This is a genomic window from Rhizobium sp. AP16, from assembly GCF_000281735.1.
In the GTDB taxonomy this organism is placed as follows: Bacteria; Pseudomonadota; Alphaproteobacteria; order Rhizobiales; family Rhizobiaceae; genus Rhizobium; species Rhizobium rhizogenes.
Map to the genome: position 1 here is coordinate 1 of NZ_AJVM01000027.1, position 55606 is coordinate 55606.

Consider the following 55606-nt stretch of genomic DNA (forward strand, 5'->3'; position numbering starts at 1 on the left):
CACCCCTCTCTCGGGAAGGACACTTTGTCCATTCCCGACGCATAGGTGACACGCGTCAGCGTGTCGCCGCGAGCCAGCCGCCGCTATCCGCTGGCCTGGTCGCATTGACAGCCATCTCGATCAGATCGTATCCGGACATCGCCCCGATCATTTTTATGACGATGATCGCTGCGCCCAGAAGCGCAAGTGTCATGACTATCCTGTCGCTCTTCTTCACGCCCCGTTCCCCAACGCCTCGTGAAAACTGCGTCCTGCGCAGCCGTCGACAGTATATCGCGTTCGTGGCGGTGCGCTATATGCCTTTTCAGGCGGCCAGCCTGCCGGCTGCGACAAGTAAAAGACCGCCAGCTATTCCATCGATCCATCGCCGGCGGCGATCATTGAAGCGTGCGCGTGCGCCGACTGTGGCGATCGTAAAACTGAGGATCGTGTAGACGGCGGCGCATAGTCCGATGAAGATGGCTGAAAGGATGGATGCCTGCAGCGCGATGTTGCCCTGGTGCTGCATGAATTGCGGCAGGATGGCGAAGTAGATCATCATGCCTTTGGGGTTGAGGACGGCCGTCAGGAAACCTCGCTGAAGCTGGTTTGTGCTGGCCGCTGCCGATAGCGTGATTTTGCCGGATGTCATCGATGAGCCGATCAGCCGGGCTGCAAGATAAACCAAATAGATGATGCCCATCCAGCGAAGAGCTGTAAAGAGCGCCGGCGAGGCGGCGATGATGGCGGCCACGCCGAGTGCCACGAGAGCGGAGTGCACCACATAGCCGATGCAGACGCCGGCCGTTGCCCGCAACCCGGCCACGGCACCGCCCGACAGGGTTTGCGATGCCACGAACAGCATATCCGGCCCGGGAGTGCAGATGAGCGGCAGCACGGTGGCCGCGAAGAAAAGCAGATTTGTGTTCTCCATGATTGGCATCGTAGGAGTAAAGGCGCGCAACCGGGTTGCGAAGACGCCAATTTTTGCTGATTAATTGGCATCAGAATTCCGATTGGTCAGATTATTGGTAGGGAATGCCAATGCGGTTGGATGATATCGACAAGCGTATCTTGCGTGCCCTGCAGCGCGATGGGCGTCTCCAGAATATCGAACTGGCAAAGGAAGTGGGCCTGTCACCTTCACCCTGTCTGCGACGGGTCAAGCTGCTTGAGGAGGCCGGCATCATCGACCGCTACGTGGCGGTGGTCGATCCAGTCAAGGCGGGCCTGCCCCTCTCGATGTTTACCCGCGTCTGGCTCACAGCCCAGGATGCTGAGACCATCGATCACTTCATGGCAGCGATGAAGAGGCTGCCGCAGGTGATGGAGTGCTACATCATGCTGGGCGAAAGCGATGCGCTGCTGCGCGTCGTCGTCTCCGACCTCGATGACTATCGGCAATTCCAGTCAACCCACCTGACGAGGATCAACGGCATCCAGAACGTCAAGACCGATGTGCCGAGCCAGATCGTCAAGCAGACCTATGCATTGCCTTTGCGCTAGAGGCCATATCCGCCTCGGCTGGTGAACAATATCAGGCAGCATTCAGATCCGCGATCTCGCCGTGCCGGGCCAGCAGGCGAGGGGCGGTCATGTCGCCGGTCTCTTCGTCGACCATGACGGAATAGGCGGCGACGCCGATGAAGCGGGCGGACATGGAGGAGGCGATCTTCTCGGCGCCGGCGGCGCTCGAAGCCTGTCGCATTTCGCCTGGAACCAGGTTTCCCCGGTTCTTCTTGTAGGGAAGGATGATGAATTTTTCGCCGGATGCCATTGTGTTTGTCCTTGTTTGTTCGCACAATGTTCTCGTTTGTTCCGGGTGTCAAGATGGTTAATGGCGACGATGGCCGGATAAGCCGCATCAAATAGAAAACCCGCCGGCGGGGTTACAGCCGGCGGGTTCTGATTGTTCAGTAATTTCCGGATCAGTGCAGGATCTGGCTGAGGAACAGCTTGGTGCGCTCGTGCTGCGGATTATCAAAGAACTCCTTCGGGGAGTTCTGTTCGACGATCTGGCCCTGGTCCATGAAGATCACGCGGTTGGCGACCTGGCGCGCGAAGCCCATTTCGTGGGTGACGCAGAGCATGGTCATGCCTTCTTCGGCGAGACCCACCATGGTGTCGAGCACTTCCTTGATCATTTCCGGGTCGAGCGCCGAGGTCGGCTCATCGAACAGCATGATCTTCGGGTTCATGCACAGCGAGCGGGCGATCGCCACGCGCTGCTGCTGACCGCCGGAAAGCTGGCCCGGATATTTCTTCGCCTGTTCCGGGATCTTGACGCGGGTGAGGAAGTGCATGGCGATTTCTTCCGCCTGCTTCTTCGGCATCTTGCGCACCCAGATCGGTGCCAGCGTGCAATTTTCCAGGATCGTCAGATGCGGGAAGAGGTTGAAGTGCTGGAACACCATGCCGACTTCGCGGCGCACTTCGTCGATCTTCTTCAGATCGTTGGTGAGCTCGGTGCCGTCGACGAAGATGTTGCCCTTCTGGTGCTCTTCCAGCCGGTTGATGCAGCGGATCATCGTCGATTTGCCCGAGCCCGACGGGCCGGCTATGACGATGCGTTCGCCGCGCATGACCTTGAGGTTGATGTCGCGCAGTACGTGAAAATCGCCGTACCACTTGTTCATGTTGATCATTTCAACCGCGACTTCCGTATCGGAAATGGTCAGTTTTTTCGGTTGGGCATCAGCCATATTATTTTCCCTCAGTTTTTATCGTTTGTGGCCAGTGTCGAGATGGCGTTCCATGAAACCTGAATAACGCGACATGGCGAAGCAGAAAAGCCAGAATACGAAGCCGGCAAAAATGAGACCGGTGACCGGTGTCACCGGACTTGCCCAATTCGGATCGGAGAAATTCTGGCGGACGATGCCGAGCAGATCGAACATGTTGATGATCGAGATCAGCGACGTGTCCTTGAACATGCCTATGAAGGTGTTGACGATGCCGGGGATGACCAGCTTGATCGCCTGCGGCAGAACGATCAGCCGCATCTTCTGCCAATAGCCGAGGCCGAGCGAATCGGCACCCTCGAATTGGCCCTTCGGAACTGCCTGCAGGCCGCCTCGGATGACTTCGGCCATGTAAGCCGAGGTGAAGATCGAGACGCCGATCACGGCGCGCAGCAGCTTGTCGATCGTCCAGCCCTGCGGCAGGAAGAGCGGCAGCATGACGCTGGCCATGAACAACACCGTGATCAGCGGAATGCCACGAATAACCTCGATGAAGAGGACGCACAGCATGCGGATGACCGGCATTTGCGAGCGGCGTCCGAGCGCGAGTACGATGCCGAACGGAACTGATACTGCGATCGCGACGAAGGAGACTATCAGCGTCACCATCAGGCCACCCCATCTCTGGGTTTCCACGACATCGAGGCCGAACCCGCCGTAAAGCAGGAAGAACGACATGATCGGGAGCACGATGAACGCCAAGACGACATTCAGCCCTTTTCTCGGAACCGACGGTATCAGCAGTGGCGCGATAGTAAGAACAGCAAGAATGATAACGAGTATTGGCCGCCAGCGTTCCTCGGGCGGATAAAGACCGAACAGGAAGACGTTGATTTTCGCACCAACGAAAGCCCAGCATGCGCCGCTCCAGCCGTCTGGCTGGGTGCCGCCCTGTATCGTCGTTGCGCAGAAAGTGCGATCGGCGCCGGTCCAGGCCGCCTGGATGAACAGCCAGTTGACGATATGCGGAATGGCCCATGCGAGGAAGGCGATGGCGAGGACGGTCAACACCATGTCCTTCGGCGTCGCCAGCAGGTTCTTTTTGATCCAGTGCCCAACACCCTTCTCGTTGGCCGGAGCCTGCTGCGGCGGAAGAAGGGTTTTGCTCACAAAACTATGGTTCGTATTGGACATATTATCTCTCCACCAGAGCCATCTTGGCGTTGAACCAGTTCATGAACAGCGAGGTGACGATGCTCAATGTGAGGTAGACGATCATCCAGATGATGACGACCTCGATGGCGCGGCCGGACTGATTGAGAATGACGCCGCCGACGGCAACGAGATCAGCATAGCCGATGGCGATCGCGAGCGACGAGTTCTTCGTCAGGTTTAGATATTGGCTGGTCAACGGCGGAATGATGATGCGCAGCGCCTGCGGAATGACGATAAGCCGGGTGATGGCAGAAGAACGCAAACCGAGTGCGCTGGCTGCTTCCGATTGTCCCTTTGCTACGCCGCGAATGCCGCCGCGCACGATTTCGGCGATGAAGGAGGCGGTATAGAAGGAAAGCGCAAGGAACAGGGAAATGAATTCCGGCCCGACGACGAAGCCGCCCGTCAGATTGAATTTTCCGGCAACGGGGTAGTCGAAGGAGAGCGGTCTGCCGGAGACGAGGAAGGTCAGAAGTGGCAAGCCGACGATGAGGGCGATCGACACCCAGATGGTGTGGAACTGCTGGCCGGTGGCTGCCTGGCGTCTGTGTGCCCAGCGTGCCAGGAAGAAGACGGCGACGATGGCGATGACGATGGCCGCGCCGACAGCCCACATCCCAGCGCCGAAGATCGGGCTCGGAAAGGCGAGGCCGCGATTGCTGAGGTAGCTGGAAAACGGCAGGTGCAGGGCGTCGCGTGCCTGAGGCAACAATACCAGAACGCCACTGTACCAGAAGAAGATGACCAGCAGCGGTGGGATGTTGCGGAAAAGCTCGACATAGGCCTGGCAAAGCTTGGCAATCAACCAGTTCTTCGAAAGCCGCCCGATGCCGATGAGGAAACCGATGATCGTCGCGGCGATGATGCCGCATATCGAAATGACGATCGTATTGAGCAGGCCGACAATCAGCGCTTGGGTATTGGTGGAATCGCTCGAAAAGGGAAGCAGCGCTTGCCCGAGATTGAAGCCGGCGCGCCCCGTGAGGAAGCTGAAGCCGAAAGACTGGTTCGATGCACGCAGATTGTCGATGATGTTTTGGACGATGAACCAGGCCGCCGCCACCAGAATGATAACAGTAAGGACCTGATAGAACAGGCCGCGGACTTTGGGATTATATATCGCCGATGCGAAAGAGCGTTCGCCCTCGGGCGAATTCGTGGTTATTGCCATGCAGAGCTTTTCCCCGGTGTGCCCGTTCGGGCTTGTTATATTAGATGAGGAAGGCGGTTCCCGCCTTCCTCGAATAATCAGGTCGCTGGCTTAGCGGACCGGCGGTGCGTACTGGATGCCGCCCTTGTTCCAGAGCGCGTTCAGGCCGCGAGCGATCTTCAGTGGGCTGCCTGCGCCGATGTTGCGGTCGAAGACTTCACCGTAGTTGCCGACGCCCTTGATGACGTTGTAGGCCCAGTCGTTGGTCAGGCCCATATCCGTGCCGAGGGTCGAGCCCTGTTCTGCACCGAGGAAGCGCTTGATGTCCGGGTTCGCCGAGCTCTTCATCTCATCGACGTTCTTCTGCGTGATGCCGAATTCTTCGGCGTTGATCAGAGCATAGGCGGTCCAGGTGACGATATCGAACCACTGGTCGTCACCTTGGCGTACGGCCGGGCCGAGCGGCTCCTTGGAGATGATCTCCGGCAGAACGACGTTGTCGTCGGGGTTCTTCAACGTCAGGCGCAACGAATAGAGGCCGGACTGGTCGGTGGTGTAGACGTCGCAACGACCGGAGTCGTAGGCCGCATTGACTTCTTCAAGCTTGTCGAAGACCACCGGATTGTACTGAAGGTTATTGGACTTGAAGTAGTCGGCGAGGTTGAGTTCCGTCGTGGTTCCCGACTGCACGCAGACGGCGGCACCGGAGAGTTCCAGAGCCGACTTCACGTTCAGTTCCTTGCGGACCATGAAGCCCTGACCGTCATAATAGGTGACCGGGCGGAAGTTGAGACCGAGCGCCGTATCGCGGTTGAGGGTCCAGGTCGTGTTACGCGACAAGAGGTCGATTTCGCCGGACTGCAAGGCGGTGAAGCGATCCTTTGAGCTGAGGGCAGTGTACTTGACCTTGGTCACGTCTCCGAAGACAGCCGCAGCGACAGCCTTGCACATGTCGACGTCAAAACCGGAATAGTTGCCAGAGGCGTCGGGCTGTGAGAACCCAAGAAGGGCGGTATTCACGCCGCATTGGACGAAGCCCTTGGCCTTCACATCGCTCAGCGTCGATGCAGACGCGCCAGAAACGCTGTATGCCAATGCTGCCGCTCCGAGGAATGCGGACAGAGCAATCTTTTTCATCTTTCCCAACCTTTGTCTCTTGTTTTATAGTTAAAATGTATCGCTCCCGAAGCAGGTTCTCGGAGAACCGTGTTCCTCACCCTCCCGGTGCGAGTGGTCCTATCTCATTCGTAAATGCATTTCGGGTCAAGACATTGCCCGAATTATTGAGGAATATTCCGGCATTTTTGCTCGGTACGGCTTTAAAATGGGCAATTGGCTTCAGTTTAGGCAGCGTTTTGTCAAAAAATGCGCGAAAACGGCGTAAAATTCTGTCGTTTTGGTATTTCTGCAGGTGGTAATAGTAGGGACTGCTGAACCATTCGGGGTTGACCCCGCCAGACTTGGCCGCCACAAATCGAAATCCCACAGCGCCAAAGGCATATCCAAGCATGAAAGACAAAGACACACCGCTGCAAAACGCCGGCATCAATACCCGTTTGGCCCACATCGGTTATTCGCCCTCCGACTATCACGGCTTCGTCAATCCACCGGTCGTTCATGCGTCCACGGTGCTCTTCCGCGATGCGCGGACGATGGAGGCGCACGACCAGAAATATACCTACGGCACGCGCGGCACGCCGACGACGGATGCGCTTTGCGAAGCGATCGATGCGCTGGAGGGATCGGCAGGCACGGTCCTCGTGCCGTCGGGGCTTGCGGCGGTCACCGTGCCGTTCCTGGCCTTTTTGTCCGCCGGCGATCATGCATTGGTCGTTGATTCGGTCTACGGGCCGACGCGCTTTTTCTGCGACACCATGCTGAAGCGTCTCGGCGTCGAGGTCGAGTATTATGATCCGCAGATCGGCGCCGGCATCGAGCAGATGATCAGGCCGAATACCAAATTGGTGCATACTGAAGCGCCGGGCTCCAACACCTTTGAAATGCAGGATATTTCCGCGATTTCGACTGCCGCTCACAGGCACGGCTGCGTTGTCACCATGGACAATACCTGGGCGACGCCACTCTATTTCAAGCCGCTCGATCATGGCGTCGACATCTCGATCCACGCCGCAACGAAATATCCGGCCGGCCACTCCGATATTCTGATGGGAACAGTCTCCGCCAACGCCACACATTGGAAGCAACTGCTGGACGCTCACGGTCAGCTCGGCATCTGCGGCGCGCCGGATGATGCCTATCAGGTGCTGCGCGGTTTGCGCACCATGGGTGTGCGGCTGGAGCGGCATCAGGAAAGTGCGCTTGCGATCGCGCAATGGCTCGAGGGCCGGGAGGAGGTTGCGCGCGTCCTGCATCCGGCCCTGCCGAGCTTCCCCAGCCACGCGCTTTGGAAACGGGATTTCAAGGGGTCGAGCGGCATCTTCTCCTTTGTGCTGGCGGTCGACAGTCCGGAGAAATTCAAGGCCAAGGCGCATGCCTTCCTCGATGCGCTCAGGATTTTCGGTCTCGGCTATTCCTGGGGCGGCTTCGAAAGCCTCGCATTGCACGTCAAGCTCAATGACCGGCGCGTCACCAAGGCGCCGACGGAGGGCCCGGTATTGCGCCTGCAGATTGGGCTCGAAGACGTCGCCGATATCAAGGCCGATATTGAAAAGGGCTTTGCTGCCGCGAAAGAGGTCTGACTAGCCGATGGCGCGATAGCCATAGATCCAGTCCATGTCCGCCGCGAGGCTTTGCGGCGGACGCATGGATAGAACCAGATCGCGCGCCAGCCGCACAGGGCCGCGGGCGTGATAGGCAAATTGATTGAAGGCGGCGCGCTGGCGCAGGCGTGCGATTCGTGGTGCGCGGTGCCTTTCAAGAAGATCGAGCGCTTCGCCAAGCGGACGTGAAGCCACCATGCCGGCAAGCTCGAAGGCATCCTCGATCGCCATCGCAGCACCCTGGGCCGCAAACGGCATCATCGCATGCGCGGCATCGCCGATCAGGACGACATCCTTGCCATTGTGCCAGCGCCCGACGCTTGCTTCGTAGAGCGGCCAGAAGCTCATCTGCTCCTGCTGTTCCAACATCCTTGTGATCGCGCCGTTCCAGCCAGAGAAGCGCTGCAGTAAATGGTCGCGCTGCGCTTTGGTGCCGGTGGCATCCCAGCCGTGGCTGGCGCTGCTTCCGGGTGCATTGGCGACGATATTGAAGGCGGATTTTTCACGGATCGGATAGCAGACCAGATGCGCCGAAGCGCCTAGAAATGCGGTAACGCTTGCTCTGTCGAGGATGGACGGAGCCAGGGCCTCGGGGATGGTGAAGCGCCAGGCGATGTTGCCGGAGAAAAGCGACGAGGGGCCGCCGGGCACCAGCGCCCGCACCTTCGACCAGACGCCATCGGCGCCGATGATCAGATCCACCTTATCGCCGATGGCCGCATCAAGCGCCTGCCGGTTCGTTGCGTCGACTTGCCGACCGAGATGCAGCGCGCAGAGCGGATTGGCGGTCACGGCATCGAGCAGCGCCTTTTGCAATGTGGCGCGATGCACCGCGCCATAGGGCGAGCCCCAACGTTCCCTGGCAAAGTTGCCGCAGGGAACGGATGCTATCAGTCGGAGAGACGAGCCGGAGACCAGCCGCACTTCCTTCGGCTCCAGCCAGACAGGCAGAAGCGCATCGAGCACGCCAAGTGTGTCGAGAATGCGGGAGGCATTGGGAGAGATCTGCAGGCCGGCGCCGACCTCGGTCAGCGCTTCGGCCTGTTCGAAAATCTCAGAGCGAATGCCGTGCCTTGCCAGCGCCAGCGCCGCCGTGAGGCCGGCTATCCCGGCACCGATGATCGCGGCGCTCTTGATCGGCATTCAGCTATGTCCGATCCGGTCTCGTAGAATCAGGCGGCCTTGAACTGGAAAACGCAGCCGGCCGGATTGGTCTGATCCGCCTTCAGCGACGGATTGTAGCGATAGAGTGTCGAGCAATAGGAACAGACCTTCTCGCTCTCGTCACCCAGATCGATGAAGATATGCGGATGGTCGTAGGGGACCGAGGCGCCGGTGCACATGAATTCCTTCACGCCGATCTCGATAACGCGGTGACCGCCGTCGTTCTGGAAATGGGGAATATTGTGGCCGGCCATGATGATCTCCGAATACGTCTTGCCCTGGATGGCATGAATGTTGCGCCAGACTTGGTAGCCCTTCTTTATAATCCTTCTTGGCGATTGTGTAGTGCGAAAGTCCGGCTCGGCGCACAGATTTTCGTGGGGCCGGGGTTCACCTGATATCGCCGATAAAATAAGGTCTGGCGCCAAAGAGACGATGTTTGCAAAGACCTTGCCATGAATCTGAATGTCCCCGCCTTTTCTCACTTCACCCATGATGGCCTGAAGCTGGCCTATTTCGACGAGGGCGATCCGAACGGCCCGCCGGTGCTGCTGATTCACGGATTTGCCTCGACCGCGATTGCCAACTGGGTCAATCCGGGATGGCTGAAGACGCTGGGCGATGCGGGCTATCGTGTCATCGCCATCGACAATCGCGGTCATGGAGCAAGCGACAAATCCTACGATGCCGATGCCTACCATCCCTGGATCATGGCCGAGGATGCCGTCGCTCTGCTCGATCATCTCGGCATTCCCGAAGCCCATGTCATGGGCTATTCGATGGGCGCGCGCGTCTCGACATTCCTGGCGATGGCGCATCCAGACCGCGTCCGCTCGCTGGTCCTCGGCGGTCTCGGCATCGGCATGGTCGATGGTGTCGGCGATTGGGATCCGATCGCCGATGCGCTGCTGGCGCCGTCGCTGGACGATGTCACGCACGAGCGCGGCCGCATGTTCCGCGCCTTTGCCGACCAGACCAAGAGCGACCGCCAGGCGCTGGCTGCCTGCATCAAGGGCTCGCGCGATCTCGCTGCCAGAGAAGATGTCGCGAAGGTGGAACAGCCGACCCTGATCGCCGTCGGCACCAAGGACGACATTGCCGGCTCGGCGCAGGAACTTGCCGCGCTGATTCCGCATGCCGAAGTCCTGGATATCCCGAACCGCGACCACATGCTCGCCGTCGGCGACAAGCTGTTCAAGAAGGCCGTCCTGGAGTTCTACGAGCGGCTGGCCGATTGATAGGTCAAGTCACTTGCCGGTGAAATGCGGTTTGCGCCTTGCGGCGAAGGCGGCGCGGCCTTCGGCATAGTCGGCGCTATCGAAAGTCTCGGCGCCGATAACCTCCGCTTCCCGCAGAAGGTCGCTATCCTGTTCGACGACGGCCCGCACCGCCAGCTTTGAGGCATGCAGTGCGATCGGCGCATTGGCGGCGATCGCATGGGCAAGCGCCGCGACCTCGCTGTCGAAGGCATCGGCTGCGACCTCTTCCAGCAGGAAACCGGCCGTAACCATCTTGCCGGCCGGCATCGGTGCGCCGGTGAACAGGGCGACCTTGGCCATCTGCGGTCCGAGCGCATTGACGATATCCTGCACCGCATCGGCGGGGTAGGCGATGCCGAGACGGACGGCGGGCACAGAGAAGCGCGCGCCTTCCTCGGCGACGCGCAGGTCGCAGGCGGCCGCGATGCCGAAGCCGCCGCCGTAGCAGATGCCGCGGATCGCTGCGATCGTCGGCACCCTGCAATGGCGGATGGCGGTGAAGGCGTCGCTGTTTAGCGCCTCATAGGCGATGGCAGTTTCCGCATTCTTGCGCAGACTATCGAATTCGCTGATGTCGGCGCCGGCAGAAAAATCCTGGCCGCCGCCGCGCATGATGATCACATGTGCGTGGGCTTCATCGGTCAAGGCGCGGATGGCCTGGGGTATGGCACGCCACATCGCTGCGGTGACGGCATTCTTGCGGCCGGGATTGTCGATGGTAAGCGTTCCGACCGCATCGCTGCAGCTTATGCGCAGGAGACCGCCGGCAAAATCACGCTCGAAACTCATACGTGCCTAACCCATTTATGTTGTCGGACTTTTACTCTATATAATGTCCCACCAATAGGAAATCAGGAGACCGCCAATGGTCGCAGCAACGGACATTCGCCCGGTCGAAGGCTTAGGCTCACTCAAGGTCGTCGACCCCATCTGGGACAGCATGCGCGAGGAAGCTCGCGCAGCCGCCGATCGGGATCCGCTTCTGGCCGCCTTCCTCTATTCCACGATCATCAATCACCGGTCGCTGGAAGAATGCGTCATCTATCGGATCTGCGAGCGTCTCGATCATCCGGACATGCAGGGCATTCTGCTGCGCCAGACTTTCGAGGAAATGCTGTCCGACTGGCCGGAATGGGGCTCGATCCTGCGTGTCGATATCCAGGCCATTTATGATCGCGATCCCGCCTGCCTGCGTTTTCTGGAGCCGGTCCTTTACTTCAAGGGTTTCCATGCGCTCCAGACCCATCGTCTGGCGCATTGGCTGCTCAATCGCGGCCGCCGCGATTTCGCGCTTTATCTGCAGAGCCGCTCTTCAAGCGTTTTCCAGACCGACATCAACCCGGCTGCGCGCATCGGCAAGGGCATCTTCCTCGATCACGCGACCGGTCTGGTCGTTGGCGAAACCGCTGTCATCGGCGACAATGTCTCGATCCTGCATGGCGTTACCCTTGGTGGCACCGGAAAGGAAGGCAGCGACCGTCACCCGAAGATCGCCCACGGCGTGCTGATCGGCGCTGGCGCGAAAATTCTCGGTAATATCCAGATCGGCCATTGCTCGCGCATCGCCGCGGGCTCGGTGGTGCTGAAGGAAGTGCCGCCGAAGACGACGGTCGCCGGCGTGCCGGCCAAGGTGGTTGGGGAAGCAGGCTGTTCTGAGCCCTCCCGCTCCATGGATCAGCTCCTTGCCGAAAAGATCATCGTCGACCAGATCATGGGCGCCGGAATCTAAGGAAAATCCTGTTTAGCGTTCAGGATTTTGCGGCGCCGGCCAGGGTGGAAGGCGCGCTTCCGGTCTTTACACTGCCGCTTTTCCTATGCAAGAAGCGGCCAACCTGAGATTCCTCGCGGAGATAAATTGTGAAGCCTGACGAAATCAAGAAGCTCGACGCCTATTTCAAACGTACGTTCAACCCGCAGATGGTGGTCAAGGCCCGTCCGCGCAAGAACGATTCCGCGGAAGTCTATCTCGGTGAAGAGTTCCTGGGCGTTGTCTATATCGATGACGAAGACGGCGACCGTTCCTACAACTTCTCCATGGCAATCCTGGATATGGATCTCTAGTCCGTACCTAGGTTTCCGATAGTGTACCGATCTCGCAGAGAGTCGCATTTTCATTGAAATGCGGCTCTTTTTTTGAGTAATCGCTCGAAAACAATCCAAATGCTCGTCATTTCGAACCGAATTCGGCGTGATTTTGGCTGGAGTCTGGATTTTTCCGGCAAGGAAGAATTTTTCTCCCAAAGCCTGCAGTTGCAACTTGCTTGATATATTTTAGCAAAATCAGAAGGATGCCCCGCGGCCTCCTCAGCCATTGCTGCGTCTCTGCCGGAAATGCAATCTTAAATAGATATTGCGACGCACAAGACTACTTGACTATTTGTGCGCTGCATTTAAGTTTTCCCTCGCTAGACCGACTATCGGCCAATCAGCAAAGGGACGGAGAAAACATGTTCAATTTCGATGAAGCCAATAAAAAGGGCAAGGAAGCGATCGACACGGCGCTGAAGAACTATACCGATGTCAACAAAGGCTTTCAGGCGATTGCCGCTGAAACCGCCGAATATTCCAAGAAGTCGTTCCAGGACGGCGTTTCTCATTTCGAGACGCTCGCCGGCGTCAAGAGCTTCGAAGCGGCTTTCGAGTTGCAGACCAGCTTCGTGAAGTCCTCTTATGAAAGCTTCGTCGCCGAGGCGACCAAGCTGGGCGAAATGTACGCCGATCTCGCCAAGTCCGCTTATAAGCCTTTCGAAGCGCCGATTGCCGCTGCCACGAAGGCTGCAGGCAAGGCTGCCTCTTCGGTTGCGCCTTCCGCATAAGCGTTTCGCTTATCGCTGGCAATTTCAGGAAAGACCGGTTGCGCGACGCGCGGCCGGTCTTTTACGTTTTCGATTATCGGTTTCGGTTGGACTGCGGCCACGACTTTTTTGATCATTGCCCGTTTTGGCAACGAATAGTGATTGCAGTGTTCGGCAGGGGGCTTAAAATCGCGCCAATATGAACTACGTTAGAGGTTCGGATATCCGGCCCGGCCGAGTCAGTTACCCAATCCAGTTTACCAAGTCGGAATGCGATAGCTTCTGCCGGATGATTTGAGGAATGAATGAAATGATCGCTGAGCCGATCCGGATGCAAAAAGACAGCGAAAGGAACGGGGATAACGGCAATCGCGGAACCTCGGTGATCACGCGCACCAAGGCTAAAACCAAGAAACCCAATCTCTACCGCGTGCTGCTTTTGAACGACGACTACACGCCCATGGAATTTGTGATCCACATCCTGGAGCGTTTCTTCCAAAAGGATCTCGAGAGTGCCACCCGCATTATGCTTCATGTCCACAACCACGGCGTCGGCGAATGCGGGATATTCACATATGAAGTAGCTGAAACGAAGGTAAGCCAGGTGATGGATTTTGCCCGGCAACACCAGCATCCGCTGCAATGTGTTATGGAAAAGAAGTGAGGATCTGAACGTGCCAACATTTTCGCCTAGTCTTGAGAAGGCGCTGCATCAGGCACTGACCTACGCGAATGAGCGGCATCACGAATATGCCACGCTGGAACATCTGCTATTGGCCTTGGTTGACGATGCCGATGCCGCAGCTGTCATGGGCGCGTGCAATGTTGATCTCGACGCGCTCCGTAAGACGCTGACTGAATACGTCGATAATGAACTTTCAAACCTGATCACTGGTTATGACGAGGACTCGAAGCCGACCTCCGGCTTCCAGCGCGTCATCCAGCGTGCCGTCATCCATGTCCAATCCTCGGGCCGCGAGGAAGTGACGGGCGCCAACGTTCTCGTCGCGATTTTCGCGGAACGGGAAAGCCATGCGGCCTTCTTCCTGCAGGAGCAGGAAATGACCCGCTACGACGCGGTCAACTACATTTCTCACGGTATCGGCAAGCGTCCGGGGGCCTCCCAGACCCGCACGCCGCGCGGCGCCGAAGATAGCGAATCCGAGAGCAAGCCGACCTCCCGCGGCGAGCAGGAGGAGAGCGGTAACAAGAAACAGCAGGATGCGCTGAAGGCCTATTGCGTTAATCTCAACGAGAAGGCCAAGAACGGCAAGATCGATCCGTTGATCGGTCGTCATTCGGAGGTTAACCGCACCATCCAGGTGCTGTGCCGCCGTTCGAAGAACAATCCGCTCTATGTCGGCGATCCCGGCGTCGGCAAGACGGCGATTGCCGAAGGTCTTGCCAAGCGCATCGTCGAGGGCAAGGTTCCGGAAGCCCTGGCCGATGCCACGATCTTTTCGCTCGACATGGGCACGCTGCTCGCTGGCACCCGTTATCGCGGCGATTTCGAAGAGCGGCTGAAGCAGGTCGTCAAGGAGCTGGAAGAATATCCCGGCGCCGTGCTGTTCATCGATGAGATCCATACCGTCATCGGTGCCGGCGCGACCTCCGGCGGCGCGATGGATGCGTCGAACTTGCTGAAGCCAGCCCTGTCTTCGGGTGCGATCCGCTGCATCGGTTCGACCACCTACAAGGAATATCGCCAGTTCTTCGAGAAGGACCGGGCACTCGTCCGCCGCTTCCAGAAGATCGACGTCAACGAGCCGAGCATCGAGGATGCCATCGAAATCATGAAGGGCCTGAAGCCCTATTTCGAAGAGTATCATCACCTGCGCTACACGAATGACGCCATCAAGTCGGCGGTCGAACTGTCGGCTCGCTATATCTCGGACCGTAAGCTGCCGGACAAGGCGATCGACGTCATCGACGAAACCGGCGCGGCGCAAATGCTGCTGCCACCGTCGAAGCGTCGCAAGCTGATCACCGAGAAGGAGATCGAGGTCACCATCGCGACGATGGCGCGCATTCCGGCGAAGACGGTTTCCAAGGACGACGAGATGGTCCTTGCCAATCTCGAACAGGAACTGCGCTCCGTCGTCTACGGTCAGGACACCGCGATCGAGGCTCTGTCGACTGCGATCAAGCTTGCTCGTGCGGGTCTGCGCGAACCGAACAAGCCGATCGGCTGCTACATCTTCTCGGGTCCCACGGGCGTCGGCAAGACGGAAGTCGCCAAGCAGCTTGCTTCGTCGCTTGGGGTCGAATTGCTGCGCTTCGACATGTCGGAATATATGGAGCGTCACACGGTTTCCCGTCTGCTCGGCGCACCTCCCGGCTATGTCGGCTTCGATCAGGGCGGGCTGCTGACTGACGGTGTCGACCAGCATCCGCATAGTGTCGTCCTGCTCGACGAAATCGAGAAGGCGCATCCGGATATCTTCAATATCCTGCTGCAGGTCATGGACCATGGCTCGCTGACCGACCACAACGGCAAGAAGATCGATTTCCGCAACGTCATCCTGATCATGACGACCAATGCGGGCGCATCGGAAATGGCCAAGGCTGCTATTGGCTTCGGCTCTGCCAAGCGCACGGGCGAGGATGAAGAGGCTCTCAACCGGCTCTTCACCCCGGAATTCCGCAACCGTCTGGATGCGACCATTCCGTTCGCGCCGCTGCCGACCGTCGTCATCCACAAGGTCGTGCAGAAGTTCATCATGCAGCTGGAGGCTCAGCTTTCCGAACGGAACGTTACCTTCGATTTGCACGAAGATGCGATCGCATGGCTGTCTGAGAAGGGCTACGATGAAAAGATGGGCGCCCGTCCACTGGCGCGTGTCATCCAGGAAAACATCAAGAAGCCGCTGGCGAACGAAATCCTCTTCGGCAAGCTGAAGAAGGGTGGTGTCGTCACGGTCACCGTCGGCAAAAAGGAAGATGGCACGACCGGTATCGTGCTCGAATCCGTCGCCGAGACCGCGCGGATCCGGCCAAAGCCGGAGGCCGAGGTGATCGATGCCGTAGTCGAAGTGGAAGAGGATGACGGCGATACCGTCAAGACCAGAAGCCGCGTCGGCAAGGCCGGCAGCACTTCGGAGGCTCGCCGCTCGCCGAAGACGACCGCACCTGCCAGCGATGTGCAGGAAGGCAAGTCGCCGCGCAAAGGCGGCACGGTACCAAAAGTGCCGCGCAAGTAGGCCGTAATCGACTGCTTGAGAAAACAGAACGGCTGCATTGGCAACAATGCAGCCGTTTTCATATGTTTATGTTGTATTTCTTATGAAGGAATTTAACAGCTGTAATCGTCTTCGGCTGAAATTCAGCCCAGAGCCTCGATGATCTTCTTGGCATTCTCCGCCAGGACCGCGCCATCTTCCATCTTGCCCGAATGCGGCTTCAGCGCGATGCCCTCGTGGCGCGGAATGACGTGGAAGTGCAGATGGAACACCGTCTGACCGGCAGCCGGCTCGTTGAACTGGGCGATATAGACGCCATCGGCATCGAAAGCGTCCTGAACCGCGACGGCGACTTTCTGGACAGTCGTGATCAGGTGCGTAAGGGCGGCCGGATCGGCATCGAGCAGGTTGCGCGAAGGGGATTTCGGGAGCACCAGCGTGTGGCCGGGCGACTGCGGCATGACATCCATGAGGGCGACTGTGTGCTCGTCCTCGTAGACACGGACAGAGGGAATTTCGCCCTTCAGGATCTTTGCGAAGATGTTGTTGGTGTCATAGGCCGGGCTGGTCATGAAGGGTCTCCTCGTCTTCCGATTATGGTTGTCTAGCTCTTTGTTTTTACGCAATCCCGGACGGAAAACCGCAGCACACTTTTCCTGGAATTGCCCTAGTTATCCTGCCGCTCGCCTTTGCGGAAGGGGCTGTGTTCCGTCAGGATCTCGCTCATCTCTTCCACCTGTTCGCGCTCCTGCTTGAGATAGTCGGCAACGGCGCGGCGCAGGCCCTGGTGGCCGATATAATGCGCCGAATGCGTTATGACCGGCAGATAGCCGCGGGCGAGCTTGTGTTCTCCCTGCGCGCCGGCCTCGACCCGCTTCAGCCCTTTGCTAAGCGCGAAATCGATCGCCTGATGATAGCAGACCTCGAAATGCAGGAAGGGATGGTCCTCGATGCAGCCCCAATGCCGGCCATAGAGCGCGTCGCCGCCGATGAAATTGATGGCGCCGGCGACATAGCGGCCCTCGCGCTTGGCCATGACAAGCAGGATGTCATCGGCCATGCGCTCGCCGATCAGCGAATAGAATTTGCGGGTGAGGTAGGGCCGGCCCCATTTGCGGCTGCCGGTATCCATATAGAAGGTGAAGAACTGGTCCCAGATGCTTTCGGTCAGATCGCTGCCGGTCAGCCAGTCAATGCTGATGCCGCCCTCGAGAGCGGCGCGGCGTTCCTTTTTCAGTGCCTTGCGCTTGCGTGACGCCAGCGTGTCCAGAAAGGCATCGTGATTGGCGTAGCCATCATTGATGAAATGGAATTGCTGGTCGGTGCGGTGCAGGTAGCCATCCGTCTCGAAGACGGAGATCTCGTCTTCCGGCAGGAAGGTGATGTGGGCGGAGGAGACGCCGATCTGCCGGGTCACTTCCTTCAGGCTTTCGGCCAGCGTCGGCTGGATCGCGATGCGATCCTGACCTTCCGCCACCAGCAGCCGCGGGCCGGTGGCTGGCGTGAAGGGGATGGAGCATTGCAATTTTGGATAATAACGCCCGCCGGCCCGCTCGAAGGCATCGGCCCAGCCATGATCGAAGACATATTCGCCCTGGCTGTGGTTCTTGAGATAGCCGGGTACGGCGCCGATGAGCTCGCCGCTATTGGTCTCGAGCAGCAGATGGTTGCCAAGCCAGCCCGTCCTGTCGGTGGCGGAGCCGGACTCCTCCAGCGATGACAGGAAAGCATGCGAGACGAACGGGTTGTACGGCAGCAGCATACCCGTTCTCGATGCCCCGGCGAGCCTGGACCAGCCCTCCGGAGCTATATTTTTGAAGGAACGTTCTACGCGAATGGATAATTCGTCTGTCATGAAATGAGGGCAGGGCTCTCCCTGGGATCAAAACCTTCGAAGGTCATCTGGTCTGCGTTGGCAAATGTGTGTTGACGGGCTGCTTCGTCGCGCACGGTCCAGGTGATAACCGGAATGCCGCGCTGGCGCTGCGCCGTGATGAATGGGTTCGGCAGATGGCCATAGAAATACGAGATGAAGTCTAGCCCAAGCTGCATGGCTTCGTCATGCTTAAAAAACGTCTCGGGCTGATTTCCCTCCGCCGTCAGGCCGACCGGGTAGGGCGCGTCGAGCGCCTTCAGGTCCTTGAGCAGCCAATGGTCGAAGCTCATCAGCGCCACATGGCCCTTATAGCCCTCCAGCACCTCGAGCACGGTTTCTGCAAAGCCCTCATCGTCGCCTTCACGGCCTTTCAGCTCCAGCACCAGCGGCACCTTGCCGTCGCAGAGCCGCAGGAGCTGCTTCAGCGTCGGGATCTTGTCCTTGGTGCCGCCGATCGACAGCAGGCCGAGTTCGCCCGACGTGCGGTCGCGCACTTCGACGGGAAGATTGCAGACGCGCTGCAGGTCGTCATCGTGAAAGACGACCGGGACGCCGTCCGAGGCATAATGCAGATCGCATTCGATGGCAAAACCCGCCTCGATCGCCCGGGAGAAGGCCGATAGCGTGTTTTCCCAGACCTGCTTGTTCATGTCGTGATAGCCGCGATGGGCGACGGGACGTTCAGTCAGCCAGGCAAGCTTGCTCATTATGCGATTTCCAGAATGGCATCGATCTCGACGGCGGCGTTCAGCGGCAGCGCAGCCATGCCGACGGCGGCGCGTGCGTGCTTGCCGGCCTCGCCGAGTACATTTGCCAGAAGATTAGAGGCGCCGTTGATCACAAGATGTTGTTCGACGAACTCGGGCACCGAAGCGACGAAGCCGTTCAGCTTGATCAGGCGCTTGATGCGGCTGAGATCGCCGTCCAGGGCGGCTTTCGCCTGGGCGAGGATATTGATGGCGCAAAGCTCGGCGGCGCGCTGGCCACCGGCAACGTCGACATCCTTGCCAAGATGGCCGGTAACGCCGACCTTGCCGTTTTCCATCGGCAGCTGTCCCGAGAGATAAAGAAGGTTGCCGCTGATGACATAGGGAACATAATTCGCAGCCGGTGCAGCGGCTTGCGGCAGGACGATGCCAAGCTCCTTCAGACGACCCTCGATAGCGTTGGACATTTTCATCTCCCGTTTTGTTGTAAAACCTTCAAAAATCCGGCATCAAGATTAAATTCCCATATAAGGGACCGGCGGCCTCGTTTTAGCCGAAAGCGTTCTTATAACATCGCGTGCGAGTCCAACAGGAGATAATGAATGTTCCGCTCGAGTCTTGCCGCCGTTATTGTTTCGAGTTTGGGCATCGCATCTCTGGGCGCACCAGTAGCCTATGCGGCTGGTCCGAGCGGGCTGATCGCGCATCGCGCCGTCTACGATCTCGAACTCAAGGACGCCACCGACCGCTCCGGCATTGCCGGCATGTTCGGCCGCATGGTCTATGAGTTCGACGGTTCCGATTGCACTGGATTCACCACCAATTTCCGCTTCGTCACGCAGATCGACACGGGCGACACCACCCGCCTCAGCGACCAGCAGACCACGACGTTCGAGGATCTCGCCAAACGGACATTCCGATTCGAGACCAAGTCCTATACCGACGATCAGCTCGACAAGGACGTGCGTGGCGCTGCGACGGACGATCAGAAGGGCATCAAGGTGGACCTGACCCAGCCCAAGCCCAGGCAGATCGAACTCATCCAGAGCCGCTTCCCGACGGAGCACATGCTCGACATCATCCACAATGCCAAGCTGGGCAAAAATTTCTTTGAGGCCCAGGTTTTCGACGGTTCGGACGATGGCGACAAGCCGTTGCTCGCAACCACGGTCGTCGGCAAGTCGGAGACGCCGGCCACCGACGATCCCGATGCCGACAAGGCAGGCGCCTTTGCCAAGACGCCATTCTGGCCGGTGACCGTTGCCTATTTCAACGAGAAGTCCAGGGGCGACGCCATACCGGTCTACCGCATGTCGTTCAAACTCTATGAAAACGGCATCACCCGCGACCTCACCATGGACTACGGCGACTTCGTGCTCACCGGCAAACTTTCCAAGCTGGAAGTGCTCGACGCCAAGGCTTGCCAGTAAAGCGTCGGGCCAAAGCTGTCCAAATCGCTCTTTTTTCCGCCGTGCCCTTGCATTCCCGGTGAATCGAATGTATGGCCAGCCGCATTCCACACGTAAGGCATGGGATTGTCCGGGAGAAATCCGGATGGTTCCGCCCGGTGGCATTCTCGAAGAGGATGCTGTTCGCCTTGCGGAGGTTCAACCGGAAAAGGATACAAAGGCATGGCATTGCCCGATTTTTCTATGCGTCAGCTTCTGGAAGCTGGCGTTCACTTCGGCCACCAGACGCATCGCTGGAACCCGAAGATGAAGCCGTACATCTTCGGCGATCGTAACAACATTCACATCATCGACCTCGCTCAGACGGTTCCGTTGCTGAGCCGCGCTCTGCAGGTCGTCAGCGACACCGTTGCCCGTGGCGGCCGCGTTCTGTTCGTCGGCACCAAGCGTCAGGCCTCTGAACTGATCGCCGACAGCGCCAAGCGTTCGGCTCAGTACTACGTCAACGCCCGCTGGCTCGGCGGCATGATGACCAACTGGAAGACGATTTCGAACTCCATCCAGCGTCTGCGCAAGCTCGACGAAATCCTCAACGGCGACGCCCAGGGCTTCACCAAGAAGGAACGTCTGAACCTTGAGCGCGAGCGCGAAAAGCTGGACAAGGCTCTCGGCGGTATCCGCGATATGGGCGGCACTCCGGACCTGATGTTCATCATCGACACCAACAAGGAAAAGATCGCGATCGACGAAGCCAAGCGCCTCGGCATCCCGGTCGTCGCTATCATCGACTCGAACTGCGATCCGGACCTGATCGACTATCCGATCCCGGGCAACGACGACGCTTCGCGCGCCATCGCTCTCTACTGCGACCTGATCGCACGCGCTGCCATCGACGGCATCGCTCGCCAGCAGAGCGCATCGGGCCGCGACCTCGGCGCTTCCATCGAAGCTCCGGTCGAGCCGACCCTGGTCGAAGGCGGCACCGAAGCCTGATCACGCCCCGCGGCGGACAGACACTTGTCCGCCCGAGCGTATTGACATCCGGGACAAGGCCGTTTGCGACTTCAAGGAGTTCGAGCGGCCTTGTTCTGTTTCAGGGAACACATGGCCTGGGCGGTAGATCCAGGCATGTTCCAATCAAGAATTCCAGAGTATGACGCAGCTTCATAACGCTGTCATACTTACGGGTACATTTCGTCCCTCAAATCGGTGCCGCCTCGGCTCAAAGCCGCTTGCCGCACCGTATGAACCGACAAGAGGAAGCTTATGACCGAGATTACGGCTGCATTGGTGAAGGAACTGCGCGAAAAGTCTGGCGCAGGCATGATGGACTGCAAGAAGGCGCTTATCGAAACCAACGGCGATATCGAAGCAGCGATCGACTGGCTGCGCGCCAAGGGCATCTCCAAGGCCGACAAGAAGTCCGGCCGTACCGCCGCTGAAGGCCTGGTCGCCATTGCTGGCGCCGGTCACAAGGCCGTTGTCGTCGAGCTCAATTCCGAAACCGACTTCGTTGCCCGTAACGATGCCTTCCAGGAGCTCGTTCGCGGCATCGCCGAAGTCGCGCTGTCCACCGATGGCACGGTCGAAGCCATTTCGGCTGCGACCTATCCTGCATCCGGCAAGCCGGTCGCCGACACCATCAAGGACGCGATCGCAACCATCGGCGAGAACATGACGCTTCGTCGTGCGGCCAAGCTTGAAGTCGAGCACGGCGTCGTGGCGACCTACATCCACAATGCTGCCGGTGACGGTATCGGCAAGCTCGGCGTTCTGGTTGCCCTGAAGTCGGTTGGTGACAAGGCCGTTCTGACGTCGATCGGCCGCCAGGTTGCCATGCACATTGCTGCTACCAACCCGCTGGCTATCCGCGCCGAAGAAGTCGATGCCGCAGTCGCCGAGCGCGAACGCAACGTCTTCATCGAGCAGTCCCGCGAATCCGGAAAGCCGGAAGCCATCATCGAAAAAATGGTGGAAGGCCGCATGCGCAAGTTCTTCGAGGAAGTTGCTCTTCTCTCGCAGGCCTTCGTCATCAACCCGGACCTGACGGTCGGTGCTGCCATCAAGGAAGCTGAAAAGACCGCTGGCGCTGCGATCGAAGTCGTTGGCATGGCCCGTCTGCTCCTCGGCGAAGGCGTCGAGAAGGAAGAGGCCGACTTCGCCGCTGAAGTCGCTGCCGTGGCCAAGGGCTGATCATCGAATTCGTTTCGTCTGTTGACGAAACGAAACCATACCCCAGATAGGTGAAACCATATCCGGGAAAACCCGTGGGCATCGCGTGACAACGCGATGCCCTTCGTGTATCCGGCTTTCACAATCTTCCCCGCGATCACTTCAAGGAGCCATGATGACTCAGCCGATCTACAAGCGTGTATTGCTCAAGGCCTCCGGCGAAGCTCTGATGGGCAGCCAAGGGTTCGGTATCGACGTGACCGTCGCCGACCGGATTGCCTCCGATATTGCAGAGGCGCGCGCAATGGGCGTCGAAGTCGGCGTCGTTGTCGGTGGCGGCAACATTTTCCGTGGCGTCGCTGTGGCCTCCAAGGGCGGCGACCGTGTGACCGGCGATCACATGGGCATGCTTGGAACCATAATCAACGCTCTGGCGCTGGCGACCTCGCTGCGCAAGCTCGATATCGACACGGTGGTCCTCTCCGCCATTTCCATGCCGGAGATCTGTGAGAGCTTCTCGCAACGCGCCACGCTCTATCACCTCTCGCTCGGCCGTGTGGTGATCTTTGCCGGCGGCACCGGCAATCCATTTTTCACCACTGATTCAGCCGCTGCCCTGCGCGCCGCCGAAATGGGCGCCCAGGCGATCTTCAAGGGCACGCAGGTCGACGGCATTTATTCCGCCGATCCGAAGAAGTTCCCGGATGCGACCCGCTTCGAGCAATTGACCCATAGCCAGGTGCTCGAAAAGGGCCTCGCCGTCATGGACGTTGCCGCCGTGGCGCTGGCACGAGAGAACTCCATTCCGATCATCGTCTTTTCCATCCATGAAAAGGGCGGCTTCGCGGAAATCTTGACCGGCGGCGGCCGCAAGACCATCGTATCAGACAATTGACGTTCCTGTGGCGCCGGACCTTCCCGGCGTCGCCTATTAGACGGGAGTATAAACATGAGTGAAGGCACTGACCTCAAGGAATTGAAGCGCCGCATGGACGGCGCCATTGCGGCATTCAAGAGCGACATCGCCTCGCTGCGCACCGGGCGTGCGTCCGCCAACATTCTCGACCCGGTGACGATTGAAGCCTACGGTTCGCGCATGCCGCTGAACCAGGTGGCCAATATCACGGTTCCCGAGCCGCGCATGCTGTCGGTCTCGGTTTGGGACAAGTCGATGGTCGGCGCCGTCGAGCGCGGGATCCGCGAATCCAATCTCGGTCTCAATCCGATTATCGACGGGCAGAACCTGCGAATTCCGTTGCCGGAACTCAACGAGGAGCGTCGCCGCTCGCTGGTGAAGGTCGCCCACGAATATGCTGAGAAGGCAAAGGTGGCGATTCGCCATGTTCGCCGTGATGGCATGGACGGTCTCAAAAAGGCCGAAAAGGACGGTGACATCGGTCAGGATGAGGGCCGCTCCTTGTCAGAGCGTGTGCAGAAGATGACGGATGAGACGATTTCGGACATCGACCGCTTGCTAGTCGACAAGGAAAAGGAAATCATGCAGGTCTGATTTCACGCTAGGGCATCGCGCTTTCGATCACGAGATATTGAAAGCGGCAAGGGTGCGCTAGATTAAGAGGCCAGAACCTTTCCCGCCGAACAAAACTGGACCCATATGTCACTTCCGACCTTCTCTGCCATACCCGAACACGTTGCCATCATCATGGATGGCAACGGGCGCTGGGCCAATGCACGCGGCCTGCCGCGAACCATGGGCCATCGTAAGGGCGTGGAGGCGGTGCGCGAGACCGTGCGGGCTGCCGGCGACATCGGCGTAAAATATCTGACCCTCTTTGCCTTTTCGTCGGAGAATTGGCGTCGTCCGGAGACGGAGGTGAGCGATCTCCTCGGTCTGCTCAAGGCCTTCATCCGGCGAGACCTTGCCGAGTTGCATCGCCAGAATGTCCGCATCCGGGTGATCGGTGATCGCAACAATCTGCGCGGCGACATCCTGCCATTGTTGATCGAGGCGGAGGAGACCACCAGGGACAATACGGCCCTGACGCTGGTCATCGCCTTCAACTATGGCTCGCGCGATGAAATTTCCCGCGCCCTCGTCAGCCTCGCGAGGGACGTCGAGGCCGGGCGGCTGCGCCCGCAGGATATCAGCCCCGAACTGGTCGGCGCGCGGTTGGACACGGCCGGAATTCCCGATCCCGATCTGATCATTCGCACCAGCGGTGAAGAGCGGTTGTCGAATTTCCTGCTCTGGCAGGCCGCTTATTCGGAATTCATGTTCATGCCGGAATACTGGCCGGACTTCAGCCGGGACCTTTTCTTCTCCGCGCTGGAAAAATATGCCGCGCGCGATCGGCGTTTTGGCGGTCTTTCCGCCAAGCAGGCGGCCGTGGGGTCCTGATGAGTCGCGAACTCCGGCTGCGCATTTTCTCCGGCATCATTCTTGCCGCAATCGTTCTCGTCGCCACCTGGTACGGCGGGCTGAGCTTCCGCCTGCTGGCGGTGGCGATCGGTCTGCTCGTCTATTATGAGTGGTCGACAATATCGGATCTTCATGGCCGTGATCCGCAGGGCAACGCGCTTGCCTGGCTGGGCCTGGTGCTGATTTCCGGCTCAACGCTGATGGAAGAATCGGTCTACTCCATCGAGGTGCTGTTTGCTTTCGTTGCGGTGACAGCGATCATGGTCGCCATGCGTGGCAAAAGCTGGTGGCTGCCCGGCGGAATATTCTATGCCGGATTGACCACCATCGCCCTTGCGGAGATCCGCGACGATGACCTGCGGGGCTTCGTGCTGATGCTGTTCATCTTCGCCACGGTATGGGCGACCGATATTTTCGCCTATTTTGTCGGCCGCGCCATCGGCGGACCAAAGCTTGCGCCACGCATATCGCCGGGCAAGACCTGGTCGGGCGCCATCGGCGGTGCAATCGCAGCCGTGATTGCCGGAACGGCGGTGGTCTGGAGCTATTTCTCCGCAGATGGTTTATGGATTCCGGTGCTCGCGCTGATCCTGTCGATTTGCAGCCAAATCGGCGATTTATTCGAGTCTTTCATGAAGCGCCGTTTCGGCGTCAAGGACTCCAGCCATCTAATTCCCGGCCATGGCGGCGTCATGGATCGGGTCGATGGACTAATTTTTGCTTGTTTTGCGGCGTTTATGTTGGCTATCGTGATATCGCTGACAATGAGCGGCGAGACCATGTCATTGGGCAGTGTCCTGCTCGGTGTATGAAATCAACGCGAACAGGATCAATGCATGGGTAGCGTGGCAGGCATCATCGGCTTCTTGACGAACAACGTCATCACGTTTGTTTTCGTCCTGTCACTGCTCGTTTTCGTGCACGAGATGGGTCATTATCTGGTCGGGCGCTGGTCTGGCATCCGCATCATGGCCTTCTCGATCGGCTTTGGTCCCGAGATCGCCGGCTTCACCGACCGCCATGGCACGCGCTGGAAACTGTCGCTCATTCCGCTCGGCGGCTATGTCCGTTTCTTCGGTGATGAGGACGCTTCGAGCAAGACCGACACAGATCAGCTCGCGGCCATGACCGAGGAAGAGCGCGCCCAATCCTTCGCGGGTGCCAAGCTCTGGAAGCGCGCTGCAACCGTTGCCGCCGGCCCGATTGCTAATTTCATTCTCGCCATCGCAATTTTCGCCGTGCTGTTCGGCGCCTATGGCCGCACGGTTGCGGATCCCGTCGTTGCCATGGTCACGCGCGGCGGTGCCGCCGCCGAAGCAGGGATCGAGCCTGGCGACCGTCTCGTCGCCATTGACGGCAACAAGATCGCGACCTTCGATGAAGTGCAGCGCTATGTCGGCATGCGGCCCGGCCGCAATATCGTGCTCAGCGTCGAGCGCGATGGCCAGAAGCGCGATTTCAACATCATGCCGAAGCTTGCGGAAGACACGGATCAGTTCGGCAACAAGATGGAGATGGGTCGCATCGGTATCGCGCTCGTCGACCCACAGGTAACGGCGGTGGAGCCGGGCGGGCCGGCGGCACGGGCGGGCATACAGGCCGGCGACCGTCTGGTCGCGGTCGATGGCAACAATGTCGCGACCTATTACGATATCGTTCGCTATATCGGTGACCGCCCCGGCAAGAGCGTGGTCCTGACGGTCGAGCGCAATGGCCAGATCCGCGATTTTCCGATGGTGCCGGCGGCGCTGGCTGAGACCGATTCTTCCGGCAACAAGAAGGATGTCGGCAGCGTCGGCATTTCGCCGGTCGATCCGCTCGTGGCCACAATTGCGCAGGATAGTCCTGCCGCAGGTGCGGGTATCACGCTCGGAGATCGCATTCTTTCTGTGGATGGACGCGCCATCGGCTCCATCGGTGAGGTGCAGCGTTATGTTGCCTCCCGAGCGGACAAGGCAGTGGTATTGTCCGTCCAGCATGACGGCGTGACGCGGGACGTCAAAGTCACGCCCAAGATGGCCGCAGAACCTGATGCCTTCGGCAACGAGACGGAGATCGGCAGCATCGGAATCAGCGATGGACAGAAGCCTATCAAGCTGCGTTATCAGGCATACGGGCCGCTGCAGGCGCTCAGCGAAGGCGTGAAGCAGACCGGCAACATCATTTCCGGCACCTTTGAATATCTCGGCAACGTCATCGGCGGCTACATGAAGGCGGACCAGCTCGGCGGCCCGATTCGCGTGGCGCAACTCTCCGGTCAAATGGCAACTCTGGGCTTCTCCGCGGTGCTCCAATTCGCCGCCATACTTTCTGTTTCAATTGGTTTATTAAATTTGATGCCGGTCCCGGTACTTGATGGCGGCCATCTGATGTTCTATGCGATTGAAGCAGTAAGGGGAAAACCGCTAGGTGCCCGAGCGCAGGACATTGCTTTCCGGATTGGGTTCGCAATGGTTTTGTCACTCATGGTATTTGCGACATGGAACGACATCAGCTCCAGGATAGGCTGATGGGGGAGCAAGGGAAGAATTACGATTTATTTACGATGTTTCAAAGCTGTAGTGGCGAATGAGCCACGCTTTGAAATGAAGTAAACAGAAATTAACTTGCTCCCTTGCTTGTATGTCAAAAGCGGGTAAAACGACACACGTGGCCGGAATCGGGTTCTTCCCGGGGCTGGGGACGACTGAAAAAAGGTAAGAAGTGAAATGAAGGCTGGTTCAAGATTTTTGAACGCAGTGTCGGCGGTAGCGCTGTCTGCTGGTGTTGTTGCGTCGGGCGCTGGTGTTATCACCCTTGCTTCTGCCTCGGTCGCAGAAGCCGCTGTCATACAACGGATCGATGTCAGGGGGGCAGAGCGTGTTGGCGTTGATGCTGTTCGCGACAATCTCACGATCAAGCCCGGCAAGAGCTTCTCGCCCGGTGACATCGATAATTCGGTGAAGCAGCTTTATGCCACCGGATACTTCTCCGATGTACATGTGACTGTTTCCGGCGGCACGCTGGTCGTTTCCGTCAAGGAAAACCAGCTGATCAATGCCGTGGTTTTCAACGGCAACCGCAAGATCAAGGATGACAAGCTGCAGGGTGTCGTACAGACCCATGCCGCTGGTCCCTACAGCGAAACCCAGGTTCAGGCCGACATCAAGACGATCAAGGACGCCTATGCGGCGATCGGTCGTAATGATGTTCAGGTGACAACGCAGACCGTTCCGGTCGCGCAGGGCCGCATCAACGTTGCCTTCGTCATCAATGAAGGCGATCGCACCAAGATCGACAAGATCAACTTCTCCGGCAACCAGGCTTACAACAGCGGTCGTCTTGCTTCGGTGATCAGCACCAAGAAGACGAACTTCATGTCGTTCCTGACCCGTAAGGACGTCTACAGCGCCGATCGCCAGCAGGCGGACCAGGATGCGCTGCGTCAGTTCTACTACAATCACGGTTATGCCGATTTCCGTATCGTCAGCGCCGATGCGACGCTGAACGAGCAGAACAACGAATACACGCTGAACTTCAGCGTCGATGAAGGTCCGCGCTATACCTATGGTGACATCAACGTCGTTTCGACGGTTGATGGCGTCAATGCCGAGGACCTGAAGAGCTTGGTCATTACTCAGAAGGGTAATGTCTACAGCGCCAAGGATATTCAGACCTCGATCGAGAACATTTCCAAGCGTGTCGCTTCGGCCGGCTATCCGTTTGCCCGCATCACGCCGCGTGGTAACCGTGACCTCAGTGGCCACACTATCGGTATCGAATATCTGGTCGACCAGGGCGAGCGCGCCTATGTCGAGCGCATCGAAATCCGCGGCAACACCCGCACGCGCGACTACGTTATCCGTCGCGAATTCGATATCAACGAAGGCGATGCGTTCAACCAGGAAATGATCAGCCGCGCCAAGCGTCGCCTCGACGCGCTCGGCTACTTCACGAAGGTTGATATCAGCACGGCACCGGGCAGCGCTCCGGACCGCGTTGTCGTTGTCGTCAACGTCGAAGATCAGCCGACTGGCTCGTTCGGTATCGGTGCTGGTTACGCAGTCGGCAACAATGGTGGTCTGCTGCTCGAAGCTTCGGTTGAAGAAAAGAACTTCCTCGGTCGCGGTCAGTACATCCGTATTGCAGCGGGCGCCGGCACGGAAGGCAATCGTACCTATAACATCTCGTTCACCGAGCCCTATTTCCTCGGTTATCGTCTGGCCGCTGGCTTCGACATCTTCAAGAACCAGACGTCGAGCGACGACTATTATGATTACTCGGAAGAGGGCTTCTCGCTGCGCGTGACGGCTCCGATTACCGAGAACCTCGCGACGACGCTGCGTTACAACTACAAGCGCCTAACCTACGATGGTACGAACGATTGGGAAGACAACCTGTCGGCTCCGTACCAGAATCTTGTCTTGAACGGTCCTTGGATTCAGTCGACGATTTCGCAGACCTTCACTTACAACACGCTGGATGATCAAAATCTGCCGCGTGAAGGTATCATCGCCAAGTTTACGCATGAATATGCGGGCCTGGGCGGCGACTCCGACTTCTACAAGCTGAGCGGCAAGGCACGTTATTACAAGATGATCAGCGATGAGGCTGACATCATCGGCTCGCTGACGGTTGGTGCCGGCTACGTCATGCCGACGGATGGCAAGCTGAACGTCTTCGACCAGTTCACGCTCGGTGGCCGTGAAATCCGTGGCTTCGAGAATGCCGGTATCGGTCCGCGCACGTCGAATGGCGATCCGCTGGGCGGCACGACCTATGTCACGGCCTCGGCTGAGGCAAGCATGCCGATGCCGGGTGTTCCGCAGGATATCGGTCTGCGTCTCGCAGCCTTTGCCGATGCGGGTACGCTCTATGGCAACAAGGCTAATCTGTTCGGCGATGTCCTGCATAATGACAGCTCGATCCGTGCCTCGCTCGGTGCAGGCCTGATCTGGTCGTCGCCCTTCGGTGTTATCCGTGTTGACTATGCCGTACCGGTTCTCAAGGAAGACTACGACAAGGTTGAGAATTTCCGGTTTGGCATCGCCAACCAGTTCTGATATCGGCAGCCCAGAACTGCGGGCTTAACACCGTTCTGGAGCTGGTGCTTATGGAACATATCGGTTTTTTCCCGCCCCATGATGGCGTTAGCCTTCGTGCGCTGGCCGAGCATCTTGGGGCGGAACTTGCTGATGAGGCCTTCGCGGGCATCATCATCAAGTCCATTGCGCCGGTCTATCGGGCCGGCGATGGCGACGTTTGCTACCTTCTTTCCCGAAAGAATCGTGCTGAACTGGAGACCTGCAAGGCTTCGGCGATCATTTGTTTGCCGACCTTGAGTTCTTTGGTCCCGGAACACATTCCGGTTCTTCTTTCCAAGAAGCCACATACGGATTTCGCGCTGGCCGGTGCATTGCTGCATCCGCAAGCCATGCGTCCGGTTGCGTTGACGTCGACACCGACACTGATTTCGCCAACCGCTTTCGTCGATCCGACAGCCAAGCTCGAAGCTGATGTCGGCGTGGAACCGGGCGCCGTCGTCGGTCCGGGTGCCGAGATCGGCGAGGGAACCCGTATCGGAGCCGGCGCCATTATCGGCCCCGGTGTCAAGATCGGGCGCCACTGCACGATCGGCGGCGGCGCCAGCGTTCTGTGCTCCTATCTCGGCAACGGCGTCATCATCCACAATGGCGCGCGTATCGGCCAGGATGGATTCGGCTATGCGCCAAGCCCGCGCGGCATGATCAAGATCGTACAGATCGGCCGCGTCATCATTCAGGATAACGTCGAGATTGGCGCCAACACGACGATCGATCGCGGTACCATGGATGATACGGTGATTGGTGAAGGCACCAAGATCGACAATCAGGTGCAGATCGGACATAACGTCCGGATCGGTCGTTATTGCGCTATCGTCAGCCAGGTCGGCATAGCCGGCAGTGCGGTGATCGGCGATGGTGTACAGATCGGCGGCCATACAGGCATTAACGGTCATATCCAGATCGGTGATGGTGTTCAGATCGGTGCCATGAGCGGCGTCATGAACAGTATCCCGGCCGGAGAGCGCTTTGCGGGTATTCCGGCACGACCTTTGTGGGATTTTCTGAGAGAGGCGGCGGAGATCGCGAAGCGATCCGGAGCCAGAGAGAAGAAGGATGGGAGTGCGGAGCATGACTGAAGACGCCAAGACGTCGCTGTCGTCGGCTGATATCATCGAGATTATGAAGCTTTTGCCGCATCGCTATCCTTTCCTGATGGTCGACAGGATCATCGAGATCGATAGCGACAACTCCGCTATCGGCATCAAGAACGTCACGGCCAACGAGCCGCAATTCACTGGGCACTTTCCGGGCTCGCCGATTATGCCGGGTGTTTTGTTGATCGAAGGCATGGCGCAGACGGCAGGTGCGATCTGCGCTCGCAAGGATGGTATTGGCGGTAACCTCGTCTACTTCATGACCATCGACAATGCTCGCTTCCGCAAGCCGGTCGTTCCTGGCGACCGGGTGGAATTCCATGTCGTCAAGCAAAAGCAGCGCGGCACGATCTGGAAGTTCCACTGCGATGCCAAGGTCGATGGTTCGGTGGTTGCCGAGGCCGATATCGGTGCGATGATTGTACGGAAGGACCCGGATCAGGCATGAGCAGCATTGCAAAAAGCGCGCGCATTCATAAGCTCGCGGTCGTTGAAGACGGGGCGGTCATCGGCGAGAATGTTGTCGTCGGTCCGTTCTGCCATGTCGGTCCGAAGGTCGTGCTGCATGATTCTGTCCAGCTGTTGACGCATGTGGTCGTGACCGGCCGGACGACGATCGGCAAGGGTACGAAGATATTCCCCATGGCCGTCGTCGGCGGCGATCCGCAGAGCGTGCATCACGGTGGCGAAGAGACGACGCTGGATATCGGCGAGAATTGCACGATCCGTGAAGGCGTGACGATCAACACTGGCACGGCTGATTACGGCGGCAAGACGGTCGTTGGCAACAACAACCTGTTCCTCGCCAATTCGCATGTCGCCCATGATTGCCGCGTTGGCAACAATGTCATCATGTCGAACAACGTCATGCTGGCCGGGCACGTCACCGTTGAAGACCGCGCCATTCTCGGCGGCGGCTGCGCGGTGCATCAGTTCACCCGCATCGGCCGTCAAGCTTTCGTCGGCGGCCTTTCGGCTGCGAGTTACGATGTCATTCCCTACGGCATGTTGAACGGCAATCCGGGCGTCCTGTCGGGCCTGAATATTGTCGGCATGACCCGCGCCGGCATCGAGCGTTCGGTGATCCACCGGGTCCGCCGCGCCTATAAGAGCATTTTTGAGGGCGAAGGCTCGATCCGCGACAATGCGACGGCGATCCGCGAGGAGTATGCCGATTGCAAGGAAGCGATGGAGATTCTCGATTTCATCGCCGCCGATAGCGATCGCGCACTATCGTCGCCCAATCGCGGCAAGGGCTGAAGTGGCCGCGAGCGGTCAGGACAACAAGGGCAGGCTGGCGATCATCGCAGGCAGTGGTTTTTTGCCCGCCTATGTCGCCGAAGCCGCCCGTCAGGCCGGCGAAGATCCCGTCATTCTTGCATTGACCAACGAGGCGGACCGCGATTGGTCCGCTTTCGATCACGCCACTCTTGGCGTCGGCAATTTTGCCGGTCTTGAAGCCGTGTTCCGCCGCTATGGCATCGACAGGGTCGTCATGTCCGGCGGTGTCGCGCGCCGTCCAGCCTGGCGGGAGATACATCCGACCTGGCGGGTGATCAAGGAATTGCCCTCGACCATTCGCACGCTTTTGTCCGGCGGCGACAATGCCGTTTTGCAAATGGTTATCCGGCTGATCGAGGCTGGCGGTGTCCGTGTTGTCGGCGCCCATGAGATAGCACCGGACCTGCTGGCGACTACCGGGCCGCTGGGCAAGCTTTCTCCTTCTAAAGAGGATTTGAGAGACATTGCTCAGGGTGCGAAAGCTGCCGATGCGCTCGGGCTGCTGGATGTCGGGCAAGGCGCTGTCAGTGTCGGTGGCCGCGTCGTGGCGCTGGAAGGTGCTGAAGGCACGGACCAGATGATCGAGCGTGTCGCCGGCCTGCGTGCCGAAGGGCGTATATCGACGCGCCGCCGCGGCGTGTTGGTCAAGCTTTGCAAGCCGCAGCAGGATGTACGCGCTGACTTGCCGTCAATCGGCGTGTCGACCGTGCTGAACGCCAAGAAGGCCGGCCTTGCCGGTGTGGCGGTGGAGGCGGGCAGGGCGCTGGTGCTGGAGCGCGATGCGGTGATTGCGGCCGCCGACGAAGTCGGACTTTTCGTCTGCGGCATCGACCGCGGCCTCAGCGCGGAGGGGTTCATGTGAGCAACAGACCGCTGAAACTCGCTGTGATCGCCGGTGAAGTCTCGGGCGATCTGCTCGGCGGCGATCTGGTCGCCGCATTGAAGCGTCGTTATGACGGCCCGGTGGAATTGATCGGCGTCGGCGGTGAAGCGCTGGAGGTGCAAGGCCTGCGATCGCTGTTCGACTATTCCGAACTGTCGATCATGGGGTTTGCACAGGTGATCAAGCAGCTACCGAAGCTGCTCGCCCGCATCAGGCAGACGGCGAATGCCATCATCGCGGCCAAGCCGGACGTGCTGCTGATCATCGACAGCCCGGATTTCACCCATCGCGTCGCGAAAAAGGTGCGGGCGGCTTTGCCTGACCTGCCGGTGGTCAATTACGTCTGCCCCAGTGTCTGGGCGTGGAAGGAATATCGCGCGCAGAAAATGCTTGCCTATGTCGATCATGTCCTGGCCATCCTGCCGTTCGAGCCGGCGGCAATGCAGCGGCTGGCGGGACCGGCGACGACCTATGTTGGTCATCGCCTGACGGTGGATCCGAGCCTGGTCGAGGCCCGCCGCCAGCGTGCGCTCCGGACCGTGAGCACCGCCGATAGCGGAAAGACGATCCTGCTGCTTCCCGGCTCGCGTTCCTCGGAAATCCGCCAACTCATGCCAGTTTTCGAGCAGGCAGTGATGGAACTTAGCCGGCGAAACGATCGCATTCGCTATCTGCTGCCGACCGTCCCACGGCAGGAAGCATTGGTGCGCTCCCTTGTTGAAAACTGGAGCGTAAAGCCGGATGTCTTTGTCGGCCAGGAGGCCAAATGGAAGGCTTTCGCGGAAGCGGATGCGGCTGTCGCCGCCTCCGGCACCGTGATCCTGGAGCTGGGTCTTGCAGGCGTTCCTGTCCTCTCGACATATAAAACGGAGTGGCTTGCCCGGTTTGTGATGTCGCGCATCAAGGTCTGGACGGCCGCTTTGCCGAACCTGATTGCGGATTACGTCGTCGTGCCCGAGCTCCTCAACGACGTGCTGCGGGCCGGCAAAGTGGCGCGTTACATGGAACGCCTGTCGAACGATACGCTGGAGCGGGCGGCCATGCTGGAGGGCTACGATCTGGTCTGGGAGCGAATGCAGACGGAAGAGCCGCCCGGCGAGAAGGCGGCGGCGATCCTCCTCGATGTTTTAGCCAACAAAAAACCCGGCCATTTCTGACCGGGTTTTTTGTTGTTCTGTCTTTTGGCTTAACGCTTGGAAACCGGAACGTATTCGCGCGGCGGTTCGCCGGTGTAGAGCTGGCGCGGACGGCCGATGCGCTGCTGTGGGTCCTCGATCATCTCGTTCCACTGGGCGATCCAGCCGACGGTACGAGCAAGCGCGAAGAGCACGGTGAACATGGTCGTGGGGAAGCCCAGGGCCTTCAGCGTGATGCCGGAATAGAAGTCGACATTCGGATAGAGCTTCTTCTCGATGAAGTATTCATCGGTCAGCGCGATGCGCTCCAGTTCGATCGCGATGTCGAGCAACGGATCGTCCTTGATGCCGAGTTCGCCGAGAACCTCGTGCGCCGTCTTCTGCATGATCTTGGCGCGCGGATCGTAGTTCTTGTAAACGCGGTGGCCGAAGCCCATCAGGCGGAACGGATCGTTCTTGTCCTTAGCGCGGGCGATAAATTCCGGAATGCGGTCGACCGAGCCGATTTCCGTCAGCATGTTCAATGCAGCCTCATTGGCGCCGCCATGGGCGGGGCCCCAGAGGCAGGCAATGCCAGCGGCGATACAGGCGAACGGATTGGCGCCGGAGGAGCCGGCGAGGCGGACCGTCGAGGTCGAGGCATTCTGCTCGTGATCGGCATGCAGGATGAAGATGCGGTCCATGGCGCGAGCGAGCACCGGATTGACCACATATTCCTCGCAAGGAACGGCAAAGCACATGCGCAGGAAATTCGACGCATAATCGAGATCGTTCTTCGGATAAACGAAGGGCTGGCCGATATGGTACTTGTAGGCCATGGCGGCAAGCGTCGGCATCTTGGCGATCATGCGCAGGCTAGCGACCATGCGCTGGTGCGGATCGGTGATGTCGGTCGAGTCGTGATAGAAGGCCGACAGAGCGCCGACGCAGCCGCACATGACGGCCATCGGATGCGCGTCTCGGCGGAAGCCGGTGAAGAAACGGCTCATCTGCTCATGCACCATCGTGTGCATGGTCACGCGATGATCGAAATCCTTCTTCTGGGCAGCGGTCGGAAGTTCACCGTAGAGAAGCAGGTAGCAGACTTCGAGGAAATCGCCGTGTTCGGCCAGCTGGTCGATCGGATAACCGCGATGCAGCAGAACGCCTTCGTCGCCATCAATATAGGTGATGCTGGACTCGCACGACGCGGTCGAGGTGAAGCCAGGATCGTAGGTGAAAGTGGAGGTGTTCTTATAAAGGGCACCAATATCAATGACACTTGGGCCGATGGTTCCCGATTTTACCGGCAGATCCACCGTCTTTTCGCCCCAAGTTAGTTTCGCGCTTTGTTCCGTCATGCTGATCCTCCAAGATTTGGCGGGGGGTTGACGCCATAAAAAGCGCCAAAAGGTTAAGCGACTAGGGATTAGCTATATGATCCAGAGCCTAATGCCAAGTTATCCTTACAGCTATTTGTGCATTGCGGTATCAACTTTTGGGCACTGCGGTAGATGAAATTGCCTCGCTCGCGTGCCGGCTAAGGTGATTTATCCGCCACACGCGTGATTTCGGTTGAATTCACCAGCTGGTGACGGCAAATATCTCGTTATAGCTGTAGTTTTGCGTAGGGCGCGGGGGCGCATGCCTAATTTAGAGGCACCGGATCGGCAGTCGAACGGCCTGAATCCCGCTGTTGTGGCTGATCGCAACAGCGGCTTTGCGACGACTCCTGCTCTTGTCGGAGTAGCGCCGCCGGTACGAACACAGGATCAAGCCACCCCTGCAGTACGTCTTCTGCTCGCGGCTGGCCGCATCAGAATCGGCCTTTCCCGTTTGATCGAAGAAGAGGCGGATTATGGCCGCGGGATCCTGCTTGTGCCGGTCTATATCGGTATCGGAGCAATTTTCTGGTTTACCGCTGGCGCCGATCCGCCGCCGCAAGCTGTCTTTGCCGCTCTCATCATTTTCGCGGTCGGTTTCTTTCTCAAGCGTGACACCGGGCCGAGGCTCCGGCACCTTCTTCTGGCCGGCATGCTGGTGTGTTTCGGGATGGCTTTGGCACAATTAGAGGCTTGGCGCGCATCGACGGTGATGCTCGATACAGCGGTGACGACCACGATAACCGGGCGCGTTGAACGACGTGAGTCCAGCGACAAGGAGCGATGGCGTTATGTCGTCGCCCTCGACGCAACGGAAAACCCGACCATTCGCAGGCCGCCGGAGCGAGTGACCGTCTTCGTGCGCAAGCAGCAGCAACCCTTTGAACTTGGAGATCTCATCCAGACCAGGGCGCGGCTGACGCCGCCGGCAGGACCTGCCTTGCCAGGCTTGAACGACTTTGCCTTCAGCGCCTATTTCAACGGCATCGGCGCGAATGGCTTCGCCTATGGGACGCCGACATTGTTGCTATCGGCTGCTGATATCGTTGAGGGGTCGGTTCTCGACAAGGCGGATATCTGGCTTGCCGGTTTGCGCAACAGCATCGGCGACCGGATCAGAAGGACGCTGCCCGGCGATACCGGCGCCTTTGCCGCGGCCCTTGTCACCGATGAGAGACGGGCAATTTCCGAGGCAACGACCGAAGCACTGCGGACTGCGGGCCTTACGCACATCATCGCCATTTCAGGCCTGAATATGGCGTTGTCGGCCGGCATCTTCTATGTCGGCCTGCGTTATGTTCTCAGCCTGTTTTTCGGCGTTGCGCAGGCTTGGCCGACAAAGAAGATTGCAGCCTTTGGCGCGCTGGTGACGGTGACCGCCTATTACCTCATTTCCGGTTTCGGCGTTTCGGCCGAACGCGCTTTCATCATGATGGCAATCATGCTGATTGCCGTGCTGTTCGACCGGCCATCCATCAGCCTTCGAAACGTCGCGCTGTCGGCGATCATCATTCTCGTTCTGTCGCCGTCGCAAGTGCTCGGACCAAGTTTCCAGATGTCCTATGCGGCGACCCTAGCATTGGTGTCCGGTTATACGCTCTGGACGCGGCGTCGACATCGGGAAACCGTTTTCTCCCGCTTCCGGATATTGCGGCCGTTGTTCTTCATCTCGCGCTTTTTCGGCGGCATAGCGTCGACGTCGTTTCTAGGCGGCGCATCGACGGCTATTTTCTCGATCGAGCATTTTCACCGGTTGGCGACATATGGGCTCGCCGCCAATCTCGCGGCCATGCCGATCGTCTCCTTCATCGTCATGCCATTCGGCATGGCGGCGATGCTGCTGATGCCATTCGGCCTGGATGCTCCATTCTGGCAGGTCACCGGCAAGGGACTGGAGCTCGTCATCGGTATCGCCACGACGGTCGCCGCCTGGGGCGGCGATATTCCTTTTGGACGACAGCCGGCCTGGATGTTCCCGGCTGTTATTGCCGGCTTCCTGTTGATGACATTGCTGCGAACACGGCTGCGACATGCTGGTGCGCTCGTAATCATCGGTTCCGTCGCAGCCGTCGCGCTCGGCCCGGATGTCAGAAAGCCTGACCTGATGATTTCCGAGGATGGGACGTTGGTCGCGCTGCTACGAGACGGCGCCTTGGCGACCAATCGCGAAAAGCCGCCCAGTTTCATCTTCGATCAATGGAAAGGAGCATTGTCGATGACGGACCAAAAACCGCCGATGATACTCGCATCCGACAGCCAGCTACCCAAAATCAGTAAGTCGGATACCCGTCGCCGTTTGAGCTCTGAGGAACGGAATGCCGTCCGTAAGTCAATGGAGGCGGCATTGGACAATGCGGGGCAGGGCGGCTTTGTCTGTCAGAAGCAGGCATGGTGCGTCGCGATGCTGGACAATGGCGACATACTCGTCACCATCGAGAATGCCGCCTATCTTGGCCCGGCCTGTGACACAGGCAATATTGTGGTCATCCCCGTTCGGCTGCGGCTCGATCGTTGCCGCTCGGGGGCAATGCTTTTCACAGGAGCTAATCTCCGGCGGTCCGGATCCATCGAAATGGATCTCGGCACCGACAGGCCGATCGCCACGACCGCTTTTGATACCCTGGCGCGGCCATGGAATTTGCATCGCGCCTATGATTGGCGAACGGGCGCATTCGGTGCACCGATTGTGCCCCTGTCACCTGTCAGTGATAGCGGCGGATGAGGCCGACGAGCTTGCCCTGCACCTTGACGCGATCCGGCCCAAAAATGCGGGTCTCATAGGCGGGGTTAGCCGCTTCGAGTGCGATCGAGGCGCCCTTGCGGCGGAAGCGCTTCAATGTTGCTTCCTCATCGTCGACCAGGGCGACGACAATATCGCCGGGATTGGCGGTGGTGCTGTTGCGGATGATGACAGTGTCGCCATCGAAGATACCGGCATCGATCATCGAGTCGCCCTTGACCTCGAGCGCGTAATGCTCGCCGGAGCCAAGCATGTCGGCGGGGACGGTGATATCGTGGGTGTTGTTCTGAATGGCCGAGATCGGAACACCGGCAGCAATGCGGCCCATGACCGGCACGGAAACGGCGCTGTTGTTCTCGTCGTTCGCCGGCTTGGCGGGGGCGGGGGGCTGTACGGGCTGGGGCTTGCCCAGGCTGCCCTCGATGACGCTTGGCGAGAAGCCGCGGCGCGGCTGCAGGCTCGGACTATAGGCTTCCGGCAGCTTGATGACCTCAAGCGCTCGAGCCCGATTCGGCAGACGGCGGATGAAACCGCGCTCTTCCAAAGCGGTGATCAAGCGATGAATGCCCGACTTGGACGCAAGGTCCAGCGCATCCTTCATTTCATCGAAAGAAGGTGGAACGCCGGACTCCTTCATCCGTTCGTGAATGAAGAGAAGCAGTTCCTGCTGCTTGCGTGTCAACATCGTATTTGAACCCCAGAATCGTGAAGGTGTCGTGAAACAAATCCAGAACGGACACTATATGTTCCATATGTGTTCCGCAAGTCCCTAATTTTCGATGAATGTTTTGCCGGCGCATTAAATAAAGGAGAACATAACAAGTCCCGAGTGAGCGAAACCGCGGAGTATTTCAGCGCTGATCAATGAAACATATGCGGAAATCGACCAAGAGCGATTCTGCGGGAATAGGAGCCGGCTATCTTTGCATGATCACTGAAACCCGGAGCAATTCCGGCTTCCGCGCAGTTGCAAAGCATTCGACAACGCGCCCTCCCATTTGCGATCTGGCTGGTTTTAAACACTGCGTTTTCATCTTGAATTGAGCGTCGGAAGAGCGCAAACCTGCGGCATGCACCAAGGGGGAAACCATGGTTTCATCGCCGCATCCGCTGGATCATCTCGTTCTGCCGACGGTCAATATTGCCATGGCGCGGGAGCGGCTGGGCAAGCTCGGTTTTACCGTCGCTGCCGATGCCCGCCATCCCTTCGGCACCGAGAATGCCTGCGTGTTCTTTTCCGACAAGACCTATCTGGAGCCCCTGGGCGTCGCGTCGCAGGAGCAATACGAAAGGAGCATCGAGGAAGGCAATGTTTTCGTCGCTCGCGACCAGGCCTATCGTTTTCGTATCGGCGAGGAAGGGTTTTCGGCCATCGTTCTCGGCACGAAGGATGCCGCCGCCGATGACAAGCGATTCCTGGCCAACGCCATGTCGGCCGGGCGCATGCTGAATTTCGAACGGCCGATGCGTATGCCGGATGGCTCTGAAACGATCGCCGGCTTCCGTCTCGCTTTCGCGGCCGATCTGCGCTCGCCGGATTTCTATGCTTTCTGCGCCCAGCGCATCAACCCTTTGCCGGCTGATCGCAGCGCCCTGGAGCGGCATGCCAATGGTGTGACCGGCATTGCGCGGGTCGCCCTGTCGACGCCGAAGCCGGCCGTGTTCCGGGGCTTCTTTGAACGGATTGCCGACGGATCAAAGATATCGGAGCATTCCTTTGGGCTGACGATCGAGACGGCGAACGCCAGGATCGAGGTCTTGACCCCGCAAGGCATGGAAGCCTTTTACGATTTTCCGGTACCAACGGTCGATCCCGGCCTTCGGGCGCGCGCAATCCTTTTCAAGACACGCGATCTTTCCGTGACATCGTCGCATTTGGCTGCTAACGGCGTCACATACACGCGTAAGAACAATCGTATTCTGGCAAAGCCCGCCCCTGGACAGGGCGCGTTGTTCGCCTTCGAGGAGATAGCATGAGCACCAATTCCGAAGTGATCGTCGGCGAGGGCGCATCCAAGGTTCTGTTTTCCAACACCGCCAAGCTGTCGCTGATTGCCGGCCCTTGCCAGATGGAAAGCCGCGATCATGCCTTCATGGTTGCCGGCGTTCTGAAGGAGCTCTGCGGTAAGCTCGGCATCGGCCTTGTCTACAAGTCTTCCTATGACAAGGCGAACCGTACGTCGCTCTCCGGCAAGCGCGGCATCGGCCTGGAAAAGGCCATGGAAGTCTTTGCCGATCTGAAGAAGGAATATGGCTTTCCGGTCCTGTCCGACATTCACACCGAGGAGCAGTGCGCTGTCGTTGCCAAGACGGTAGACATCCTGCAGATCCCGGCCTTCCTGTCGCGCCAGACCGACCTTCTCGTTGCCGCTGCCAAGACCGGCCGCGTCGTCAACGTCAAGAAGGGTCAGTTCCTGGCGCCCTGGGACATGAAGAACGTGCTGGCCAAGCTGAACGACAGCGGCAATCCGAATATCATGCTCTGCGAGCGTGGCGCCTCCTTCGGCTACAACACGCTGGTCTCCGACATGCGTTCGCTGCCGATCATGGCGGCCATGGGCGCGCCGGTGATTTTCGATGCGACTCATTCCGTGCAGCAGCCGGGCGGGCAGGGCGGTTCGACCGGCGGCGACCGCCGATTCGTCGAGACGCTGGCACGCGCCGCCGTCGCCGTCGGCGTTGCCGGCGTTTTCGTCGAGACGCATGAAGATCCGGACAACGCACCGTCCGATGGTCCAAACATGGTCTATCTGAAGGACATGCCGCAGCTTCTGGAAAAGCTGCTGGCCTTCGACGCCATCGCCAAGGCTTGAGACTTTAAGCGGCATTCAACAGGCTGACATGAACTTGCTATACGCGGCCTGTTGGAGCGCCAGATCGAGGTGCGGAGCGGCATTGTAATTTCCGCGACTTCGATTAAGACGATTTCAATCGATTTATAACCCAGCGAGCAGGAAGCTATCATGACCGCAATCACCGACATTATCGCCCGCGAGATTCTCGACAGCCGTGGCAATCCGACTGTTGAAGTCGATGTCTACCTCGAAGATGGCAGCTTGGGCCGCGCAGCGGTTCCGTCGGGTGCCTCGACCGGCGCGCATGAAGCCGTCGAGCTTCGTGACGGCGGCAAGCGCTATCACGGCAAGGGTGTCGAAAAGGCCGTCGAAGCCGTCAATACCGAGATTTTCGACGCGATCGGCGGCATGGACGCTGAAAACCAGATCCAGATCGACGACATCATGATCGAGCTTGACGGCACGCCGAACAAGTCGCGCATCGGCGCCAACGCCATTCTCGGTGTATCGCTTGCCGTTGCCAAGGCTGCCGCCCAGAGCGCAAACCTGCCGCTCTACCGCTATGTCGGCGGCGCTCACGCCCGTCTGCTGCCGGTTCCGATGATGAACATCATCAACGGCGGCGCCCATGCCGACAATCCGATCGATTTCCAGGAATTCATGATCCTGCCGATCGGCGCAGACACCTTCCGCGACGCCGTGCGTATTGGCTCGGAAATCTTCCACGTCCTCAAGAAGGAACTGGCGTCTCAGGGCCACAACACCAATGTCGGTGACGAAGGCGGCTTTGCACCTGGTCTCTCCAGCGCTCCTGCTGCCCTCGACTTCATCATGAAGTCGATCGAAAAGGCCGGCTACAAGCCAGGCGAAGAGGTTGCTCTTGGCCTCGATTGCGCTTCGACCGAGTTCTTCAAGGACGGAAAATACGTGCTGGAAGGCGAAGGCCGCACGCTGGAACCCGGCGCCATGGCTGAATATCTTGCCGAACTCGCTGCCAAGTACCCGATCGTTTCGATCGAAGACGGCATGGCTGAAGACGATTGGGAAGGCTGGAAGGCGCTCACCGATCTGATCGGCAAGAAGACGCAGCTCGTCGGCGACGATCTGTTCGTCACCAATTCGGCTCGTCTGCGCGACGGCATCCGTATGGGTGTTGCCAACTCGATCCTCGTCAAGGTCAACCAGATCGGCACGCTGACGGAAACGCTCGACGCTGTCGAAACCGCGCACAAGGCCAACTACACGGCCGTCATGTCGCACCGTTCCGGCGAAACCGAAGACTCGACCATCGCCGATCTCGCAGTTGCCACCAACTGCGGTCAGATCAAGACCGGCTCGTTGTCGCGCTCCGATCGTCTTGCCAAGTACAACCAGCTGATCCGCATCGAAGAAGGCCTTGGCCCGCAGGCAAAATATGCCGGCAGCTCCATTCTTCGTGGCTAATTAGGCTTGAGCTCGGACAATGATCCGGGCCACCTTGAAAGCCCATGATGTCTTGAACCGCGCCTTCGGGCGCGGTTTTTTGTTGTGGGAACGTTAGAGTCAACGGATGGTTAATCTCTACCGGCTAGAGTCGTCATAGATGTTTGATTTGGCATGATCTTATCCGGAAACCGCTTCGCATTTTCGCTGCGCGGATCAAAGGTTCGGGATCATACTCCGTAGGGCGTTTCGAGCAGGCGAGTATGTGGACAAGATATCATAAGAAGAGAAGATTCGGTCGTTTCGTCCTTCCCGCCATCACGATCGCCTTTGTCAGCTATTTCGGCTATCACTGTATTCATGGCGATTACGGTCTGAAGGCCACCGAGGTTTTCGAGCAGCGTCGGATCGATCGCGGCAAGGAGCTTGCCGATCTCGTTGCCAAGCGCGAGCACCTCGAAAAGGCCGTGGCGCTGCTGAGCGATGGCTCGCTGGACAAGGATATGCTTGATCAGTATGCGCGCTATCAGCTGACTTATTCTCGGGCTGACGAGATCGTCATTTTCAACAAATAGCCGCAATTAACCGAATTCAGGTTAATTAAGTTTTTCGAAGTTATAACAATGACTTACGATGAATATGAGCCATGCAATTATAGCATTGCTGTGGCGGACAATCTTCCCTATGTTACGCCACACTATAAAACGAGGCTACTCACACAGGGAGGGTTGAATGGCGCCACGCAAATCCGCGTCCGTTTCCAGCCGGAAGACAGCATCGAGGCCTGCCAAAGAAACCAATGGCGGCGCAATCGCAGAGTTTGACCGCGATGCGGAACTGAGTGCCTATCGTGAGATGCTGCTGATCCGCCGCTTCGAAGAGAAGGCTGGCCAGCTCTACGGTATGGGCTTCATCGGCGGTTTCTGTCACCTTTATATCGGCCAGGAAGCTGTCGTTGTCGGCATGCAAATGGCCCTGAAGGATGGCGACCAGGTCATCACCGGCTATCGTGACCACGGTCACATGCTGGCAGCCGGCATGAGCGCCCGTGGCGTCATGGCCGAGCTCACCGGACGCAAGGGCGGCTATTCCCGAGGGAAGGGCGGCTCCATGCACATGTTCTCCAAGGAAAAGAATTTTTACGGCGGCCACGGCATCGTCGGCGCGCAGGTCTCGCTCGGCACCGGTCTCGGCTTTGCCAACTGGTATCGCGGCAATGACAGCGTCAGCGTCGCCTATTTCGGCGACGGCGCTGCCAACCAGGGCCAGGTCTACGAAAGCTTCAACATGGCGCAGCTCTGGAAGCTGCCGGTGATCTACGTGATCGAGAACAACCGCTACGCCATGGGTACGTCGACGGCGCGCGCCACCGCGCAGCCCGACTTCTCCAAGCGCGGCGCCTCCTTCGGTATCCCCGGCATCCAGGTTGATGCCATGGACGTTCGCGCCGTCAAGGCAGCCGCAGACGAAGCGGTCGAATATTGCCGTTCCGGCAAGGGTCCGATCATCCTGGAAATGCTGACCTACCGTTACCGCGGCCATTCCATGTCGGATCCGGCCAAGTATCGCTCCAAGGACGAAGTGCAGAAGATGCGCTCCGAGCATGATCCGATTGAGCAGGTTCGTGTCCGTCTTCTGGACAAGGGTTGGGCGTCGGAAGACGACCTGAAGGTGATCGACAAGGACGTCCGCGACATCGTCGCCGACAGTGCCGATTTCGCCCAGGCCGATCCGGAGCCGGATGCATCCGAGCTCTACACCGACATTCTGCTCTAAATCGGGGAGGGAAGAACCATGCCCATCGATATTCTCATGCCCGCCCTTTCTCCGACGATGGAAGAGGGCACTCTTTCCAAATGGCTGAAGCAGGAAGGTGACAAGGTCACATCCGGCGACGTCATTGCGGAAATCGAAACCGACAAGGCCACCATGGAAGTGGAAGCCGTTGACGAAGGCATCATCGGCAAGCTGCTGGTCGAAGCCGGCACCGAAGGCGTCAAGGTCAACGCCAAGATCGCCATCCTGCTGCAGGACGGTGAATCCGCGTCCGACATCTCCAGCGCCAAGGCTGCTCCGGCTGTCGAACCGGTCAAGACCGAAGCACCGGCAGCAGCTGCTGCTCCGGCGCCCGTTCCGGCACAGCCGAAGGCCGCTGCTCCTGCTGATCCGGAAATCCCGGTCGGCACGGAAATGGTGTCGATGACGGTGCGCGAAGCACTGCGTGACGCCATGGCCGAAGAAATGCGCGACAACCCAGACGTCTTCGTCATGGGTGAAGAAGTCGCCGAATACCAGGGTGCCTACAAGATCACCCAGGGCCTGCTGCAGGAGTTCGGTCCTCGCCGCGTCATCGATACCCCGATCACCGAACACGGCTTTGCCGGTGTCGGCGTCGGCGCTGCCATGGCCGGTCTTCGTCCGATTATCGAGTTCATGACCTTCAACTTCGCCATGCAGGCGATCGACCAGATCATCAACTCTGCTGCCAAGACGCTCTACATGTCCGGCGGCCAGATGGGCGCTCCGATCGTGTTCCGCGGCCCGAATGGTGCTGCAGCCCGCGTCGGCGCTCAGCACAGCCAGGATTATTCTGCATGGTATAGCCAGATTCCCGGTCTCAAGGTCGTGATGCCCTATTCGGCAGCCGACGCCAAGGGCCTGCTGAAGGCGGCGATCCGCGATCCGAACCCGGTTGTCTTCCTTGAAAACGAAATTCTCTACGGCCAGCACTTCGACGTGCCGAAGCTCGACAATTTCGTTCTGCCGATCGGCAAGGCTCGTATTCATCGGACAGGCAAGGACGTGACGATCGTCTCCTTCGGTATCGGCATGTCCTATTCCATCAAGGCGGTTGCCGAGTTGGAAGCCCTGGGCATCGATGTCGAGTTGATCGATCTGCGCACCATCCGTCCGATGGACCTGCCGACGGTTATCGAATCCGTAAAGAAGACCGGCCGCCTGGTGGTCGTCGAGGAAGGCTATCCGCAGTCCTCCGTCGGCACGGAAGTCGCGACCCGCGTCATGCAGCAGGCCTTCGATTATCTCGATGCGCCGATCCTGACGATTGCCGGCAAGGATGTTCCCATGCCCTACGCCGCTAACCTCGAGAAGCTGGCGCTTCCGAATGTCGGCGAAGTGGTCGATGCGGTGAAAGCCGTTTGCTACAAATAAGGGGAGGGCTTTTCGATGCCTATCAACATCACCATGCCTGCCCTCTCGCCAACCATGGAAGAGGGCAACCTCGCCAAGTGGCTGGTCAAGGAAGGCGACAAGATCAAGTCCGGTGACGTCATCGCCGAGATCGAGACCGACAAGGCGACGATGGAAGTCGAAGCCGTGGATGAAGGTACAGTTGCCAAGATCCTCGTTCCCGCCGGGACCGAGGGCGTCAAGGTCAACGCGCTGATCGCGGTTCTGGCCGGCGAAGGCGAGGATGTTGCAGCGGCTGCTTCCGGCGCTGGTGCGGCTCCGGCCGCAGCGCCAAAGGCGGAAGCTGCTCCTGTTGCTGCCGCTCCTGCGGCAACGCCTGCTCCGGTGGCCTCGGCCGCTCCTGCCGTGGCATCCGCTCCGGTAGCGACGGATGGTCAGCGCACCTTCGCATCACCGCTTGCCCGTCGTCTTGCCAAGGACGCCGGCATTGATCTGACCGCGCTTGTCGGCTCCGGCCCGCACGGCCGGGTGATCAAGAAGGACATCGAAGCCGCTGCTGCCGGTGGTGGTGTTGCCAAGGCCGCTCCGGCTGCCCAGCCTGCAGCTGCCCCGGCACCCGCTTTGGCAAAGGGCCAGTCGGACGATACCGTTCTCAAGCTGTTCGAGCCCGGTTCCTATGAACTCGTGCCGCATGACGGCATGCGCAAGACCATTGCCAAGCGCCTGCAGGAATCCAAGCAGACCATCCCGCATTTCTACGTCACCGTCGATTGCGAGCTGGATGCATTGCTGGCGCTGCGCACGCAGCTCAATGATGCTGCTCCGAAGTCAAAGGACGGCGTTCCTGCCTACAAGCTCTCTGTCAACGACATGGTCATCAAGGCCCTGGCGCTGGCTCTGCGCGACGTGCCGGACGCGAATGTTTCTTGGACCGACAGCAACATGGTCAAGCACAAGCATGCCGATGTCGGCGTTGCCGTTTCCATCCCGGGCGGCCTGATCACGCCGATCATTCGCAGTGCCGAGCTGAAGACCCTGTCTGCCATCTCCAACGAGATGAAGGACTACGGCAAGCGCGCCAAGGAGCGCAAGCTGAAGCCCGAGGAATATCAGGGCGGCACCACTGCGGTGTCCAACATGGGCATGATGGGCGTCAAGAACTTCGCCGCCGTCGTCAATCCGCCGCATGCGACCATCCTCGCTGTCGGCGCGGGCGAGCAGCGGGTGATTGTCCGGAAGGGCGAAATGGTTGTTGCCACCGTGATGAGCGTCACGCTGTCGACCGACCATCGCGCCGTTGACGGCGCACTCGGCGCCGAACTCCTGGGCGCCTTCAAGGGCTACATCGAAAACCCGATGGGGATGCTCGTCTGAGCCTTGACGTCAAACGGAGGCATGCATGACCAAGACCGTTCTGTGTTATGGCGACTCGCTCACATGGGGCTATAACGCCGAAACGATCGGTCGTCATGCCTTCGAAGATCGGTGGCCGAGCGTGCTGCAAAAAGCGCTCGGCGATCAGGCCCGGGTCATCCCGGAAGGGCTGAACGGCCGCACGACGGCTTTCGATGATCACCTTGCCGATTGCGACCGCAATGGCGCAAGGGTGTTGCCGACGATCCTGCAGACGCATGCGCCGCTCGATCTCGTCATCATCATGCTCGGCACCAACGACATGAAGCCGGTTGTTGCGGGTCCCGCTTTCGCGGCGATGCAGGGTGTGCGGCGGTTGATCCAGCTCGTGCGCAATCATACATGGGGTTTCGATCATGAGATCCCCGATATTCTGATCGTCGCGCCGCCTGTTATCACCGAAACAGCCAATGCGGCTTTCGCGTCGAGTTTCCTTGGCGGGGTCGAGGAGTCAGGCAAGCTTGCGACGCTCTACCGCGATCTCGCCGATGAGGAAGGCTGCGGGTTTTTCGACGGCGCTTCGGTAGCCGTCACTACGCCGCTCGATGGCGTGCATCTCGATGCGGAAAACACCCGGGCGCTTGGTCGTGGCGTAGAGTCGATCGTGCGCATGATGCTGGGTATCTAACAATTCAGGGCAGGCTGACGCTTTACCGGCCGCCACCAAAAAGGCAGGAAACACATGGCTGAGAATTACGACGTCATCATCATCGGTTCCGGTCCAGGCGGCTATGTCGCCGCCGTGCGCGCCGGTCAGCTTGGCCTGAAGACGGCGATCGTCGAACGCGAGCACCTGGGCGGCATCTGCCTGAACTGGGGCTGCATCCCGACCAAGGCGCTGCTCCGCTCGGCCGAAATTCTCGATCATTCCAACCATCTGAAGGATTATGGCCTTGTTCTTGAGGGCAAGGTCAGCGCTGATGTGAAGGCGGTTGTCGCCCGCTCGCGCGGCGTGTCCGCCCGCCTCAATCAGGGCATCGGCTATCTGATGAAGAAGAACAAGGTCGACGTGATCTGGGGCGAAGCCAAGATCACCAAGCCCGGCGAAATCGTCGTCGGCAAGTCGACCAAGCCCGTCGTCGAGCCGCAGCATCCGTTGCCGAAGAACGTCAAGGGCGAGGGTACCTACACCGCCAAGCACATCATCGTCGCCACCGGTGCACGTCCGCGCGCTCTGCCCGGCATCGAGCCGGATGGCAAGCTGATCTGGACCTATTTCGAAGCGCTGAAGCCGGACGTCCTGCCGAAGTCGCTGCTGGTCATGGGCTCGGGCGCCATCGGTATTGAGTTCGCGAGCTTCTATCGCTCCATGGGCGTCGACGTCACCGTCGTCGAGGTCATGCCGACCATCATGCCGGTCGAAGACGCCGAAATCTCCGGCATCGCCCGCAAGCAGCTCGAAAAGCGCGGCCTGAAGATCTTCACCAAGGCCAAGGTCACCAAGGTCGAGAAGGGTGCGAACAACATCACCGCCCATGTCGAGACCGAAGACGGCAAGGTGCAGCAGATCATTGCCGACCGCATGATCTCCGCCGTTGGCGTGCAGGGCAACATCGAGAATCTGGGCCTTGAAGCGCTCGGCGTGAAGACCGATCGCGGCTGCGTCGTCATCGACGGCTACGGCAAGACCAATGTGGCGGGCATCTATGCAATCGGCGACGTCGCCGGTCCGCCGATGCTGGCGCACAAGGCCGAGCATGAAGGCGTTGTCTGCATCGAGAAGATCGCCGGCCTGCCGAACGTGCATCCGACCGACAAGAGCAAGGTGCCGGGCTGCACCTATTGCAATCCGCAGGTCGCCTCCGTCGGTCTGACGGAAGCCAAGGCCAAGGAGCAGGGCCGCGATATCCGCGTCGGCCGCTTCTCCTTCGTTGCCAACGGCAAGGCGATCGCGCTCGGCGAAGATCAGGGCATGGTCAAGGTCATCTTCGACAAGAAGACCGGTGAACTGCTGGGCGCCCACATGGTCGGCGCTGAAGTCACCGAACTGATCCAGGGCTTTGTCGTCGCCATGAACCTGGAGACGACGGAAGAAGAACTGATGCACACGATCTTCCCGCATCCGACCGTTTCGGAATCGATGAAGGAAGCTGTGCTGGACGCCTATGGCCGCGTACTGAACGCTTGATAATTTCCTTGCACGCCCTCTATGTTGAGGGTGGAAAATAGCAAAGGAAATCATCATGTCTATCGGCACGGAAGCTTGGGTCGTCTTTCTTCTGATCGGTCTGGTGGCGGGGTTTCTCGCCAGCCTGATCGTTGGCGGCGGCGGTGGTTTGATCGGTTGCCTGGTCAGCGGCGTGATCGGTGCTTTCGTTGGCGGGTTCCTGTTCAACTGGTTCGGGATCTCGCTGGGAATTGAAAGCCCACTGGTCGTCGAGATCATTCACGCGACGGTGGGCGCGATTGTCGTGGTGCTATTTGCGAGATTGATAGCTTAAGGGCAGGGATTTGATGGAAAGTACAGGCTGGTTGGGGTTGGTCATCATCGGCGGTCTTGCGGGTTGGCTCGCGGGTAAGCTGATGGAGGTGCGCTATGGCGTCATTCTCAACATCGTCCTCGGCATTGCCGGCTCGGTGGTCGCAGCCGCCATTCTCGCGGGGCTGCATGTCGGCGTACCCGGCGGCAGGTTTGGTTTTTTCGTCACCGGTTTCATTGGTGCATGCATTCTGATATTCCTCGCCAAATTCGCCCGGCGATGAAGAGGCCGCGGACAAGCGGCGGAAAGTAGACGTTTCATGGTCACGATTCTCGACAGGATCAATCCAGATGCAAAGCGCGTAAGGCATCCGGAAAAGGCACATCGGCCGGACACGGAAGTTCTGCGCAAGCCCGACTGGATCCGCGTCAAGGCGCCGACATCGAAGGGCTATGCCGAGACACGCTCGATCGTGAAGGAGCACAAGCTCGTCACGGTCTGCGAGGAGGCCGGCTGCCCGAATATCGGCGAGTGCTGGGAGAAGAAGCACGCCACCTTCATGATCATGGGCGAGATCTGTACGCGTGCCTGCGCCTTCTGCAATGTCGCGACAGGCAAGCCGAATGTGCTCGATATGGCCGAGCCTGAAAACATCGCCAAGGCCGTCAAGGAAATGGGCCTCAGCCACGTCGTCATCACCTCCGTCGACCGCGACGATCTGGCCGACGGCGGTGCCGAGCACTTCGAAAAGGTGATCTGGGCGATCCGCGCCGCTTCACCGATGACGACGATCGAAATCCTGACGCCCGACTTCCTGAAGAAGCCCGGCGCGCTGGAGCGCGTCGTGGCCGCCAAGCCCGACGTCTTCAACCACAATATGGAAACGGTGCCCGGAAACTACCTGACGGTGCGTCCCGGCGCGCGTTACTTCCACTCGGTCCGGCTTTTGCAGCGGGTCAAGGAACTCGATCCGACCATGTTCACCAAGTCCGGCATCATGGTTGGTCTCGGCGAAGAGCGCAACGAAGTGCTGCAGTTGATGGACGACCTGCGGACCGCCGATGTCGACTTCCTGACCATCGGCCAGTATCTGCAACCGACCCGCAAGCACCATCAGGTCATGAGCTTCGTCACCCCTGAGGAATTCAAGTCCTATGAGACGGTTGCCTACACCAAGGGCTTCCTGATGGTCGCCTCCAGCCCGCTGACGCGCTCGTCCCATCACGCAGGCGACGATTTTGCCCGGCTGCGGGCGGCTCGGGAGAAGAAGATTCTGCTCGCCGCCGAGTAGGCCTTCATAAGCTCTTGCCTTTTTAACGAACCGCGGCGATCTTGCCGCGGTTTTTGTTTGCGCCGTCATCAGATCATCATCTGTGCGGTCTACAGGACGCGTCCCGCCGCTTGTTGCTGGTATTGGGCCAGTCAAGATTCAATGTGGAGTTGGGCCATGGAGCAGATCGTCGCGCCGCAAGCGCCGCCCTATGTTATCGACATCGAGACAGCGGCATCCATCCTCAAGAGCGCCGAACGCGTTCTCGTTATCGGCTGCTCCGGTGGCGGCAAGTCGACCTTGTCGCAGAAGATCGGCAAGCGGTTCGGCCTTTCCTATGTCTCCATCGATCGCGACGTCCTTTGGCTTCCCGGCTGGAAGCAGCGCGACAGGATGGAGCAGAGGAAAATCATCGCTGAAAAGATCCTGGGAGCGTGCTGGATCATGGACGGCACGAATCCGTCGACGTTCGATATTCGCCTGCCACGCACGGACATCGTCATCTGGGTCCGCATGCCGCGCCTGCTTTGCATCTGGGGAGCCGTGGCCAGATGGTTCAAATGGATAGGGCGGACCCGCCCGGACATGGCGCCCGGCTGCCCCGAAAAGATCGAGTGGCAATTTCTGCGTTTCATATGGACGTTCGAGCAAGTGTATTCGCCCAGGGTCATTGCCGGGCTCGCGGAGCATGGTCCTGAGGTTCCAGTCCTTCAACTGACGAGCCGCCGTCAGATGCGGGAGCTGCTTGATCTGCTCGTTGTCCCTGGCTAACTGCCATCAGGCGTCATGACGCTGCAAACGACGGGTTTCGGGAGATGGGAATATGAAAGAGTTTGCAGACATCGCCGAAGCTGTTGCCCACCTTAAGGCTACCGATCGCATCCTAGTCATGGGCTGCTCAGGCGGTGGAAAGACGACTCTTTCGCGGAAAATCTGCGCACGCACGAATCTGCCCTACGTCTCGATGGATCGCGAGTTCTTCTGGCTGCCGGGCTGGGTAAAGAGAGACAAGGCGGAGGAGCGTGCTCTGATCGCGGCAAAGGTTGCCGAGGAGCGCTGGTTGATCGATGGAACAGCGCCATCAAGCTTTGATCTGAGATTGCCGCGCACAGAGCTTGTTCTTTGGGTGCGGATGCCGCGCTGGTTGTGCATGTGGGGCGCTCTGTCGAGAGCGGTGCGATGGTTGGGGCGGTCCCGTCCGGACATGGCGCCGGGTTGCCGCGAGCGCATCGATAGGGAATTCCTGCGCTACATCTGGGATTGGGAACGCAAATTTGCGCCAAAAGTACTGGCGGGCCTTGCTCAATATGGCCCTGACATCCCTGTTTTCCAACTAAAATCCCGCGGCGAAATGCGTCAGCTTCTTGATCTTCTCGACCGTCCTGCTTAATTGCGGCTCATGCCACAGTTTGAAACGCACCGCCCCGTCCCGCACACGCCTGACCAGATGTTCGACCTCGTCGCCGATGTCGAACGCTATCCGGAATTTCTGCCGCTCTGCGATGCGCTGGTGATCCGCAATCGCAAGGAGCGGGACGGCAAGGTCCTGCTGGTGGCCGATATGACCGTCGGCTACAAGGCGATCCGCGAAACCTTCACGACACAGGTGCTGCTCAACAAGGCGGAGCGGGCGATCGATGTGAAATATATCGACGGGCCGTTCAAATACCTCGATAATCGCTGGCGCTTCCAGCCGGCCGAAAATGGCAGCGTCATCGATTTCTTCATCGACTACGAGTTCAAGAGCCGCATTCTCGGCGCCCTGATGGGCTCGATGTTCGACCGCGCCTTCCGCATGTTCACGGATGCCTTCGAGACGCGTGCCGGTAAGATCTACGCCTGATCCAGCGCGATCAGCATGTCCAGCGCCGTCCGCACGGTAGCAAGACGAACCTTGTCGCGGCCGATATCGCCGTAACGCATCTCGCGATGGATGAGGCCGCCGGTTCGTGCCTTGGCGGCAAGGTGAACCAAACCGACCGGCTTGTCCGTCGATCCGCCACCCGGCCCGGCGATGCCGGTCACGGCGACGGCCAGATCGGCATGCGAACGGAAGAGGGCGCCATGCACCATCTGCAGCGCCGTCTCTTTCGAAACGGCACCGAACTGCGCAAGCGTCTGCTCCTGAACGCCAAGCATCTCCATCTTCGCCGTGTTCGTATAGGTGACGAAGCCACGGTCGACGACCGCCGACGAGCCCGGAATGTCCGTCAGGGCGCCAGCAATCAGCCCGCCGGTGCAGGATTCCGCCGTGGCGACCATTCGGCCCCTCGCTGCGAAATCGGTGATGATACCGCGTGCAAGCGCCAGAATGTCATCCGGGAAATGGCTCATGGCCTGCCGCCGCGATAGACGACCGTTGCCGTGGCGATGGCGGCAATGCCTTCACGGCGGCCGACGAAGCCGATCTGTTCGTTGGTGGTCGCCTTCACCGAGCAGCGCTCGAGGCTGATCCCCAAAAACTCCGAGAGCTTGGCGCGCATGGCTTCGCGATGCGGGCCGACCTTCGGCGCTTCGGCGATCAGCGAGACATCGGCATTCATGATCGTGCCGCCGTGATCACGAACGATCCTTGCTGCATGCTCGATGAAGATACGCGACGGCGCGCCCCTCCATTGCGGATCGGAGGGCGGGAAATGATCGCCGATATCGCCGGCGCCGCAGGTGGCGAGCAGGGCGTCGGTCAGCGCATGCAGCGCGACATCGGCGTCGGAATGGCCCTTGAGCGTCTGGTCGTGCGGAATGAAGACGCCGCAGAGCGTCACGCCGTCGCCCGGTTCGAGCTGGTGGACGTCGTAGCCGTTGCCGGTACGAACATCCGGCAGCAGGCCGGCGGAAAGCTTTTCATCGGCCATGGCGATATCCCTCTTGATTGTCAGTTTGACATTGTCCGCGCTGCCGGCAACCAGCGTCACAGGCAGGCCGGCCCATTCGGCAATCGCCGCATCGTCGGTGAAATCCGTCTTGTTACCGGCAGCCGCCTTTTCATGCGCAGCCAGAATATCGGCCAGCCGGAAGGACTGCGGCGTCTGCGCGGCATAGAGCCCGGCGCGTGGCACGGTTTCCGTCACTAGCGCATCCGAGCCCGCTCGCTTCAGCGTATCCGTCACCGGCATGGCCGGCAGCACGGCGGGCGCTCCGGCGGCAAGCGCCGCAGCGACACGATCGAGCAGGTCGTGATCGCAGAAGGGGCGCACGGCGTCGTGGATCATGACATGGCTGACTCCGGTCTTTTCCAGCTGCCGCACCCCCGCAAGCACCGATTGCTGGCGCGTGGCGCCGCCGAATGCGATCTCGACACCGGACGAATCGGCAATCATCTCTAGCGCCGAGCGCAGCAATTTCTCGTCGTCCCGGTGAATGACGATCACGATTTTCGCCGTCTGCGGCCATGTCACGAATTTTTCAAGCGTATGCGCAATAACCGGCCTGCCGCCGATCGCGCGATACTGCTTCGGACCCTCCTCGGGCGATCCCGCCCGCTCACCGCGCCCGGCAGCAACGATCACGATTCCGATCGACATCGGTTGCGTTGAGTGCATTTGCGTCATAAACCCCCGGGGATGAAAGGCTCCGCTCCAGCATGATCCCCAAAAAAGTGCGAAGCGGTTTTCTGGGCAAGATCATGCTAAGAAGATCGCCAAAGCAGGATCTTACTACAGCAGGGTCTATCGCCTCGAATGGGTATTTTCCAGCATTTGCCCAAAAAATATCGGCATTCTCCGAAACCTCTTGGCAAGCCTCTCAAGACTGTCTAAAAATAGTGCAGATGCATGGTGTGCCTGAAAGATAATCATTTGCTTCCGTCCGAGCTTGCAGCCCCATTTTCCATTGGCCCGGTGCCCATCCGCAATCGCGTGATCCTCGCGCCGATGTCGGGCGTAACCGATTTGCCGTTCCGGCAATTGGCTCTGCGCTATGGGGCCGGCCTTGTCGTGACCGAGATGGTCGCAAGCCGCGAGCTGGTGCAGGACACGGCCGAATCCTGGGCGCGTCTGAAGAGTGCCGGGCTGAAGCCGCATATGGTGCAGCTTGCCGGACGCGAGGCGCATTGGATGGCGGAAGCGGCAAAGATCGCCGCCGACAATGGCGCTGATATCATCGACATCAACATGGGATGTCCCGCCAAGAAGGTGATCGGCGGTTATTCCGGCTCGGCTTTGATGCGCGATCCGGATCACGCGCTGGGCCTGATCGAGGCGACCGTCAAGGCGGTCGATGTCCCTGTGACGCTGAAGATGCGGCTCGGCTGGGACGAAAATTCCATCAACGCGCCGCATATCGCGCGCCGCGCCGAGGAGGCCGGCATCCAGCTGGTGACGATCCACGGCCGCACGCGGATGCAGTTTTACGAGGGCAGGGCGGATTGGGATGCGATCCGCGCCGTGCGCGATGTCATTTCCATTCCGCTCGTTGCCAATGGCGATGTCGATACGCCGGAAGACGCGAGCGAAATACTTCGCCGTTCCGGTGCCGACGCGGTCATGGTCGGGCGCGGCTGTCAGGGGCGGCCGTGGCATGCGGGCGTGCTTGCCGGTCATCGCGAGCCGGATCGTGGTGAGATCGCCGACATCGCCCTCGAACACTACCGGATGATGCTGGATTTTTATGGCGAGGCCGTCGGCATTCGTCATGCCCGCAAACATCTCGGCTGGTATCTGGACCGTTACGCTCCCACCATCAATGGTGCTGAAAAGGCAAGAATCATGACTTCGAAAGACAGCCAAGAGGCGGCCGCCTTGTTGCATGCGGCGCTACAGGCCGGGTCCGATCTCGCCCGAAGCCTCCAGGAGGCCGCATGAGCTCGAAATCCAATTCCGGCGGTGCCGAGCATACGGGTGGCGCCGTGGCCATGGCGGTTCTCAACGCGA

The 55606-nt window shown here is 59.3% G+C and carries 59 protein-coding genes (1 of these 59 cut by a window edge); 40 read left to right on the plus strand and 19 right to left on the minus strand.

What is annotated here, in order from left to right; genetic code table 11:
* Positions 1-55 precede the first annotated feature (55 nt).
* Positions 56-217 (minus strand): hypothetical protein, encoded by a 162-nt coding sequence (locus PMI03_RS31645; RefSeq protein ID WP_153510241.1) that lies wholly within the window; start codon positions 215-217, stop codon positions 56-58.
* A gap of 87 nt (positions 218-304) precedes the next feature.
* The gene (locus tag PMI03_RS11895; protein ID WP_007693368.1) at positions 305-913 is read right to left on the minus strand and encodes a LysE family translocator; all 609 of its coding nucleotides are present in this window, start codon (positions 911-913) and stop codon (positions 305-307) included.
* A 104-nt stretch (positions 914-1017) separates the two neighbouring features.
* On the opposite strand from PMI03_RS11895, the gene PMI03_RS11900 reads away from it, so the two are divergent.
* Positions 1018-1485 carry an Lrp/AsnC family transcriptional regulator gene (locus PMI03_RS11900; protein WP_229202583.1) on the plus strand — a complete coding sequence of 156 codons (468 nt, stop codon included), beginning with the start codon at positions 1018-1020 and terminating at the stop codon, positions 1483-1485.
* Between the two features lie 31 nt (positions 1486-1516).
* Here PMI03_RS11900 and PMI03_RS11905 read toward each other — a convergent pair whose 3' ends face one another.
* The 6 genes from PMI03_RS11905 to PMI03_RS31650 form a co-directional block, all read right to left on the minus strand.
* Positions 1517-1756: a hypothetical protein gene (locus tag PMI03_RS11905; protein WP_007693372.1), complete on the minus strand. Its 240-nt coding sequence runs from the start codon at positions 1754-1756 to the stop codon at positions 1517-1519.
* A gap of 151 nt (positions 1757-1907) precedes the next feature.
* Positions 1908-2681 carry an amino acid ABC transporter ATP-binding protein gene (locus PMI03_RS11910; protein WP_007693375.1) on the minus strand — a complete coding sequence of 258 codons (774 nt, stop codon included), beginning with the start codon at positions 2679-2681 and terminating at the stop codon, positions 1908-1910.
* 18 nt (positions 2682-2699) lie between these two features.
* Positions 2700-3854, minus strand: coding sequence for an amino acid ABC transporter permease (locus tag PMI03_RS11915; protein ID WP_007693377.1), 1155 nt, complete (start codon positions 3852-3854; stop codon positions 2700-2702).
* A gap of 1 nt (position 3855) precedes the next feature.
* On the minus strand, positions 3856-5046 hold the full coding sequence (locus PMI03_RS11920) for an amino acid ABC transporter permease (protein WP_007693379.1): 1191 nt from the start codon (positions 5044-5046) through the stop codon (positions 3856-3858).
* Between the two features lie 90 nt (positions 5047-5136).
* Positions 5137-6162: an amino acid ABC transporter substrate-binding protein gene (locus PMI03_RS11925; RefSeq protein WP_007693382.1), complete on the minus strand. Its 1026-nt coding sequence runs from the start codon at positions 6160-6162 to the stop codon at positions 5137-5139.
* 76 nt (positions 6163-6238) lie between these two features.
* Entirely contained in the window at positions 6239-6496 is a 258-nt protein-coding gene (locus PMI03_RS31650; RefSeq protein WP_141683185.1) for a hypothetical protein, read from the minus strand.
* 37 nt (positions 6497-6533) lie between these two features.
* Here PMI03_RS31650 and PMI03_RS11930 point away from each other — a divergent pair, with 37 nt between their 5' ends.
* The gene (locus PMI03_RS11930; RefSeq protein ID WP_007693384.1) at positions 6534-7724 is read left to right on the plus strand and encodes a cystathionine beta-lyase; all 1191 of its coding nucleotides are present in this window, start codon (positions 6534-6536) and stop codon (positions 7722-7724) included.
* On the opposite strand, the gene PMI03_RS11935 is transcribed toward PMI03_RS11930, so the two are convergent.
* Both PMI03_RS11935 and PMI03_RS11940 read right to left on the minus strand, forming a co-directional pair.
* Positions 7725-8888 carry an FAD-dependent monooxygenase gene (locus tag PMI03_RS11935; RefSeq protein ID WP_007693385.1) on the minus strand — a complete coding sequence of 388 codons (1164 nt, stop codon included), beginning with the start codon at positions 8886-8888 and terminating at the stop codon, positions 7725-7727.
* Positions 8889-8917: 29 nt separating this feature from the next.
* The gene (locus PMI03_RS11940; RefSeq protein WP_007693387.1) at positions 8918-9163 is read right to left on the minus strand and encodes a zinc-finger domain-containing protein; all 246 of its coding nucleotides are present in this window, start codon (positions 9161-9163) and stop codon (positions 8918-8920) included.
* Between the two features lie 201 nt (positions 9164-9364).
* On the opposite strand from PMI03_RS11940, the gene PMI03_RS11945 reads away from it, so the two are divergent.
* Positions 9365-10147: an alpha/beta fold hydrolase gene (locus PMI03_RS11945; protein WP_007693389.1), complete on the plus strand. Its 783-nt coding sequence runs from the start codon at positions 9365-9367 to the stop codon at positions 10145-10147.
* A 9-nt stretch (positions 10148-10156) separates the two neighbouring features.
* Here PMI03_RS11945 and PMI03_RS11950 read toward each other — a convergent pair whose 3' ends face one another.
* Complete coding sequence (locus PMI03_RS11950) at positions 10157-10957, minus strand: enoyl-CoA hydratase-related protein (protein ID WP_007693391.1); 801 nt, start codon at positions 10955-10957, stop codon at positions 10157-10159.
* A 76-nt stretch (positions 10958-11033) separates the two neighbouring features.
* Between PMI03_RS11950 and cysE the strand changes: the two genes are divergently transcribed.
* From cysE to clpA, 5 genes are all read left to right on the plus strand, one after another.
* Positions 11034-11897 carry a serine O-acetyltransferase gene (gene cysE / locus PMI03_RS11955; RefSeq protein ID WP_007693393.1) on the plus strand — a complete coding sequence of 288 codons (864 nt, stop codon included), beginning with the start codon at positions 11034-11036 and terminating at the stop codon, positions 11895-11897.
* 128 nt (positions 11898-12025) lie between these two features.
* A complete protein-coding gene (locus PMI03_RS11960) occupies positions 12026-12229 on the plus strand; it encodes a DUF3126 family protein (protein ID WP_007693395.1) in 204 nt (67 codons plus the stop codon).
* Positions 12230-12615: 386 nt separating this feature from the next.
* Positions 12616-12984 carry a phasin family protein gene (locus PMI03_RS11965; RefSeq protein WP_007693396.1) on the plus strand — a complete coding sequence of 123 codons (369 nt, stop codon included), beginning with the start codon at positions 12616-12618 and terminating at the stop codon, positions 12982-12984.
* Positions 12985-13273: 289 nt separating this feature from the next.
* The gene (gene clpS / locus PMI03_RS11970; protein WP_007693397.1) at positions 13274-13627 is read left to right on the plus strand and encodes an ATP-dependent Clp protease adapter ClpS; all 354 of its coding nucleotides are present in this window, start codon (positions 13274-13276) and stop codon (positions 13625-13627) included.
* A gap of 10 nt (positions 13628-13637) precedes the next feature.
* Positions 13638-16163, plus strand: a complete 2526-nt coding sequence (gene clpA / locus PMI03_RS11975; protein ID WP_007693398.1) for an ATP-dependent Clp protease ATP-binding subunit ClpA — start codon at positions 13638-13640, stop codon at positions 16161-16163.
* A 122-nt stretch (positions 16164-16285) separates the two neighbouring features.
* Here the strand turns inward: clpA and PMI03_RS11980 are convergent, their stop codons facing one another.
* The 4 genes from PMI03_RS11980 to PMI03_RS11995 all read right to left on the minus strand — a co-directional run bounded on the left by PMI03_RS11980 (position 16286) and on the right by PMI03_RS11995 (position 19192).
* Positions 16286-16714, minus strand: coding sequence for an HIT family protein (locus PMI03_RS11980; RefSeq protein WP_007693399.1), 429 nt, complete (start codon positions 16712-16714; stop codon positions 16286-16288).
* A 95-nt stretch (positions 16715-16809) separates the two neighbouring features.
* Positions 16810-17997 (minus strand): GNAT family N-acetyltransferase, encoded by a 1188-nt coding sequence (locus tag PMI03_RS11985; RefSeq protein WP_007693400.1) that lies wholly within the window; start codon positions 17995-17997, stop codon positions 16810-16812.
* Entirely contained in the window at positions 17994-18725 is a 732-nt protein-coding gene (locus tag PMI03_RS11990) for a glycerophosphodiester phosphodiesterase (RefSeq protein ID WP_007693401.1), read from the minus strand. Before PMI03_RS11990 ends, PMI03_RS11985 begins: the two co-directional genes overlap by 4 nt.
* A complete protein-coding gene (locus PMI03_RS11995; RefSeq protein WP_007693402.1) occupies positions 18725-19192 on the minus strand; it encodes a RidA family protein in 468 nt (155 codons plus the stop codon). Before PMI03_RS11995 ends, PMI03_RS11990 begins: the two co-directional genes overlap by 1 nt.
* 135 nt (positions 19193-19327) lie before the next feature.
* Between PMI03_RS11995 and PMI03_RS12000 the strand changes: the two genes are divergently transcribed.
* The 14 genes from PMI03_RS12000 (at position 19328) to lpxB (ending at position 34185) form a co-directional block, all read left to right on the plus strand.
* Positions 19328-20155, plus strand: coding sequence for a cell envelope integrity EipB family protein (locus tag PMI03_RS12000; protein WP_007693404.1), 828 nt, complete (start codon positions 19328-19330; stop codon positions 20153-20155).
* A gap of 201 nt (positions 20156-20356) precedes the next feature.
* The gene (gene rpsB / locus PMI03_RS12005) at positions 20357-21127 is read left to right on the plus strand and encodes a 30S ribosomal protein S2 (RefSeq protein ID WP_007693406.1); all 771 of its coding nucleotides are present in this window, start codon (positions 20357-20359) and stop codon (positions 21125-21127) included.
* A 273-nt stretch (positions 21128-21400) separates the two neighbouring features.
* A complete protein-coding gene (gene tsf / locus PMI03_RS12010; RefSeq protein WP_007693408.1) occupies positions 21401-22327 on the plus strand; it encodes a translation elongation factor Ts in 927 nt (308 codons plus the stop codon).
* Positions 22328-22478: 151 nt separating this feature from the next.
* Positions 22479-23201 (plus strand): UMP kinase, encoded by a 723-nt coding sequence (gene pyrH / locus PMI03_RS12015; RefSeq protein ID WP_034518329.1) that lies wholly within the window; start codon positions 22479-22481, stop codon positions 23199-23201.
* A 54-nt stretch (positions 23202-23255) separates the two neighbouring features.
* On the plus strand, positions 23256-23816 hold the full coding sequence (frr, locus tag PMI03_RS12020) for a ribosome recycling factor (protein ID WP_007693413.1): 561 nt from the start codon (positions 23256-23258) through the stop codon (positions 23814-23816).
* Positions 23817-23921: 105 nt separating this feature from the next.
* Positions 23922-24665 (plus strand): isoprenyl transferase, encoded by a 744-nt coding sequence (locus PMI03_RS12025; RefSeq protein WP_007693415.1) that lies wholly within the window; start codon positions 23922-23924, stop codon positions 24663-24665.
* A complete protein-coding gene (locus PMI03_RS12030) occupies positions 24665-25498 on the plus strand; it encodes a phosphatidate cytidylyltransferase (protein WP_007693417.1) in 834 nt (277 codons plus the stop codon). The genes PMI03_RS12025 and PMI03_RS12030 overlap by 1 nt, the downstream gene beginning before the upstream one ends.
* A 24-nt stretch (positions 25499-25522) precedes the next feature.
* Positions 25523-27196: an RIP metalloprotease RseP gene (rseP, locus tag PMI03_RS32020; RefSeq protein WP_007693419.1), complete on the plus strand. Its 1674-nt coding sequence runs from the start codon at positions 25523-25525 to the stop codon at positions 27194-27196.
* Positions 27197-27394: 198 nt separating this feature from the next.
* A complete protein-coding gene (bamA, locus tag PMI03_RS12040; protein ID WP_007693425.1) occupies positions 27395-29728 on the plus strand; it encodes an outer membrane protein assembly factor BamA in 2334 nt (777 codons plus the stop codon).
* Positions 29729-29778: 50 nt separating this feature from the next.
* Positions 29779-30846, plus strand: coding sequence for a UDP-3-O-(3-hydroxymyristoyl)glucosamine N-acyltransferase (lpxD, locus tag PMI03_RS12045; protein WP_007693427.1), 1068 nt, complete (start codon positions 29779-29781; stop codon positions 30844-30846).
* Positions 30839-31312, plus strand: a complete 474-nt coding sequence (gene fabZ, locus PMI03_RS12050; protein WP_007693429.1) for a 3-hydroxyacyl-ACP dehydratase FabZ — start codon at positions 30839-30841, stop codon at positions 31310-31312. The genes lpxD and fabZ overlap by 8 nt, the downstream gene beginning before the upstream one ends.
* Positions 31309-32124, plus strand: a complete 816-nt coding sequence (gene lpxA / locus PMI03_RS12055; protein ID WP_007693431.1) for an acyl-ACP--UDP-N-acetylglucosamine O-acyltransferase — start codon at positions 31309-31311, stop codon at positions 32122-32124. The genes fabZ and lpxA overlap by 4 nt, the downstream gene beginning before the upstream one ends.
* A gap of 1 nt (position 32125) precedes the next feature.
* On the plus strand, positions 32126-33007 hold the full coding sequence (locus PMI03_RS12060) for an LpxI family protein (protein ID WP_007693434.1): 882 nt from the start codon (positions 32126-32128) through the stop codon (positions 33005-33007).
* Complete coding sequence (gene lpxB, locus PMI03_RS12065; protein WP_007693436.1) at positions 33004-34185, plus strand: lipid-A-disaccharide synthase; 1182 nt, start codon at positions 33004-33006, stop codon at positions 34183-34185. Before PMI03_RS12060 ends, lpxB begins: the two co-directional genes overlap by 4 nt.
* Before the next feature lie 29 nt (positions 34186-34214).
* Here the strand turns inward: lpxB and gltA are convergent, their stop codons facing one another.
* On the minus strand, positions 34215-35504 hold the full coding sequence (gene gltA, locus PMI03_RS12070) for a citrate synthase (protein WP_007693439.1): 1290 nt from the start codon (positions 35502-35504) through the stop codon (positions 34215-34217).
* 283 nt (positions 35505-35787) lie between these two features.
* Here gltA and PMI03_RS12075 point away from each other — a divergent pair, with 283 nt between their 5' ends.
* Positions 35788-38247 (plus strand): ComEC/Rec2 family competence protein, encoded by a 2460-nt coding sequence (locus PMI03_RS12075; protein WP_007693441.1) that lies wholly within the window; start codon positions 35788-35790, stop codon positions 38245-38247.
* Here PMI03_RS12075 and lexA read toward each other — a convergent pair.
* Complete coding sequence (gene lexA, locus PMI03_RS12080; protein ID WP_007693442.1) at positions 38228-38950, minus strand: transcriptional repressor LexA; 723 nt, start codon at positions 38948-38950, stop codon at positions 38228-38230. The genes PMI03_RS12075 and lexA overlap by 20 nt on opposite strands.
* A gap of 404 nt (positions 38951-39354) precedes the next feature.
* Here lexA and PMI03_RS12085 point away from each other — a divergent pair, with 404 nt between their 5' ends.
* From PMI03_RS12085 to PMI03_RS12155, 15 genes are all read left to right on the plus strand, one after another.
* Positions 39355-40242 (plus strand): VOC family protein, encoded by an 888-nt coding sequence (locus PMI03_RS12085; protein WP_007693445.1) that lies wholly within the window; start codon positions 39355-39357, stop codon positions 40240-40242.
* A complete protein-coding gene (gene kdsA / locus PMI03_RS12090; RefSeq protein ID WP_007693448.1) occupies positions 40239-41078 on the plus strand; it encodes a 3-deoxy-8-phosphooctulonate synthase in 840 nt (279 codons plus the stop codon). Before PMI03_RS12085 ends, kdsA begins: the two co-directional genes overlap by 4 nt.
* A gap of 150 nt (positions 41079-41228) precedes the next feature.
* Complete coding sequence (gene eno, locus PMI03_RS12095; RefSeq protein ID WP_007693449.1) at positions 41229-42503, plus strand: phosphopyruvate hydratase; 1275 nt, start codon at positions 41229-41231, stop codon at positions 42501-42503.
* 242 nt (positions 42504-42745) lie between these two features.
* Positions 42746-43057: a septum formation initiator family protein gene (locus tag PMI03_RS12100; RefSeq protein ID WP_007693450.1), complete on the plus strand. Its 312-nt coding sequence runs from the start codon at positions 42746-42748 to the stop codon at positions 43055-43057.
* A gap of 157 nt (positions 43058-43214) precedes the next feature.
* Positions 43215-44258, plus strand: a complete 1044-nt coding sequence (pdhA, locus tag PMI03_RS12105; RefSeq protein WP_007693451.1) for a pyruvate dehydrogenase (acetyl-transferring) E1 component subunit alpha — start codon at positions 43215-43217, stop codon at positions 44256-44258.
* Between the two features lie 18 nt (positions 44259-44276).
* Entirely contained in the window at positions 44277-45653 is a 1377-nt protein-coding gene (locus tag PMI03_RS12110; protein WP_007693452.1) for a pyruvate dehydrogenase complex E1 component subunit beta, read from the plus strand.
* 15 nt (positions 45654-45668) lie between these two features.
* Positions 45669-47006: a pyruvate dehydrogenase complex dihydrolipoamide acetyltransferase gene (locus PMI03_RS12115; RefSeq protein WP_007693454.1), complete on the plus strand. Its 1338-nt coding sequence runs from the start codon at positions 45669-45671 to the stop codon at positions 47004-47006.
* Between the two features lie 25 nt (positions 47007-47031).
* Positions 47032-47673: an SGNH/GDSL hydrolase family protein gene (locus PMI03_RS12120; protein WP_007693456.1), complete on the plus strand. Its 642-nt coding sequence runs from the start codon at positions 47032-47034 to the stop codon at positions 47671-47673.
* A gap of 54 nt (positions 47674-47727) precedes the next feature.
* Complete coding sequence (gene lpdA / locus PMI03_RS12125; protein ID WP_007693457.1) at positions 47728-49173, plus strand: dihydrolipoyl dehydrogenase; 1446 nt, start codon at positions 47728-47730, stop codon at positions 49171-49173.
* 55 nt (positions 49174-49228) lie between these two features.
* Positions 49229-49486, plus strand: a complete 258-nt coding sequence (locus tag PMI03_RS12130) for a GlsB/YeaQ/YmgE family stress response membrane protein (RefSeq protein ID WP_007693459.1) — start codon at positions 49229-49231, stop codon at positions 49484-49486.
* A gap of 13 nt (positions 49487-49499) precedes the next feature.
* The gene (locus PMI03_RS12135; RefSeq protein WP_007693461.1) at positions 49500-49748 is read left to right on the plus strand and encodes a GlsB/YeaQ/YmgE family stress response membrane protein; all 249 of its coding nucleotides are present in this window, start codon (positions 49500-49502) and stop codon (positions 49746-49748) included.
* A gap of 36 nt (positions 49749-49784) precedes the next feature.
* On the plus strand, positions 49785-50756 hold the full coding sequence (lipA, locus tag PMI03_RS12140; protein ID WP_007693464.1) for a lipoyl synthase: 972 nt from the start codon (positions 49785-49787) through the stop codon (positions 50754-50756).
* Between the two features lie 156 nt (positions 50757-50912).
* Positions 50913-51506 carry a hypothetical protein gene (locus tag PMI03_RS12145; RefSeq protein WP_007693466.1) on the plus strand — a complete coding sequence of 198 codons (594 nt, stop codon included), beginning with the start codon at positions 50913-50915 and terminating at the stop codon, positions 51504-51506.
* 52 nt (positions 51507-51558) lie between these two features.
* Positions 51559-52125 carry a hypothetical protein gene (locus PMI03_RS12150; RefSeq protein WP_007693468.1) on the plus strand — a complete coding sequence of 189 codons (567 nt, stop codon included), beginning with the start codon at positions 51559-51561 and terminating at the stop codon, positions 52123-52125.
* Between the two features lie 9 nt (positions 52126-52134).
* Positions 52135-52578: a type II toxin-antitoxin system RatA family toxin gene (locus tag PMI03_RS12155; protein WP_007693469.1), complete on the plus strand. Its 444-nt coding sequence runs from the start codon at positions 52135-52137 to the stop codon at positions 52576-52578.
* Here PMI03_RS12155 and PMI03_RS12160 read toward each other — a convergent pair.
* Both PMI03_RS12160 and PMI03_RS12165 read right to left on the minus strand, forming a co-directional pair.
* A complete protein-coding gene (locus PMI03_RS12160; RefSeq protein WP_007693471.1) occupies positions 52569-53069 on the minus strand; it encodes a CinA family protein in 501 nt (166 codons plus the stop codon). The genes PMI03_RS12155 and PMI03_RS12160 overlap by 10 nt on opposite strands.
* The gene (locus PMI03_RS12165; RefSeq protein WP_039973870.1) at positions 53066-54286 is read right to left on the minus strand and encodes a bifunctional 2-C-methyl-D-erythritol 4-phosphate cytidylyltransferase/2-C-methyl-D-erythritol 2,4-cyclodiphosphate synthase; all 1221 of its coding nucleotides are present in this window, start codon (positions 54284-54286) and stop codon (positions 53066-53068) included. The genes PMI03_RS12160 and PMI03_RS12165 overlap by 4 nt, the downstream gene beginning before the upstream one ends.
* 222 nt (positions 54287-54508) lie before the next feature.
* On the opposite strand from PMI03_RS12165, the gene dusB reads away from it, so the two are divergent.
* Entirely contained in the window at positions 54509-55537 is a 1029-nt protein-coding gene (gene dusB / locus PMI03_RS12170) for a tRNA dihydrouridine synthase DusB (protein WP_007693475.1), read from the plus strand.
* Positions 55534-55606, plus strand: the 5' portion of a protein-coding gene (locus PMI03_RS12175; RefSeq protein ID WP_007693476.1) for a nitrogen regulation protein NR(II). It continues 1085 nt past the right edge of the window; the window shows 73 of its 1158 coding nt (coding positions 1-73); it begins with the start codon at positions 55534-55536; its stop codon lies beyond the right edge, outside the window. The genes dusB and PMI03_RS12175 overlap by 4 nt, the downstream gene beginning before the upstream one ends.

What these genes read in the sequence shown, in the direction of transcription:
- PMI03_RS12100 (WP_007693450.1), top strand. Translation starts at nt 42,746, where the DNA reads ATGTGGACAAGATATCATAAGAAGAGAAGATTCGGTCGTTTCGTCCTT.
- fabZ (WP_007693429.1), top strand. Translation starts at nt 30,839, where the DNA reads ATGACTGAAGACGCCAAGACGTCGCTGTCGTCGGCTGATATCATCGAG.
- bamA (WP_007693425.1), top strand. Translation starts at nt 27,395, where the DNA reads ATGAAGGCTGGTTCAAGATTTTTGAACGCAGTGTCGGCGGTAGCGCTG.
- pdhA (WP_007693451.1), top strand. Translation starts at nt 43,215, where the DNA reads ATGGCGCCACGCAAATCCGCGTCCGTTTCCAGCCGGAAGACAGCATCG.
- cysE (WP_007693393.1), top strand. Translation starts at nt 11,034, where the DNA reads ATGGTCGCAGCAACGGACATTCGCCCGGTCGAAGGCTTAGGCTCACTC.
- PMI03_RS11965 (WP_007693396.1), top strand. Translation starts at nt 12,616, where the DNA reads ATGTTCAATTTCGATGAAGCCAATAAAAAGGGCAAGGAAGCGATCGAC.
- lpxA (WP_007693431.1), top strand. Translation starts at nt 31,309, where the DNA reads ATGAGCAGCATTGCAAAAAGCGCGCGCATTCATAAGCTCGCGGTCGTT.
- rseP (WP_007693419.1), top strand. Translation starts at nt 25,523, where the DNA reads ATGGGTAGCGTGGCAGGCATCATCGGCTTCTTGACGAACAACGTCATC.
- PMI03_RS11900 (WP_229202583.1), top strand. Translation starts at nt 1,018, where the DNA reads ATGCCAATGCGGTTGGATGATATCGACAAGCGTATCTTGCGTGCCCTG.
- pyrH (WP_034518329.1), top strand. Translation starts at nt 22,479, where the DNA reads ATGATGACTCAGCCGATCTACAAGCGTGTATTGCTCAAGGCCTCCGGC.
- frr (WP_007693413.1), top strand. Translation starts at nt 23,256, where the DNA reads ATGAGTGAAGGCACTGACCTCAAGGAATTGAAGCGCCGCATGGACGGC.
- PMI03_RS11935 (WP_007693385.1), bottom strand. Translation starts at nt 8,888, where the DNA reads ATGCCGATCAAGAGCGCCGCGATCATCGGTGCCGGGATAGCCGGCCTC.
- lexA (WP_007693442.1), bottom strand. Translation starts at nt 38,950, where the DNA reads ATGTTGACACGCAAGCAGCAGGAACTGCTTCTCTTCATTCACGAACGG.
- PMI03_RS12025 (WP_007693415.1), top strand. Translation starts at nt 23,922, where the DNA reads ATGTCACTTCCGACCTTCTCTGCCATACCCGAACACGTTGCCATCATC.
- PMI03_RS11950 (WP_007693391.1), bottom strand. Translation starts at nt 10,957, where the DNA reads ATGAGTTTCGAGCGTGATTTTGCCGGCGGTCTCCTGCGCATAAGCTGC.
- PMI03_RS11920 (WP_007693379.1), bottom strand. Translation starts at nt 5,046, where the DNA reads ATGGCAATAACCACGAATTCGCCCGAGGGCGAACGCTCTTTCGCATCG.
- PMI03_RS12120 (WP_007693456.1), top strand. Translation starts at nt 47,032, where the DNA reads ATGACCAAGACCGTTCTGTGTTATGGCGACTCGCTCACATGGGGCTAT.
- eno (WP_007693449.1), top strand. Translation starts at nt 41,229, where the DNA reads ATGACCGCAATCACCGACATTATCGCCCGCGAGATTCTCGACAGCCGT.
- PMI03_RS11925 (WP_007693382.1), bottom strand. Translation starts at nt 6,162, where the DNA reads ATGAAAAAGATTGCTCTGTCCGCATTCCTCGGAGCGGCAGCATTGGCA.
- lpxD (WP_007693427.1), top strand. Translation starts at nt 29,779, where the DNA reads ATGGAACATATCGGTTTTTTCCCGCCCCATGATGGCGTTAGCCTTCGT.
- PMI03_RS12150 (WP_007693468.1), top strand. Translation starts at nt 51,559, where the DNA reads ATGAAAGAGTTTGCAGACATCGCCGAAGCTGTTGCCCACCTTAAGGCT.
- PMI03_RS11995 (WP_007693402.1), bottom strand. Translation starts at nt 19,192, where the DNA reads ATGTCCAACGCTATCGAGGGTCGTCTGAAGGAGCTTGGCATCGTCCTG.
- PMI03_RS11910 (WP_007693375.1), bottom strand. Translation starts at nt 2,681, where the DNA reads ATGGCTGATGCCCAACCGAAAAAACTGACCATTTCCGATACGGAAGTC.
- rpsB (WP_007693406.1), top strand. Translation starts at nt 20,357, where the DNA reads ATGGCATTGCCCGATTTTTCTATGCGTCAGCTTCTGGAAGCTGGCGTT.
- PMI03_RS11895 (WP_007693368.1), bottom strand. Translation starts at nt 913, where the DNA reads ATGGAGAACACAAATCTGCTTTTCTTCGCGGCCACCGTGCTGCCGCTC.
- PMI03_RS12110 (WP_007693452.1), top strand. Translation starts at nt 44,277, where the DNA reads ATGCCCATCGATATTCTCATGCCCGCCCTTTCTCCGACGATGGAAGAG.
- PMI03_RS11985 (WP_007693400.1), bottom strand. Translation starts at nt 17,997, where the DNA reads ATGACAGACGAATTATCCATTCGCGTAGAACGTTCCTTCAAAAATATA.
- PMI03_RS12130 (WP_007693459.1), top strand. Translation starts at nt 49,229, where the DNA reads ATGTCTATCGGCACGGAAGCTTGGGTCGTCTTTCTTCTGATCGGTCTG.
- gltA (WP_007693439.1), bottom strand. Translation starts at nt 35,504, where the DNA reads ATGACGGAACAAAGCGCGAAACTAACTTGGGGCGAAAAGACGGTGGAT.
- PMI03_RS12160 (WP_007693471.1), bottom strand. Translation starts at nt 53,069, where the DNA reads ATGAGCCATTTCCCGGATGACATTCTGGCGCTTGCACGCGGTATCATC.
- PMI03_RS12030 (WP_007693417.1), top strand. Translation starts at nt 24,665, where the DNA reads ATGAGTCGCGAACTCCGGCTGCGCATTTTCTCCGGCATCATTCTTGCC.
- dusB (WP_007693475.1), top strand. Translation starts at nt 54,509, where the DNA reads ATGGTGTGCCTGAAAGATAATCATTTGCTTCCGTCCGAGCTTGCAGCC.
- PMI03_RS11905 (WP_007693372.1), bottom strand. Translation starts at nt 1,756, where the DNA reads ATGGCATCCGGCGAAAAATTCATCATCCTTCCCTACAAGAAGAACCGG.
- PMI03_RS12145 (WP_007693466.1), top strand. Translation starts at nt 50,913, where the DNA reads ATGGAGCAGATCGTCGCGCCGCAAGCGCCGCCCTATGTTATCGACATC.
- kdsA (WP_007693448.1), top strand. Translation starts at nt 40,239, where the DNA reads ATGAGCACCAATTCCGAAGTGATCGTCGGCGAGGGCGCATCCAAGGTT.
- lipA (WP_007693464.1), top strand. Translation starts at nt 49,785, where the DNA reads ATGGTCACGATTCTCGACAGGATCAATCCAGATGCAAAGCGCGTAAGG.
- PMI03_RS12155 (WP_007693469.1), top strand. Translation starts at nt 52,135, where the DNA reads ATGCCACAGTTTGAAACGCACCGCCCCGTCCCGCACACGCCTGACCAG.
- PMI03_RS11945 (WP_007693389.1), top strand. Translation starts at nt 9,365, where the DNA reads ATGAATCTGAATGTCCCCGCCTTTTCTCACTTCACCCATGATGGCCTG.
- PMI03_RS11940 (WP_007693387.1), bottom strand. Translation starts at nt 9,163, where the DNA reads ATGGCCGGCCACAATATTCCCCATTTCCAGAACGACGGCGGTCACCGC.
- PMI03_RS12135 (WP_007693461.1), top strand. Translation starts at nt 49,500, where the DNA reads ATGGAAAGTACAGGCTGGTTGGGGTTGGTCATCATCGGCGGTCTTGCG.
- PMI03_RS12000 (WP_007693404.1), top strand. Translation starts at nt 19,328, where the DNA reads ATGTTCCGCTCGAGTCTTGCCGCCGTTATTGTTTCGAGTTTGGGCATC.
- PMI03_RS11930 (WP_007693384.1), top strand. Translation starts at nt 6,534, where the DNA reads ATGAAAGACAAAGACACACCGCTGCAAAACGCCGGCATCAATACCCGT.
- lpdA (WP_007693457.1), top strand. Translation starts at nt 47,728, where the DNA reads ATGGCTGAGAATTACGACGTCATCATCATCGGTTCCGGTCCAGGCGGC.
- PMI03_RS12085 (WP_007693445.1), top strand. Translation starts at nt 39,355, where the DNA reads ATGGTTTCATCGCCGCATCCGCTGGATCATCTCGTTCTGCCGACGGTC.
- PMI03_RS12115 (WP_007693454.1), top strand. Translation starts at nt 45,669, where the DNA reads ATGCCTATCAACATCACCATGCCTGCCCTCTCGCCAACCATGGAAGAG.
- clpS (WP_007693397.1), top strand. Translation starts at nt 13,274, where the DNA reads ATGATCGCTGAGCCGATCCGGATGCAAAAAGACAGCGAAAGGAACGGG.
- tsf (WP_007693408.1), top strand. Translation starts at nt 21,401, where the DNA reads ATGACCGAGATTACGGCTGCATTGGTGAAGGAACTGCGCGAAAAGTCT.
- PMI03_RS11980 (WP_007693399.1), bottom strand. Translation starts at nt 16,714, where the DNA reads ATGACCAGCCCGGCCTATGACACCAACAACATCTTCGCAAAGATCCTG.
- PMI03_RS12165 (WP_039973870.1), bottom strand. Translation starts at nt 54,286, where the DNA reads ATGACGCAAATGCACTCAACGCAACCGATGTCGATCGGAATCGTGATC.
- PMI03_RS11990 (WP_007693401.1), bottom strand. Translation starts at nt 18,725, where the DNA reads ATGAGCAAGCTTGCCTGGCTGACTGAACGTCCCGTCGCCCATCGCGGC.
- PMI03_RS11915 (WP_007693377.1), bottom strand. Translation starts at nt 3,854, where the DNA reads ATGTCCAATACGAACCATAGTTTTGTGAGCAAAACCCTTCTTCCGCCG.
- PMI03_RS12075 (WP_007693441.1), top strand. Translation starts at nt 35,788, where the DNA reads ATGCCTAATTTAGAGGCACCGGATCGGCAGTCGAACGGCCTGAATCCC.